We start from the raw sequence: 56190 nt of genomic DNA on the forward strand, positions 1-56190 counted from the left end.
ACCGACCGTGACGGGTCTGCCGCCGCGCGACCCGAATTCGGGCGAACTGCCGAAGCGGCAGCCGGGCACCAACGGTGTACCGCAGCCGAGCATCAGCGGACTCGCCCAGCCGCCCGGCGGTCTGCCGCAGCGCCAGCGCGGCGAGAACGGCCTGCCGCAGCGCGAGAGCGCGTCGGGTGGGCTGCCGCAGCGCGAGCCGAATGCCGGTGGCCTGCCGCCCGTCAGGGGCCGAACGGACTGCCGCAGCGGGAAGGTTGCCCCGCGCGATCCGAATGCGGTGGGCTGCCACAGCGTTCGGCGGCTCCCTCGTCGGGTCTGCCGCAGCGCGAGGCGGCGCCAACGGCCTGCCCCAGCGCGAGCCGAGTTCCGGCTTGCCGCAGCGGGAGCCGGGCGCGGGCGGCCTGCCGCAGCGGGACAGTGCTTCCGGTGGCTTGCCACAGCGCGATCCGAGCGCGGGTGGCCTGCCACAGCGTGCGGCCGGGGCAAGCGGCTTGCCCCAGCGCGAGCCGAGCTCGGGCCTGCCGCAACGTGATCCGAGTGCGGGTGGGCTGCCGCAGCGCGAGAGCGCCGCCGGTGGCCTGCCGCAACGTGAGCCGAGCTCCGGTCTGCCGCAGCGCGATCCCAGCGCAGGTGGTCTGCCGCAGCGTGATTCGAGCTCCAGCGGCCTGCCGCAGCGTGATCCGAGCGGGGACGTTTTGCCGCAACGTGATTCGAATACCGGTGGACTGCCGTCGCGGCACGCGGCGGCGACGAGCCTGCCGCAGCGCGAGACGCCGACCGGACTGCCGCAACGGCAGCCGGGTTCGCAGGTGCCGCCGAATCTGCCCCAGCGCGAGCCGGGCGGGGACGGCCTGCCGCAACGCGAATCCTCGCCCGGCATCGGCCTTTCGCCGCGCAGCCGCGGGGTCGAGGAGCCCGCCGGCGACGCGGACGCGACCGGCGGCGATCCGGGTCGGCACAGCTACCGGGCCAACCCGGGCCGCACGGCGTCGTTCTTCCAGACCAGGCTGCAGCCCGCGGTCGACACCGGCGATTCGGTGATGGGCGGGACACCAATTTTCGCGGAAATGATGTCCGCGTGGCTGTCAGACCCCAATATGGATCGATCCCAAGTGGCCGCTTCCTTCGAATCACCGGGTGATGAAGGGTGGCAGGCGGCCAGGCGGGCGAGCGAGGCACAGGCAGAAACGAAGACGGCGGCCGGGTTGCCGCAACGCAATCCGGGCGGAAGGCTGGTCCCGGGCGCCGTCAACGGTGCGGTGGAACGGGCACCGAGCCGCGATCCAGAAACAATCAGGTCCAGCTTGAGTCGTCACCAGCAAGGCGTCCGGGATGGCCGCGCAATGAGAGCAATGAACCTAACCGGAGATAAAGGAGACCGATGAACCCCGATCTAGGTGGTACGAATCGTCAGCTGGATTGGCTGGTTTCGAACTTCGCCAACGAGGTTCCTGGCGTAGCCCATGCCGTCCTGGTCTCGGCTGACGGCCTACTGATGGCCGCGAGCGCTCAGCTGCCCGTCGACCGCGCCGAGCAGCTCTCGGCCGTCACCGCCGGACTGGCCAGCCTCTCGGTCGGCGTTTCGAACCTGTTCGAGGGCGGCACCGTGTTGCAGTCCGTCGTCGAGATGGAGCACGGCTACCTGCTACTCATGGCAGTCGGCGACGGCTCGTACCTTGCGGTGCTGACCAATACGTCTTGCGATATCGGTCAGGTCGGGTACGAAATGGCGCTGTTGGTCGAGCGTGTGGGCCAGACGGTTCAGGCCACGCCACGCGTCACGATGGGTTCCTGATGGTGGGATGGACATAGAAGATCACCGCGTGGGGAGCGCCGAGCCGAGTCTCGTCCGCCCATACTCGTTGACCGCCGGCCGAACGAGGCCCGCGGTCGAGTTGGCGTTGGAGGCGCTCGTCGCATCGCATCCGGTCGCCCTGGAGCGGCAGTTCGAACTGACCAACATCGAGACGTCAATCGTGGAGTTGTGCAGAGAATCGCCGTCCGTTGCCGAGGTAGCAGCCCGCTTGGGTATCCCCATCGGGGTGGCGCGTGTGCTGGTCGCCGACCTGATCGAGGCCGGGCATGTGCGCGTTTCGGCAACTTTGAAAGACGATTCCAGCGACGATGAACGTCGCGAGCTGATCGAAAGGGTTCTCAGTGGACTCCGGCGTATTTGATTCGACGGCGCAGGTCGACACCCGTACCAGCAAGCCGACGTCGGCGAAGATCGTGGTCGCGGGTGGCTTCGGTGTCGGGAAGACCACGATGGTCGGTGCTGTCTCGGAGATCGTTCCGCTGCGCACCGAGGCATTGGTGACCAATGCCAGTACTGGAATCGACAACCTGACCGGCATTCCGATGAAGTCGACCACCACCGTGGCGATGGACTTCGGCCGGATCAGCCTCGCCGACGATCTGGTGCTGTACCTCTTCGGTACGCCGGGCCAGTACCGATTCTGGTTCATGTGGGACGACCTGATCCGCGGCGCCATCGGCGCCGTGGTGCTGGTCGATACCCGCAGGCTCGAGGACAGCTTCGCGGCCGTCGACTACTTCGAAGCGCGCGGCCTACCTTTCCTGGTGGCGCTCAACGAATTCGACGACGCGCCGCGTTACCCGATCGAGGACATCCGGCAGGCCCTCGCGGTGCCTGCCGATGTGCCGATCCTGTCCATCGACGCCCGGCGGCGCGAGCCGGCCAAGCAGGCCTTGGTCGCGCTCACCGAATACGCCCTGCGCAAGGTGATGCAGGGCTACTGAGCACTCGCGCGGCGTCGCCTCGGCACCGGTGCCGACTGGTTAGTCTCATCCGGTGAGGATTTCGGCGCGCGAGCTGCTCGGACAATTGCTCGACCCCGCCTCGTTCGTCAGCTGGGATCGGCCACCCGTCACGGTGGCCGCCACCCCGCGGTACCGCGAGGACATGCAACAGGCAGCGGTCGCCGCGGGCACCGATGAATCGGTGCTCACCGGCGCGGGCATGTTGCGCGGCCGTCGGGTGGCCGTAATCGCCTGCGAATTCGGTTTTCTCGCCGGTTCGATCGGCGTCGCCGCGGCGGAACGGATCGTCTCCGCCGTCGAGCGCGCTACCGAACTCGGGCTGCCGCTCATCGCCTCACCGACCTCCGGTGGCACCCGCATGCAGGAGGGCACCGTCGCCTTCGTGCAGATGGTGAAGATCGCGGGCGCGGTCGCCGCGCACAAATCGGCGGGCCACCCCTATCTGGTCTATCTGCGTGACCCCACCATGGGTGGCGTCTTCGCCTCGTGGGGTTCGTTGGGGCACATGACTTTTGCCGAGCCCGGCGCGATGATCGGGTTCCTCGGGCCGCGGGTGTATCAGGCCCTGTACGGGCAGCCGTTTCCGGAAGGCGTGCAGACCGCCGAAAACCTCTATCGCCGAGGCGTTATCGACGGGGCGGTGACCGTCACCGTCTTCCGGCGTATCGCGCACCGCGCGCTGAGTGTGTTCAGCGGGGTGGTAGCGCCGGAAAGCGTTGTGGCGAACGTCATCCCGTCACGAACTCGGAGTGACGCGCTGAATTCCGCTGAGGCAGAACGGCAACAAGTCACAGCGCCTGACTCTGTCGCTGGCCCGGCAGCGCCCGGGCAAGGCTCCGGCGCGGGGACCGATCCTGCTGCGGCATCGAGTCCGGTTGGGGCAGCGGCGCTCTCGGCCTGGGAGTCGGTGCTGATCTCGCGCCGCCCGGACCGGCCGGGCATTCGTGATCTGCTGCGGCAGGTGACGCAGCGGGTTCCGTTGAGCGGCACCGGGCAGGGCGAGTCGGACCGGACGGTCGTGCACGCGCTGGCCCGGTTTCGCGGTCAGCCGTGCGTGGTGTTCGGGCACGACCGGACCGGGCAGCTCGGCGAATATGCCATGGGGCCGGCCGCCCTGCGCGAAGCGCGCCGGGCCATGGCGCTTGCCGAAGAGTTGCGGTTGCCGCTCGTGCTGGTCATCGACACGGTCGGCGCCGCGATGTCGAAGGAGGCGGAGGAGCGCGGTTTGGCGCCCGAGATCGCGCGCTGCCTGGCCGATCTCGTGACGTTGGACACACCGACGGTCTCGGTCCTGCTCGGCCAGGGCACCGGCGGCGGCGCGCTCGCGCTGCTCCCGGCCGACCGCGTCCTGGCCGCCACCCACGGGTGGCTGGCCCCGCTGCCGCCCGAGGGCGCCAGCGCCATCGTCTACCGCGATACCGGGCACGCCGCGGAACTCGCTCGCGCCCAACGCATTCGCGCCGCCGACCTGCATGCCGACGGCGTGGTCGACCGCATCGTCCCGGAATTCCCCGACGCCGCCGACGAACCGGTGGACTTCGCCCGCCGCATGGTCGCCGCCATCGCCACCGAACTGGCCCACCTGCGCACCCGCCCACCCGCCGAACTCCGTGCCACCCGCCACCACCGCTACCGCCGCCTCGGCCTCCCGCAGTGAACTCGGGGCGGCCCTAGCTCCGTTTGCTTATCGTGGGGCAACGTCCAGGTAGGGCGGTGCGACATCCATCAGTGTTCGGTGCCGGTGGGTGGATCGAAAACCCGGACACCGCGTCCGACGAAGTCCTTTACGTTCTGCGTCACCAATACGGCATCATGCGACAAGGCGATAGCCGCGATCTGGGCGTCGGTCACCTCACCCGCACTGGGTTTCGGCCGCTTCGCCATCAAATAGGCGTAACAGAACGCCGCGGAGTAGTCGTAGTTGAGGATGCGATCGGCCTGCATGAGCGGCGCGAATACGGCGTCGGAAGCCGCCATCAGCGCGTCGCGTTTGCGTCCTGCCGCCATCGGATAGACGCCCTTGGCCACTTCCATAACGGTAATGGATGTCGTGTAAAAGCCTGGGAGCGTGGCCAGCCACGCCGCGACGACCGGGTTCTTTTCGGGAACCATCGCCGCTGCGATCACATTCGTATCGAGGATCAGCACTACTCCGCCGGATCTTTAGAATCTTCGTGTCGCGCACCGATTTCTGGCACTTCCCCGTCCAGTGCTTCCCGCAGCTGTGCTAGGCGTCCCAGCAGGGCCGCACCCGAGAGTGGGTTGACCACGGGAGCCTGGTTGGTGTCTTCATCGGCGGCGTGGGTGAGAATCGCCCGCACCTCCGCCTCCATGGACCGTCCGTTGCTGCTGGCCCGCTGCTGAATGGCGGCTTTGATCGCTGGGTCCAGATTGCGCACATTGAGATTGTCGTGGTCGACTTACGAACTGTTCTGGCAGCCTTCGCCTTGGCCTTAGGGGTCTTGGGTCGTCGCCATGCACCCAATGATGGCGTGACGCCCTCGATCTGCCCTCAACATTTTCGTCGACACGGTGCCGCGGACCGCGATGCGGTCGTCATCCCTGGGCTCGGATCAGTCGGCGGAGCTCTGTCGCGGGGGTCACTGTTCGCCGCGATGAACCCGCAGGTGGGGCAGCAAACATGGAGACAACACGCCAGGGGGCAGCGTTGACGGCTCGCCGCCGCACTTCTACCGTCGCAGGGTGACCTTCAGAAGCGAGACTTCCGCCGTTCCCTCGATCGTCCTCAACGACGGGAATGTGATTCCGCAGCTCGGCTTCGGCGTCTTTTTGGTGCCTGACGACGAGGTTTCGCAGGCCGTCACCGCCGCGCTCGAGGCCGGCTACCGCAGCATCGACACCGCGGCGGTCTACGGCAACGAAGCGGGCACCGGCCGCGCGATCCGCGAGTTCGGCCTGCCGCGTGACGAGATCTACGTCACGAGCAAGGTGTGGAACGCCGATCAGGGTTTCGACGCCACGCTGCGCGCGTTCGACGCCAGCCTGGAGCGGCTCGGCCTGGAGTACCTCGACCTGTATCTCATCCACTGGCCGGTCCCTGCCGCCGATCGTTACGTGGACACCTTCCGCGCCCTGCAGGCACTGAAGACGCAGGGCCGGGTGCGCTCGATCGGCGTCTCGAATTTCACCCAGGCACACCTGGAGCGACTCATCGCCGAAACCGGTGAGATCCCCGCCGTGAACCAGATCGAATTACATCCCCGGATGGCGCAGCGCGAGCTGCGTGCGTTCCACGCCGCCAACGCCATCGCCACCGAGGCGTGGGGTCCGCTCGGCCAGGGCACCCTGCTCGACGATCAGACCATCGCCTCGATCGCCGGCGCGGTCGGCCGCACGCCGGCCCAGGTGATCATCCGCTGGCATCTGCAGCTCGGCAACATCGTCATCCCGAAGTCGGTCACGCCCGCCCGTATCGCGGAGAACTTCGACGTCTTCAACTTCGAACTGTCTCGCGACCAGGTGGACGCCATCAACGCGCTCAACACCGACAGCCGGGTGGGCGAGAATCCAGACACCTTCGCCGCCGGTCTCGACAGCTGAGCACTGCGCGCACAGTCGATGGGCGGCAACGGGATTCGAGGCCGCGGCCGGCCCGTACCGGAGGTCACCCAGTGCGTGCTCCGATGCGAATCGAACGACTGATCAGTCCGATTCGCGCCCGATGCCCAGGTAGCGAGTGAGTTCGGCGGCGGCGGCGCGTCCGGCACGGTTGGCGCCGATGGTGCTGGCGGACGGGCCGTAGCCGATCAGATGGATGCGCGGGTCCTTCGCGACCTGGGTGGCGAGTCGCCCGGTCATGGTGATGCCGCCGCCGGGACCGCGCAGGCGCAGCGGCGCCAGATGATCCAGGGCGCTGCGGAATCCGGTCGCCCAGAGGATCACCTCCGCTCGCTGGAAGGTCCCGTCGGCCCAGCGCACCCCGTCCGGCTCGATGTGATCGAACATCGGCAGGCGATGCAGCGCACCCCGGGCCTGGGCCGCGCGCAACCGGTCGTCGAGGCGCAGCCCGGTGACCGAGACCACCGAGCCGGGCGGCAGCCCGCGGCGCACCCGGTCCTCCACCTTCGCCACCGCCGCGCGACCGTCCTCGGGGCCGAACGAGTCCTCGCGGAAGATCGGTTCCGTGCGCGTCACCCAGGTGGTCGAGGTGACCTGGGAGATCTCGTCGAGCAACTGCACTGCCGAGATGCCGCCGCCGACCACGACCACGTGCTTGCCCGCGAACTCCGCGGCGGTGCGGTAGTCGTGGGTGTGCAGCTGGCGGCCGGTGAAGGTCTCCGCCCCGCGATAGCGCGGAATGAACGGATGCTCCCAGGTGCCGGTGCCGTTGATCAGTCCGCGCACCCGGATGGTGCCGGCCGTGCCGGTTTCGGCGTTGAGCACCGGCCCGTGCTCGGCGGGGCTGCCGTCCGCCGCGCGGTCGCACACGACAGTTACCGAGACCTGCCGGCGCACACGCAGATCGAAGCGCTTCTCGTAGAGTTCGTAATAGTGCGGCACCGCGGTCGCCGCGGGCGCCGATTCGGAGCCGGGCGGCAACGTCTCGGCGAACGACATGCCCGGGAGGTCATGCACCCGGTTGACGGTGGTCAGGGTCAGCGAGGGCCAGCGGAATTGCCAAGCCCCACCGGGTCCCGGCGCATGGTCGACGATGAGAAAGTCCTGCTCGGGGCGTAGCCCGAGGCGCTGGAGGTGATAACCGGCCGACAGTCCCGCCTGACCAGCGCCGATCACCAGGATGTCGAAGTCTGTCGGCACAGCCGATGATCGTATCGGCTTCAACGAAGTGTGCCGTCCGCTGTGGCAAAGTGAATGTAACCAGACGGATCGCTCAGTTGGGGAGGTCGCATGCTCGGAGTTAGCCGAGACGGTGACGTAGTGACCATCGAACTTCAGCGCGAGGAGCGGCGCAACGCGCTGAACCTCGAACTCATCACGCTGCTGCGCGAAGCCGTCCTCGCCGCCGTCGCCGACGACGCCCGGGTGCTCGTGCTGACCGGGCGCGGTCCCATCTTCAGCGCGGGCGCGGATCTGTCCGGGGTCTACTCGCAGGAGTTCCTCGGCGGCCTGATGGACATGCTGCACACCATCGAGTCGGTGCCGATCCCGGTGATCTCGGCGATCAACGGCGGCGCGCTCGGCGCGGGCGTGCAGCTGGCGCTGGCCTCGGATCTGCGGGTGATCGAGCCGGACGCCTACATCGCGATCCCCGCGGCCAAGCTCGGCATCTCGGTGGACCGCTGGACCATGACGAGGCTGGTCTCGCTGATCGGCGGCGGTCCCGCCCGGACCATCCTGCTCGGCGCGGACTCGGTGACCGCGGCCGACGCCTACACCTTCGGCTTCGCGAACCGGCTCGGCTCGCTCGCCGACGCCCAGTCCTGGGCCAAGCAGATCGCCGCGCTGGCGCCGCTGTCGCTGCGGCACATGAAGCTGGTGCTCAACGACGACGGCACCAGGGCGCCGGACACCGCGCAGCAGCGCGCCGCCCTGGAGGCGGCGTGGAGCAGCGCCGACGCCCAGGAGGGGCGCCTGGCCAGGCAAGAGAAACGTGCCGCGAAATTTGTGGGGCGATGATGAGCATTCGCAGCATTGTCGGTTGGGCGGCCGGGGCGCTCGGTCTCACCTGGGTGGTGCGCGCGGCGTGGGGCATACCCTCTGCGATGGGCGCCTCGATCTCGGCTATCCAGCCGTACGCGACGGGCGCGACCACCTACCGCGACCGCCAGTTCCACAACACCGAGCCGAGTAGTCAGATCGCGGCGGGATCGGCGCCGTCCCTGCTGGTTTCGGCGCTCACCAAGCGCAACGTGGGCCGCCCGACCGGCGTGATCCCGTTGCAGACACCGCAGTTGCCCGCGGCGGCCGCCGAGCTGGCCGTCACCTGGTACGGGCACGCCACCGCGCTGATCGAGGTGGACGGATACCGGGTGCTCACCGATCCGGTGTGGAGCGAACGGGTTTCGCCGTCCGCGCTGGTCGGGCCGACCCGGATGCACCCGGTGCCGACGCAGCTGTCCGCGCTGCCCGCGGTGGACGCGGTGATCATCTCGCACGATCACTACGACCATTTGGACAAGGACACCGTCCGCGAACTCGTACTGCGCCAGACCGCACCGTTCCTGGTGCCGATCGGCATCGGCGCGCATCTGCGGCACTGGGGCGTGCCCGAGCATCGGATCATCGAATTGGATTGGGGCGGTTCGGTTTCGATGTCCGCGCTGGGCCGGGCGCACGCGGACGCGGAGCTGACCATCACCTGCACCGAAGCGCGGCACTTCTCCGGGCGCGGCCTGGTGCGCAACACCACGCTGTGGGCGTCGTGGTCGATCGTCGGCCCGACCCGGCGGGCGTACTTCGGCGGCGACACCGGCTACACCAAGGCGTTCGCCGATGCCGGCGCCGCGCTCGGCCCGTTCGATCTGACGCTGCTGCCGATCGGCGCCTACGACGAACGGTGGCGTGACGTGCACATGAATCCGGAGGAGGCGGTGCGCGCGCACGCCGATCTGTGCGTCGGCAACGCGGGTTACGGCCTGCTGGTGCCGATCCACTGGGCTACCTTCAATCTCGCCTTCCACGGCTGGTCCGAGCCGGTGCGCCGGATGGTCGCCGCGGCGGAGCGGGCCGGCACCACGATCGCCGTTCCGATGCCGGGTCAGCGGGTCGATCCCGATGGGGCGCCCGCACGGGACTCGTGGTGGGAAGATGTGGGGTGAACACTCGTGCTAGTGGGCTACGGAAAGGATCGAACGCTATGAGCTTCGCCGATACTCTGAAGGGCCTGGTCGGCAAGGGCAAGGACGCGGCAGCCAAGAACGCCGACAAGATCAACGATGCGATCGACAAGGGCGGTGACTTCATCGACCAGAAGACGCAGGGCAAGTACTCGGACAAGATCGCGAAGGGCAAGGAGGCCGCCAAGAAGGCGGTCCCGCCGGAACAGCCGGGTGCCCCCGAGCAGCCGGGTCCGCAGGGCTGATGAGCGGCGGGGATCCGGTTTCTGTCGGTCCCCGCCGCTAAAATCGTTGTCATGGCCGCCCGCCGGAATTTCGGGGGTATCGAGGTTGAGCTGAGCAACCTCGACAAAGTGCTGTATCCAGCCACCGGCACCACCAAAGGCGAAGTCATCGCCTACTATTCGGCGATCGCGCCCGCCATGCTGCCGCATATCGCCGGTCGAGCGGTCACCAGGAAGCGCTGGCCCAACGGCGTCGACGAACCCTCCTTCTTCGAGAAGAACCTCCCGTCGCACGCGCCGTCCTGGATCGAGCGACGCACCGTCCGGCACTCCGATCGCACGGTCACCTATCCGCTGATCGAATCCGAGGCCGGGATGGCCTGGCTCGGCCAGCAGGCGGCCCTGGAAGTCCATGTGCCGCAATGGCGTTTCGACGGAGACGAGCGGGGGCCGGCCACCCGGCTGGTGTTCGACCTGGATCCCGGGCCCGGCGCCGGGCTGGCCGAATGCGCGAAGGTCGCGCTTGCGGTGCGCGAGATGGTCGAGGGCATCGGCCTGCGCGCGTTCCCGGTGACCAGCGGCAGCAAGGGAATTCATCTCTATGTCCCGCTGGATCGGGCGGTGCGCGGCAGCGGCGCGTCGACGGTGGCCAAGCAGGTCGCGACCAATCTGGAGAAGCTGCATCCCGATCTGGTGACGGCCACCATGTCGAAATCCGTCCGCGGCGGCAAGGTATTCCTCGACTGGAGCCAGAACAATCCGTCCAAGACCACCATCGCGCCCTATTCGCTGCGCGGGCGCGAGCAGCCGAACGCGGCGGCGCCGCGCAGCTGGCGGGAATTGGAGAGCCGGAAGAAGCTGCGGCACCTGCGTTTCGACGAAGTCCTCGCGCGCTGGCAGTCCGACGGCGATCTGCTCGCCGAGCTGGATCCGGCGCTGCCGCAACGTAATACCGCCTCGGCGGAGTCGGGCCCCGACGCTTTGGCGAAGTACCGGTCGATGCGCGATCCGGCGCGCACGCCCGAACCCGTGCCCGCCGACCGGCCGGTGCCGGGCGAGGACAGCCGCTTCGTCGTGCAGGAACACCATGCCCGCCGGCTGCATTGGGACGTGCGGCTGGAGCGGGGCGGCGTGCTGGTGTGCTGGGCCGTGCCGAAGGGACCGCCCACCTCCTCGAAGCAGAACCGCCTCGCCGTGCACACCGAGGATCACCCGCTGGAGTACCTGGACTTCCACGGCACGATCCCGAAGGGGCAGTACGGCGGCGGCGATATGACGATCTGGGACTCGGGCACCTACGTCACCGAGAAATGGCGGGACGACGAGGTGATCGTCCGATTCCACGGCGAACGTCTCAACGGGCGCTATGCGCTGATCCAGACCAACGGCAACCAGTGGCTGATGCACCTGATGCGGGAGCAGCACGGCGACGCGGCCGAGCCCGAGACCAACGGTGCGGACACGGCCTCGACGGGGCGGATCATCAGGGTGTCCAGCGGTCCGTCGCCGTTCCCGCGGGGACTCGCGCCGATGCTCGCGACCCCCGGCGACGTCGCGGACCTGCACACCGACGAGTGGTGCTTCGAGACGAAGTGGGACGGCTTCCGGCTGATCGCGGAGATCAGCTCCGGCACAATGACTTTGCGGAGCCGCAAAGGCAACGTGGTGACCGCGCGGTACCCGGGGATCGGGCCGCTGGCCGACGAACTGGCCGGGCACGAGGTGGTGCTCGACGGTGAGGCGGTGGTGTTCGACGACCACGGCGTCGCCAATCTCGGCCTGTTGCAGGCGGATGCGGCGCGGGCCGTGTTCGTGGCCTTCGACGTGTTGTACCTGGACGGCACTTCGCTTGTCCGGAAACGGTATTCGGACCGGCGCCGGGTGCTGGAGGCGCTGGCCGGCACCGCGCCGTCACTGCGGGTGCCGCCGCGACTGGACGGCGAGGGCGCGGACGCGGTGCGCTACAGCCAGGACCACGGCATGGAAGGCGTGATCGCCAAACGCCGGGATTCGGTCTATCTGCCCGGTAAGCGCGGGCACTCCTGGGTGAAGCAACGCAACTGGCGAACCCAGGACGTGGTGGTCGGCGGCTGGCGGCGCAGCGAGGCACGCGAGTTCAAGTCGCTGCTCGTCGGCATTCCGTACGAGGGCAGGCTGATCTACGTCGGCCGGGTCGGCACCGGCTTCAACGATGCCGACATGCAGGAGCTGGCGGGGCGGTTGGCGAAGCTGGAACGCAAGACGAATCCGTTCGACAACGACCTGACCGCCGAGGAGCGCAAGGAAGCGGTGTGGGTGACCCCGAAACTGCGCGGCTCGGTGCGGTTCATGAACTGGACCGAGACGGGCCGGTTGTGGCACCCGGCCTGGCTCGGTGCGCAGGACTGACGGTGTGACCGTTTTCGCGCTCGTCGTGCCGTTGCGGTGGGTGTTCGCCTCGGTAGGGTGAGTCCGCGGTTGAACTCAGCGCGAGAACGAGGAGTGCACAGTGGACTTCAAGAACCTGGCGGGCAAGGCGCTCGACCTGGCCCAGCAGAACGCCGACAAGGTGGAGACCGTCATCGAGAAGGCGGGCGATATCGTCGACCAGAAGACCGGCGGCAAGTTCGCGGGCCAGGTGGACTCCGCGCAGGAGGCGGCGAAGAAGGCCCTGCGCAAGGAGGGCTGAAACCGGCTTCGGGGCGTCCAGTTCGTTCCGTTTGATTCGGTGCCGATCCCGTTGAGGTGAAGCATCTTTCGACGGCGGACACGCGCGGCGGCGGCTCTGACCAAGGATGCCCGTTGCCCGGTGCCGCGTCCGGCCAGTACCGTGGACAACCCGGGGCTCGAGTAAATCGGCGCAGGTCACGGCCGGTGCACGGATGCGCCCGGGCGAACTCGGGGAGGCCCTGTGCGCGACCACCATGCTGCCGCCGAGCGCGGCGTGTCCGGCCTATCGCGGCTAGCCGGCCGAATGTGTCGGCCCGGCAACGAATTAGGGGTTTCGGCGAAACATCCGGCGAGTACCGGCCGGGGCGAGCACGGGCAAGGTAGGTTGCCTGCCATGGCGACTCCGAGCGGAATCGGTAGTGGGGCAACGTTCGTCGGCGCGGCAACATCCACCGGGTCCCGGAGATCGGCCCTGCTCAGATTCGGATTATCGGTGGCCGCCGCCGCGCTGCTGACCGCGACGCCGCTCAGCCCCTCAGGGACGGCGCACGCCCAGATTCCGCCCCCGGATGCCGACCCCTTCTACGCGGCGCCCGCCGACCTCGCCGCCTATGCCGAGGGCGCGATCGTGGATTCGCGCCAGATCGCGTTGTTCGGTCTGCCACTACCGGTTTCGACCTGGCAGGTGAAGTACCGCAGCACCGACGCGGGCGGCGCCGCGATCGCGGACGTCGCCACCGTCATGGTGCCGATGCTGCCCTGGTTCGGGCCGGGACCGCGGCCGCTGCTGTCGTATCAGATCGCCGAGGACAGCCTCGGCACCCGGTGTGCGCCGTCCTACGCGTTGCGCGGCGGCGGTGATCTCGGCGGCGCGCAGGCGCTGATCGACACTCCGTTCATGGCCGACGCGCTGCGCCGCGGCTGGGCGGTGGTGACCAGTGATCACGAGGGCCCGCAGGCACGGTTCCTGGACGGGGTCAATGCGGGGCACGGTGTGCTGGACGGAATCCGTGCCGCGCGCGCGTTGCCCGCGGCCGGTCTCGGGCCGCAGACGCCGATCACCGCATGGGGCTATTCGGGTGGGGCGTTCGCGACGCTGTGGGCCGCGCAGATGCAGCCGCAGTACGCGCCGGACATCCGGTTCGCGGGCATCGCCGCGGGTGGCCTGCCCTCGAACTGGCCCGCCATCGCGAAACATGTGGACGGTACCGGCCAGGCGGGCTTGGCCATGCTCATCCTGCTCGCGGCGATCAAGGACCAGCCGAACGCCGGTGTCGCCGAGCTGCTCAACGATCGCGGTCGCGCGATGCTGGCCGCCGACGGGAACGCGTGTGGTCCCGATCTGGTGCTGAAGTACATGGGTGCGCGCGTCGACGATTACGCCGCGGTCCCGGACCTGCTGTCCCACCCCGGTTTTCGGGCCGCCACCGCGGGCCAGGAGCTGGGCGAACCGGCCCCGGCGGTGCCGCTGTACCTGTACCACAGCACCACCGACGACGTGATCCCCCCAGCCGGCTTCACCGATCTGGTGGGCCGCTACTGCGCACAGGGTGCCGACATCACGTATCTGAATTCGCCGCTCCCAGGCCACAATCCCGCCGCCGCGGGCGAAGCGCTCGGCGCGATGGCCTATCTCGCCGACCGGGTGGCCGGTAGCCCCGTGCCGCAGGGTTGCCACCCGCGCTAGCCGGCTGCCGCGCGCCTTTTCGCGTGCCGCGCACGGGCTCGCCGGGCAACGCGCCGCTGCTGGAATGAAAGGTGCGCGTCATCCTGCCACCGCGCTGAAAGCGGCTGCCGCACAAAACGACACGGCGCACACCGGCCGAGCGGGCCGGTGTGCGCCGTGTCGGGTGCGCGTCAGTTCTTGGGGCTACCGTCGTTCATCCACTTGGTGGTGCCCGGCGGGGCAGTGAGGGTGCCGATCAGGTCGATACCCGCGACGATCAGGGTAGGACCACCGGCAACGATGGTGCCGATGATGCCACCGACCGCGGCGCCCGCCAGAACGCTGGCGATCACCGTCGGACCCCCGAGGATGCCGGTCAGGCCGACCAGCGCGCCGATGGCGGTGCCGATGAAACCACCGACCGCGGTCGCGATGCCGAATTGCGAGAGAAATGCATCCTGGGCCCGCTGATTCTCATACGGCGACGCGATTTCCGTCGCGGGCACCGGACGCGCTTTCGCCGCGTCCTTGACCACGGTTAGCTCCAGGGTCCGGCCCGCATCGCTCACCGCGTGCGGTAGCGGGTATTCCAGGCCGTCCTGCCGGAAGGCCAGCGGCATGGTCACGACGGTGTTTCCGGCCTCGTCCTTCACCGCGACCGCATCGCCCGCGACCTCGAACGAGCCGCCGGTGAGCGTGGTGATGATCTTGTCGCCCACCAGGTTCGACGCATAGCCGATGTCGTTGGCCGCCGGGGCGGCCGGCGCTGCGTACGAGGTGCCCGCGCCGACGGCGACCGCCGCGACGAGAGGAATGGCAGCCGCGGTGATCTTGCGGAGAATCATTCGGGTGTTCCCATCTTCATCAGGTTTCAAGCATTGGAGAACGCTGCGCACGCCGAATTTCCTTCCCCCACTGCGGTGCGCAGACACCATGTGATTCAAACAACAGCTACTCCGCAGATAACTGTACCGCCCCGAAGGCGTTCGGCCCCAAAAATAGGGGGTATTCTTCCGGTTTAAAATACGTGGATTATGTTATAGCCGTTGGCTATTCGATTCCGGCTCAGTGCAACACATTGACCGCACGGGCGATGACCAGGGCCGCGAGCACTAGCGAGATCCCCGATTGCGCCATCATCATCGCCTTCGCCCACCGCGTCATCGGCATCACGTCCGTCGGGCTGAAGGCCGTGGCGTTCGTGAAGGACAGATACAGGTAGTCCATGAACTGGGGCTCCCATTCCGGGTCTGCCAGTTCGGGGTTCTGCATCTGGACAAACAAGAAGTCCGGCAACGGTTTTCGAGCGTTTGCCCGGGCACCCGGCCCGCCCCGGTCGAACTCCCAGTAGCCGAGTCCGAACACCACCACATTGGTCAGCCAGATCGCCGCGCCGGAGCCCAGCAACCGGGCCGGGTCGTCGCTGAGCGTCCCATCGATCAATCCCATGACCAGGTGATAGGCCGAATATGCGGTGGCCAGCGCGAGCAGTCCGACCAATATCAGCCCGCCCCACCGCAACCAGTTCTCTTCCCGGTCGCGGCGCAGCGGATCGGCCACCGCCAGCACGACCACGAGCAAACCCTCCAGCGTCGGCAGCAACCATCCAGGCGCCGGCAGAAACCGGTCCGGCAACGCGAGCTGCAACCCGATCATGGCGAGCACGGCCACCGACATCCCGGCCCGGGACTCCCGGGTGGTCCGTCGCTGCCAAGCCGGTATCGCGTCATTGCTCATTCGGGTCAGTATCACCCGTCGGCAGACTGCCTTCCGGGAGGCGAGGCGGGCCCGGCTAGAGCAGCGCGAGACCGAGGGCGAACGCGCCGCCGCACACGGCGAACACGATGGCCAGTGCGATGGCGTCGCGTCGTCCCGGCGAGCTGGGATGGGCGGCGAGCTCGCCGGTGCCGCCGCGCGCGGAGATCGCTTCGCCGAGTTCACCCGCACGGCGGGTGGCGACGGCCATGGCGGCGGTGAGGATATCGATCAGCACGTTCTCGGTGGCCAGATAGAGCGCGCCGTCTTTGGGCCGGAGTTTGCGCGCGGCGCGCAGCACCCGGATCTCGTCCATCAGCAACGGCAGACCACGCAGGGTGAGCGCGACGACCACCGCCCATTCGTCGACGGGCACCCGCAGTTTGCGCAGCGGCGCGCCGAGTTTGGCCAGCGCGGGCGCGATATCGCTCATCGGCGTCGTCCAGGCGACGAGGAAGGACGCGGCCACCATGATCAGGCCGAAGATCGTCACCTGGGCGTAGCGCAGCAGGGCCTGACCGCCGACCGGCAGGTTGACCAGCGCCCCGGCGACGAGCAGCGCCCAGAACCACCAGGGCAGCCGCGGCAGGGTGCCGAGCGGCAGCCGGGCGACCACGCCGATGAAGATCAGGAAGGCGATCAGGATGCCGAGCACCGGCCAGGTCGGCAGGACCATCAGCAGCAGGCTGATCAGGAAGGTCGCGATCATCTTGGTGCCTGCCCAGAGCCGGTGCACCGGGCTCTCCACGGGTACCTGACGAAACAATACGAGGCTCATCCGCACACCCCGGCACGCGTCGTGGCGTAGTCCATCATCGACCTCCGTGCTCGAGGCCCCACGCCGCGTCGCCCGGTCGCGACGCCGGCCCGGCCGGGTGCGGATCAGGGTGGGGCGCGAGGTTTTTCGGTACCGGTGCGACGTCCGTCGCCGATTCGGTGGCGAGCAGGCGCCCGGACCGCAGGTGCACCGTGCGGTCGCACACCGCGGACATGTCCTCGACATCGTGCGAGATGACGATCAGGGTCAAACCCGAATCGCGCAGCCGCGCAAGAAGTTCCACGATATCGGCGCGACCTTCGGGGTCGAGCCCGGCGAGCGGCTCGTCCAGCACCACCACCTGCGGGTGGCTGGCCACGATGGCCGCGAGCACCACCCGCTTGGCCTGGCCGCCGCTGAGCTCCTCGATCGAGCGGGCGGCCAGCGAGCGATCGAGGCCGACGGCGTCCAGCGCCCGCCCGACCGCGCCCGAGCCGGTGGCCCGCCCGCCCCAGTCCGCGATCTCCGCGCCGACCGTCTGCTTCTGCAATTGCAGCCGGGAATGCTGGAAGGCCAGTTCCACCCGGCCGATCTGCTTGGTGATCGACTTGCCGCCGAGTTCGCAACGGCCGGAACTGGGTTCGATCAATCCGGCCATGATCCACGCGAGGGTGGACTTGCCCGACCCGTTGCCGCCGACCACCAGCAGGGCCTCGCCGCGGCGCACGGTGAGGTCGACGGAGTCGAGCGCCGCCGCTTCCCACGGCGTGCCGCGGTTGTAAGTGTGTCGTACGCCGCGTAATTCGAGCAGGGTCTCGCCCATCGGCCGGCGCCGGTCGGCGCGGGCCGGCCGGGGCCAGGCGGGCAGGCTGTCCACCGCGCGCCCGTCCGCGAGATGCACCACCCGGTCGGCCGCGTCGGCGTCGGCCTCGTGGTGGGTCACCAGCACCACGGCCATGCCGTGTCGTTTGGGCAGTGCGGCAAGTAGTTCGACGAGCTCGCGGCGCCCGTCGGGATCGATCATCGAGGTGGCCTCGTCGGCGATGAGCAGCGCGGGTCGGCGGGCCAGTGCCGCGGCGACGGCGAGTCGCTGCTGCTGCCCGCCGGACAACGTCGCCGTCTCCTTCGCGCCCATGCCCGCCAAGCCGACCTCGCCGAGCAGCGCCTCGACGTCGACCTCGGCCGCGAGTTCCGGTGGCAGGCCCCACACCACGTCGTCGGCGACGAGCACGCCGAGGGTCTGGCTTTCCGGTCGCTGCATGACCAGCGCGGTGCCGCCGGGATGCCCGAGGCCCGCCGAGCCCGGCCGCCGCACGGTGCCCGCCGTCGGTGGCAGGCCCGCGAGCAGCCGGGTCAGCGTCGATTTGCCGGAGCCGTTGTGCCCGACCACCGCGACGAACTCGCCGACGTCCACGGTCAGGTCGATATCGCGCAGCGCCGCGCGTTGCGCCTCCGGATAGTGGAATCCGGCGCCCTGCAAGGTCACCGGCAGCGGTCCGATCGGCCGGTCGTCCGGTGGTGCGTCGAGCCGGTCGTGGCCGGGCAGCCAGGCCAGCCGGTCCAGCACCGAGCCGAGCACGAACCAGGAGAACAGCGTCGTGGTCACGATGCCGAGCGCGGCGCCGCCGCCGACCCACAGCCACCACCAGCGCAGCACCGAATCGGTGATATCCGCGGCGGCGCGGCCGAGCGGTTCCAGTTGCGGTTGGCGCGCCGCGAGATCCTGGATGCCGCGCGAGGCGTTGCGGATGTTGTCGAACACCAGGTTGCGCGTCGCGGTGACCAGCTGCAGGAAGCCGACCGAGAACGCGCCCCAGAGCAGCCCGGCCAGCACCGAGAGGCCGAACACGGTCACGAATCCGCCGCCGCGGCGCTTCTGTACGCCGATGATGCCCGCGATCGTCGAGGTGATCAGCAGGCCGATGGTGGCGAGCAGCCCGGTCGCGACGAAGGTGACCAGGGTGGCCGCGATGGCGGCGGTGAGCAGCGCGCGTAACCGGAACCGGTGCGCGATCATCCCCATCGGCACCGCCGCGACCAGGTTCAGCGCGGCGGCCATCGGGATCACCGACCCGACGGTGACCAGCCCGACGGTGGCACCGCCGAGCACCGCGCCGGTGGCCAGCTCGATCGGACGCAACGGCCCGTGTTCGGCCGGTTTGTCAGCTGTCGGCAGTCCACTCACGGCACAAGTCTGCCACCCCGCGCCGACCCGCCTCAGCCTGCGGAGGTGAGGGTGTAGTCCGCCGGGTCGAGCTTGCGGAGGTGACGGCGGTAGCTGGTCTGCGAACCGGGCCAGTTGTTGGTGATCCGGCCGGCGGCGTTGCGATACCAGCTCGAGCAGAAGTTCCACGGGGTCCGCGCCAGCCGCTGCTGGAGCGCGTCGTTGAATCGCTGCTCCTGGTCGGCGCGCACCTCGAGCCGCCGTCCGTCGCCGAGCAACGCGACCGCCTGACGGATATACCGGGCCTGCGATTCGATCATGTAGATGATCGAACCGACCCCGAGGTTGGTGTTCGGGCCGTAGACCAGGAACAGGTTGGGGAACTCCGGCACGGCGATGCCGTAGAAGGCATGCGCCCCCGCGGCCCAGACATCGGACAACTTGCGGCCCGCGCGGCCGTAGATGTCCATGGGCCAGAGGAATTCGGTGCCTTTGAAGCCGGTGCCGTAGATGATCACGTCCGCCGGGTGCACGGTGCCGTCGGCGGTGCGTACGCCCTCGGGCACCACCTCGGTGATGGCGGTGGTCTCCACCTGCACGTTCGGCTGGGTCAGGGCCGGGTAGTAGTCGTTGGAGAACAGTCCGCGTTTACAGCCGATCGGATAGTCCGGGGTGAGCTTGGCCCGCAGCTGCGGATCGGTCACCTGCTTGTGCAGATGCCGTTCGGCGATGCGCGCCACCAGCCGGGCGATGGCCGGGAATTCCACCAGGCCGAGCGAGACGAATTCCGCGATCGCCCACCAGCCGAACCGCTCGACCAGCAACGCGCCGGGCAGGCGGGCGAACAGCCGGTGCTGCACCGGCGAGTAGTCGGTGTCGAACTTCGGGATGACCCAGGCCGGTGTGCGCTGGAACAGCGTCAGTTCGGCCACTCGCGGCTGGATCTCGGGGATGAACTGGATGGCGCTGGCGCCGGTGCCGATACAGGCCACCCGCGTGCCGGTCAGGTCGACCGCGTGGTCCCACTCCGCGGAATGGAACGCCTTGCCCGCAAACGTGTCGAGGCCCGCGATATCCGGCAGGGCAGGCCGGGACAGCTGGCCGACCGCGGGGATCAGCACGTCCGCGGTGTGCGCGGTGCCGTCGGCGGTGTGCACCGTCCAGCGGCCGGTCGCGTCGTCGAACTCGGCATGCGTCACGTCGGCGCCGAACCGGATGCTGTCGAGCACGCCGTTGCGGGCCGCGACACCTCGCAGGTAGTCGTGGATCGCGAGGCGTCCGGAATAGCGCTGCGGCCAGTCCGGCTTCGGCTCGAAGGAGAACGAGTACAGCGGGGACAGCACATCACAGGCGGCGCCGGGATAGGTGTTCTCGCGCCACACGCCGCCCAGGTCGGCGGCCCGCTCCAGAATAGTGATGTCGGGCAAACCGTTGCGGCGCAACTCGATCGCCATCCCGATTCCGCCGAACCCCGCGCCGATGATCACTACCGACGGCTGCCGCCCTGCTGCCATGTGACACTCCTCACGGGATGCAGTTACCTCCACTCTAAGTCCCCACCACCCACCCGATCGACAAATTCGGCCACCCTGTCCAATACTGTGGCGCTGTGGAACGGGTGCAGGATCCGGGGATCCGTGACTGGAACTTTCCGCGCGGGATAGCCAGCGTGGCGCTGATGGTCGCCTACGCGGGGGAGCACGGCGTGCCGACGGGGCGCATGCTCGCCGGGACCGGGCTCACCGAATCGTTGCTGCGCGACCCGGACGCGCAGATCGCCGCGCATGTGGAGCTCGCGGTGATCCGCAATCTGGTGCGCGAACTCGCCGCGCGGCCCGCGGTGGGGGTGGAGGTGGGCCGCCGCTATCGGATCACCACCTTCGGCATCTTCGGCTTCGCGTGCGTCAGCAGCCCGACCCTCGGTGAGGCGATCTCGTTCGCGCTGCGGTACCTCGAATTGAGCTTCACCTTCTGCCTGCCGGTCGCCGAGTGGCGCGAGGGCGAGTTCGTGGCGTGGGTGCACGACGAGCTGATCCCCGCCGACGTGCGCCAGTTCCTGGTGGAGCGCGACGTCACCGCCATGCACCAGGTGATGAGCGATCTGCTCGGCAGGCAGTTGCCCCTGGCCAGGGCCGAATTCCGGTTCCAGGAACCGGCGTATGCGGACCGGATCGAAGAGGTCACGGTGGTGCGCCCGCGTTTCGGGCGGCCGCGCAATCTGTTCGCCATCGACCCGGCGGTACTGGATCAGCCGCTGCCGCAAGCGAACGAGCAGACCTGGGCGATGTGCCTGGCGCAGTGCCGTGATCTGGTGCACCGCAGGCGTGCCCGCACCGGTATCGCCGCCGAGGTGCGCGCGCTGCTCGTGCCCGGCGGGCTGGAGGGCTTCACTGCGCCACCCGGAATCGATTCCGTCGCTCGCGATCTCAATATCAGCACGCGCACCCTGCGTCGTCACCTGGACGCGGCGGGCACCAGCTATCGCGCGCTGCTCGATGAGGTACGTCGCGCGCTGGCCGAGGAAATGCTCACCACCACACCGCTTTCGGTGAGCGATGTGGCGATTCGGCTCGGTTACGCCGAATCGTCCACCTTCATCTACGCGTTCAAACGCTGGACCGGTGCGACCCCGGCCGCGTACCGCAGGGAACGCGCGCTGCGTCGTTGAGCCGGTTCAGGACTCTTCGCCGCGGCCGTCTCTGCTGCCCGCGTAAGCGAATTCACGTACCTTGCCCACGGCCTTGGGTACCAGGTCCACACCGTCCGGGGTGTTGAGCATCGGATCGTAGAAGTCCGTCCGGTGTTCCTGCGGTTCGGCGAGGCGCAGGGTCAGCTCCGCCATGCGTAAGGTTGGTGTGCCCAGGCCGCTCGCCGTCAAGTCGAACGAGAGGGCGTTGTCGCGCAGGTATTCCCGTAGTTCGGCCAGCGAGGCAGTGGTGGGCTGATCGGGGTCGGGTTCGGCGAAGAACCAAGTGGGTGAAGAACTCCCGACCCGGTACGGCATCAGGCTGCCGTACCGCGCGTGCACCCAGCCGCGAGCGGGCGTGATGACGAACCGGCCGAGCGCGCCGCGCCCCGTGGTCGCCAACGCGAAATCCCAGGGCCGGTCGTGACTGTCGAGCACCCGGAAGGCGAAGCCGAGCACGTCGGGCAGCCCGCCCGGCGTGCCGACGCCTTTGGACAGGCGGGCGATGACGGCGCGGTCCCCCTCGCCGAACAGGGTGGTGAATTCGCCTTCCGCACGCAGCCGACCGGACAGCGGCAGGCCGTTCGGATGAAAGACCCTGGCCCGCCGCAACCGGGCTCCGGCGGCGAAGGCGGTACGTACTGCTGACGCGGCAAGATCCGGCATCGGAGTTCCTTCTCTTCGAGGGACACTGCTATCCCTCGACTGCCCGGACCCGCCGCGGCTAAACGGCGTCCGCTCAGCTGGGCGGCACGCCGACCCGGCCGCCCATCGGCACGCTGCGGAAATGGGTTGTCAGCCCGTGCTTTTCGTCGATGATGTGCAGCGCAATCGCCGGGTCCGGCGCGTAGTCCATCACGTGGTCCGGCGGGTCCAGTTCCCACTCGCCGCCGAGCACGGACGCGGTGCTCGGCGCGACGAGCAGCGGGCGGCCCGCGAAGGTCGTCGTGGCCGCGGAATGCGCGTGACCGGTGAGCACGGCGATGATGCGCTCGTCGCCCGCGACCAGCTCGGCGAGCTTCTCCGGCTCCGCCAGGGCGATCTCGTCGACGATCGGGCTGAACAGGTGTGCGGGCGGATGATGCAGGGCGACCAGCACCGGCTTGTCCGCCGGCGCCGCCGCGAGCAGGTCGCGCAGCCAGGCGTAGGTGTCCTCGGTGAGCAGGCCACTCGGTTCACCCGGAATGCTCGAATCCAGCAGGGCGACGGTGAGATCCCCGATCCGATGGGTCTGGTTGATCGGCGCGGTCGACGCGGCGGTGCCGAGCAGGACGCTGCGGAACGTCGCGCGATCGTCGTGGTTGCCCGGGATGGCGTACACCGGAATGTCGACTTCGAAGGCGCGCCTGGCCTGCTCGTACTGTTCGGGTTTGCCGGAATCGGTGACATCGCCGGTCACCAGGATCGCGTCCGGCCGGTGGCGCAGGCCGGTGAGAAAGGCCATCACCCGCTCGACCCGTGCGGCGTTGCGGGCGCCGAGATCGAAATGGGTGTCGCTGACCTGGGCCACCAAGATCATCGGTGTTCGCTTTCTCTGGGGGATCGCTCCGTTGCGTCAGAGTGTGCCCGCCTCCCGTGCGCGACACGGTACAAGGCTAGTTGACCTGCGGCTTAACCGTCGCCATGAGGCTCACCACCAGCGGAAACGTGCGCGGTGGTCTGTGTCGGCGGTCATAGCGGGGTTCAGTTCGGCTCGTCGGTGACCAGGGCCGCCAACCGCTGCAACGAGCGGAGGAAGACCCGGCGGTCGGCCGCGGGCAGCCGGCTCAACCAGTGTTCTTCCTGCTGCTGGATATCGCGCTGGGCGCGGTCGCGCAGCTCGCGTCCGGCGGCGGTGAGCGACACCAGATTCACCCGCCGGTCCGCCGGATCCGGTTCGCGCCGAATGAGTTCGCGCTGCTGCAACTCGTCCAGCACGCCGATGATCCGGGTCTTGTCCGCACCGATCGCCTTGGCCAGCGCGGCCTGCGTGTAGACGGGTTCCCGGCCGAGGCCGAGCAGGACGGCGTACGCCCACATCGACAGCTCATGGCGTTGCAGGACAGGCAGTTCCGCCGCCATCAGCGCGCGGCCGAGCGGCGCGATCATCGCGGCGAGGTCGGGTCGGCGTGCTTCGGACATGGATAGAAAGTACTGCTTGCGAGATAATAAGCTCACGCATACGATATGCACGAGCTTATTAATTGGCACCGTCAGGAGAACCGAGATGTCCATTGATCCGGATACCCGTACGGAATTGCGCACCCTCGACGCGCTGGTGCAGGAGGTCGACCTCGTCGCGTTCGACGCGCAGGCGGTACGAGCCAGTGTCGCCCTGGTCGAGCAGGTGACCGACGCCGATCTCCGGAAGCCGACACCGTGCGCCGATTGGACCTTGCACGGGCTGCTGACGCACATGATCGCCCAGCACCACGGCTTCGCCGCGGCGATGCGCGGTGACAGCGACCCGGCCGGGTGGAAGACCCGCGCGCTCGGTGCCGACCCGGTGGCGAGCTATCAGGCCGCCGCGACGGACGTCCTCGCCGCGTTCGCCGAACCGGACGTGCTGGACCGCAAGATTCTGCTCACCGAATTCAGCGCCGAGTTCCAGTTCTCCGGCGCGCAGGCGGTGAGCTTCCATTTCATCGACTACGTCGTCCATTCCTGGGACGTGGCAAAGACTTTGGGACTGCCCGTGCAGTTCGAGGCGGACCTGCTCGACGCCGCCTACTCCGTCGCCGCGGCCGTCCCAGGCGGTGAGATCCGCTTGGCTCCCGGCGCCGCCTTCGGCCCCGAGGTCGCGTGGTCCACCACGGACCGCCTCGACCGGATCGTCGCCATGCTCGGGCGCTCCCCGCAGTGGCCGCGCGACTGATCCGGGACGCCGGTGGCTAAAGGGCGGCGAGCAGGCGGGCGGCCTCGTCGGGCGTCGCCTCGACCGGGAGCCAGAACCCGGCGTCCGGTGTCGCCTCGAGCGCGAGTTCCGGTGGCGTACGCCAGGATGCGGTCAGGCCGAGCCGCCAGGAATGCAGGTAGGTGCGCTCGTGGGTACCCGATTTGTCGAAGAGCGGATCACCGACGATGGGGTGGCCGATCCAGGCCAGTTGCACCCTGATCTGGTGCCGGCGTCCGGTGATCGGGCGCAGCGCGAGCACCGTGCGCTCGGCCCGCCGCAGCACCGTGGTGAACTGCGTGGTGGACGGGTACGACTTGGTGTCGAGCAGGTCGGCGTCGTCGACGAACCAGCGGTCGCCGACGCGCTGGATGCACTCGCGCGGGGCCGCGATCCGCACCCGGTTCTTGCGTCCGACACTGAGCGGTAGCTCCAGCGTCCCGGACTCGGGCAACCCGGCCGACTCGACGATCGCCAGATACCCCTTTTCTGCGGTCTGCTTGTTGAACTGCCTGGTCAACTGGCCGTGCGCGCCGAGTTCCTTGGCGAACAAAATCAAGCCGGAGGTCACCTTGTCGATCCGGTGCACCGGATAGAGCGTTTCGCCCGCCGCGGCCGCCAGTTCGACGAGATCGGTATCGTGCCGCTCGCCGGTGACCGAGATGCCGGCGGGCTTGTGCAACGCCAGTATCGCGTCGTCCTCCGCGACGAGGCAGCGGGTGCGCAGCTCGGACCAGTCCATTTCCACCGGGATGAGGATACGGACGGCCGGTCGCCGGGCCGTTGCGCGCCCGGTTCAGCTCTTCTTCTCGTTGCGCCGCAGCACATGTGGGCGTAGCCGGTTGAACCCGCGCACCCGCACGCTGCGCAGGTTCTTGACGATGAACTCCGGCTCGCCGTCGAGCGCGTTGGCAGCCTCGTCGTCGATCATCACCGTGCCCGGCCGCGCGACACCGGTGAGCCGGGACGCGATGTTCACGACCGACCCGTACAGGTCGCCGAACCGTTGCAGCACCGGCCCGTACGCCACCGCGACCCGCAGCTCGGGGGTGCCGCCCACCATCATGGTCGACTCCTGGATGGCCAGCGCGATGCGGGCCGCGTCGGCGGCGTTGGTGGCGGCGAACATCACCTCGTCGCCGACGTTCTTCACCACCCAGCCGCCGTTCTCGGTGATCGCGGCGGTGGTGGTGGACTCGAACGACTCCAGCAGCAGCGACAGCTCGTCGGGGTGCAGATGCCTGGTCAGCCGGGTGTACCCGACCATGTCCGCGAAGCCCACGGCCAGATCGCGCACGGTCTCCCCGGCCGAGGTGCCGGGGTCGAGCGAACGCGACAGCGCCGCGGCGAGGTGGCGACGCCACGCGTAGCTGTTGAGCTGCTCGAGCGTGGCGATGGTGCCCTCGGTCGCGACGCGGACGGTTTCGGTGGGGTCCGCGTTCGGATCGGCGGCGGCGATGCGCGCGCCGATCTCCGCGAGCACCAGATCGACCTGCCATTCCGCCAATCGAGCCATGCCCTGGCCGAGCGTGCGCGCGGTCGCCGCCTGCTGCCGTGCGTCGGCGGAGGACAGGACGTCGAGGGTGCGGAAGTTCTCCACCGCCGCGATATCGGCGTCGGTGTAGTCGACGGCGTCGTCGTCCAGCCCGGCCGGGAAGCCGAGCGCGGTCCACAGCCGCTTGGTCAGCGTCGTGGTGCTGTCCGACTGCTCGGCGACCTGGGTGCGGGTGTACTGCCGCGGGCCGTCGAGCAGATACGCCTCGACAACCGCCTGCACCAGCTCGGACTTCTCGGTGGGCACCATGTCCGTACCTTACGACGGGCCCGGCCGCGGCCGGTGTGAACACCGTCGCAATTGGGTGACCTCACAGCGGCCGGGCCGTGGCGTACTAGCGACTCCCGTTATCGCTGGGCCGGGGTGGCCTTGATATGGGCGAGGAAAGTGTCGAGGGCGGACCACATCTGGGGGTTCAGTTGGGTGTGCGTGCCGGTGCCCGTGACCGTGCGGAAGTCGGCTCCGTTGGCGGCGAGCTGAGCGGCGAGCGTCCCGTGTAAGGGGGACGGGACCGTCGTGTCGGTGAGGTTGACCAGCAGCAGGATCGGGGCATCGTAACCGGAGGTCGGCACCGTCAGGTAGGAGTCATAGGCCGCGCGAAGGGTGCTGTCGGACAACGACTTCGAGAGCAGCTGGCCGATGCCCAGGCCGTCCACCCTGGCTTCGATCTCCGGCTTGCACATGGTGCCGATCTCGTCGATCACGGTGCGTCCCAACGGGCTGAGGAACTGATTCACGTCGACATCGGGCCGAGCGGCGCGCAGGCCGGCCAGGATGCTGGCGAAGAAGCCGAGGGTTTCGCTGGTGCCGGGTAGCGTCGGAATGCCCGGCCCCGCAATGGGAAGCACCTTCTCGACATCGGATTCCGGGTCCACCGCGACGGTCCCGCGGAAGTCGAGTTCGGGCACGTAGGTCGATTGCAGGTGGCCGGTGCCGAGGGCGGCCTGCCCGCCCTGCGAGAGGCCGAGTACGGACCAGGTCTCGGACAGTTCCGGCCGGGCGGAGCGGGCGGCGCGCAGCAGGTCGAGGGTGGCGGTGGCCTCGGTGCGCACCTCGAGATACGGGTGCGGACCGGTGTCGAAGAGGCCGAGACCGAGATAGTCGGGCGCGACGACGGCGAAGCCCTGGGCGACGAGATGCTGCATGATCCCGTCTTCTTCGGCGTGCCAGTGCGAGGCGGGCGCGGTGCTTGGATCGGATTCGCCGCCGCACCCCTGCCCGAGTCCGGTGGTGCCGTGGTCGAACGCGACGATCGGCCAGCCGTCTGCGGGTGGGGTGCCGGGCGGGACGAACAGTGCACCGCTGGCCGGCTTCGGGGTGCCGTCGGAGCCGGTCATCCAATAGCTGATCGCGGACCCATCGGCCATCCCGTGCCAGCCGTCAGCTTGCGGTGTCACCTGAATCAGCATCCCCGGAGTTTCCGCGGCCGCGGGAGTGGCTTGCAGGGCGAGTGCGGTGCAGGCCGTCGCTGTGGCGACGGCGACGGAACTTTTCCAACCACGAAAAACGCGCATCGAGAACCCTCTCCACCTTATTGGACGATCGTCCAGTTGAAGATCAGATCAGGCCGGTTGTGTATCTACCACATCGTGGGATGGCGAACTGTAAGCAAACCCACGTTACCCGGGCCGGCGACGGGCGGCCCGGAACGCGCCGGTTCGCGGTAACGCTTCATCGCGGTGGTGACGTGGGATGTCCGGATGACGGTCGGCGCTGGGGTGTACGCCATTGCGGGCCACGATGTGCTTGGTCGACCATGTCCAAGGTGTTCTGCGGCGGGAACGTGCAGGCGCGTCGTTGCCTGCGAGGTCGCGTCAGGTCTGCTGCTGGATGCGCCTGGTCAGCGCTCTGGCTTGCCGCCGATGCTCCGTCGATGGACGGCCGAGTGCGGTCGCGAGGTCCGCGAGGTAATGCGCGACGGGTTCCAGGGCGACCATTCCGCTGCCCGCGCCCGCGAGTTCGGTTGCGGCGGGGAGCAATTGGTCGTAGCACCGGAGCATGATCGCCTCCTCGCCCAGGGCGAGCGCGGCGCGCGCGGTGAGGCAGGTGCGGAGTTCATACAGCAGGTCGTGCGGCGAGTCCGGCGTCGCCAGCAGCGCGACCGCCGCTTCTTCGCGAAGGCCGCTGTCCAACAGGGCTATTGGCCGAATCCACGGTTCGTATGGCCCGTAGTGCTCGGTGGCGGTCGGGTCGGTCGGTAGTCCGTGGCGCAGTCGCAGGCAGCAGAGCGCGAGGGGGAGCAGGCCCTGTTCGACGCCGGGCATGCCGCTACCGCCGAGGCTCTCCGCCGCCGCGCGGTAGGCGGTCTCGGCCTGCGCGGGGCTGCCGGTGAGGGCGGTACGCAGGGCCGCGAACCACTCCGTGAACACGCCGACCATCGGTAGGTCGTATTCGGCCGCCAACCGATCCGCGGCGGCCGCGTGGTCCGCGGCGGCCCGGAGATCAGCTGTGGCACAGCTCGATTGGAGGGCGATGAGATGGCCGAGTACCGCGAAGGAGATCAGCCGGTGTTCGCCGCCGAGCGCGACGAGTTCGTCGCCGATCCGGCCACGTTCCGGGCTGAGGCCGGCGCGCTGGAAGGTGTGCATGAAGCGGCCGTTGCGGGCGAAGGCCAGCAGAGCGGGATCGTGCAGCTCCCGGGCGATCCGTTCCGCTTCCGCGGCGGCGCGTACTCCCCGGTCATCGGTGGTGCCACGGAGCTCCAGCGCCAGCGTGGTGCACAACCGGGCCCGCAGCTCGCGACGCTCGGCAGGCAGTCCGGAGAGCGCGCGCTCGGCGGCCGCGACGATATGCTCGGCCAGTTCGGGATCATCGTTGGTCGTCCACACAGCGGGGATGTCGAACGCGCTCAGGATTTCTGCGGTCAGCGCGGGGTCGCCCCACTCTTCGGCACGGGTGATGGCCACGCGGCGAAACGCCCGTGCCTCATCCAGCGCGCCGGTAACCGCCAGCACGCGCGCGAGTCCCGTCGTCGCGGCGAGTTGGGCGGGCAGATCGGGGGCGGGCGATCGGTCGAAGGCTCCCAGAGCAGCCCGCCACAGGCGTACTGCTTCCGCCAGCGCGAAGCCTTGTTCAGCAGCACGGGCCGCGGCGCTCGCGTACGCGGCGGCGCTCGCGGCGGTCGCCCGGCTCTGTGCCCGGACGAAATGGTGTGCCAGTAGGGAAACGTCTGTGGTGCCGGCCATTTCGAGCAGCGCGCCGATCTCACCGTGCCACCGGGCGCGGCGTGGGCCGCTGATCTCGTGGTAGACGGTGTCGCGGACCAGCTCGTGGGTGAAGCGCAGCGAGCCGTCCGGCAGTTCGGTGAGTAGGCCGACGGTTATGGCCTGGTCCAGCGCGTCGAGCGCGGACTCCGCGTCCCCGAACACCTCGAGGAGGACCTCGCGATCGATGTCCGCGCCGAGCACGGCGGCCTGCTGCACCACGGTCTGCGTGGCCGGCGGCAGTGCGGCCATCCGATGGCGGATGACCGCACGGACACCCGCCGGTACGGTGTCGTACGCGGTGGCTCCTTCGTCGCGCAGCAGTCGCGCCAGTTCACGGACGAAGAACGGATTGCCATTGCTGCGCCGGTGAATTCGGGAGCCGTAGCTGTCCGCGATCTCTGGTCCGGCGATCTCGCGCACCAGCGCGACGGTGTCGGTCTCGGGCAGCCCGCCTAGGTAGATTCGTACGGGCTCAGTGGGGGCCACCTTCCCGAGCAGGGCGGTGAGTTCGGTGCCGATCTCCGTGCTGCGGTAGGTCGCCAGGACGAGTACCGGGCCCGCTGTGCGGTTGGTGGTCAGCGCGGCGAGCAGGTCAAGTGTCTCGGCACCGGCATTGTGCAGGTCGTCGAAGACCAAGAGCACGGGCGCGCCGCGCGCCACGACTGCTAGCTCTGCGACGGCGGCCCGGTGGAACAGGAACCGGGCCTCGGCCGGATCGGCACCCGCGAAGGCCGGGCGCGATCGATCGGTCTCCGATTCCATTGGCGCGGGGTCGGTTTCGTCGGCGCTCGCGGCCAGATCCGGATCGGACCGGCTGTCCGCCAGCGCCGCACGAATCCTCGTCCACGCCCAGCCGGGTGGGACACCCGTGTCCGCCGGGTTCTCGCCGAGCGCGACACGCCAACCGTCCTCGGCAAGCATGGACGAAATCGCTTCGGCAAGAGCGCTTTTACCGGCACCGGCTTCGCCGGAGAGCAGCACGAGGCGGAAGAGTCGCTGGCGTTGCACCGTTTCAGCGGCCTGGCGCAACGCGTCCAGCTCTGTCGCTCGCCCGAGGAAATCGGTTCCGGGCGAGGGGATTCGAACCGATGCCGGAACGGGCCGCAGCTGTGGGGCGTGCGCGAGAATGTCCGCTTCCAGCTGTTGCAGGCCGGGGCTCGGATCCGTACCGAGTTCGGTACGCAGGAGCCGGCGGACGCGGCGCAGCGCGGCCAGCGCATCGCTCTGCCTGCCCGACCGGTACAGCGCGAGGGCGAGCAGCTGCCAGGCGTGTTCCCGCAGCGGATGTGCGGCGAGCAGCGCATGCAGGCCGGGGACCGCCTCGGCAGGGCGAGCGAGGTCGATCAGCGCGGCCGCACGGTGTTCGGCGGCGAGCTGCCGGAGGCCGTCCAAGCGATCGATTTCCGCACGCGCCCAACCCTGTTCGGCGAACTCGGCGTAGGCAGGGCCGCGCCACCGGGCGAGCGCGCCATCCAGGGTCGTCAGCGCGTCGGCGTTGTCGCCTGCTGCCAGCAGTTCGGCGGCTCGGCCGACCGCGGTGCCGAAATCGTCCGCATCCACCGTGTCGGCGCGTAGCGCGTAACCGGGTGCGACGGTGACCAGCACCGTCGCCGGGCTGCGCGGTGCGCGGTCCGGTTCGAGGAGCCGCCGCAGTTCGGCCACGAACGTCTGGAGCGCACCCACCGCGCCTTGCGGCGGGTGCTCCCACAGGTCATCGATCAGCTGATCCGTGGTGACCATACGCCCGTGCGCGACGAGCAACCGGGCGAGCACGGCCCGATGCCGCGGGCCCTTCAGCGGCAAGGGTTCGCCCGCCCGCTCGGCACCGACGGGGCCGAGCACGTGGAAGCTCAGCCGCGCCACGCGACCGGTCCGGCTTGCTCGGCGACGACTGCGCTCAGTCGCTGCTGATTCGGTGCTGAGCGCGGGCGAAAAGACTGTCCGGCGTCACCAGCAACCATCGGAAGGACACCTCATGACATCGGAGATTACCGGATTCGACTACCGCCGCATCGCCGTCGGCGACGGGGTCGAACTCAATGTCGCGGTGGGCGGTGCGGGTCGCCCGATCGTGCTGCTGCACGGTTTCCCGCAGACCCATCTGATGTGGCGGCACGTCGCGGCCGACCTGGCGGCCGATCACACCGTCATCTGCCCTGACCTGCGCGGTTACGGCGACAGCGACAAGCCGGCCGAGACCGGCGGCAGCGTGTACGCGAAGCGCACCATGGCCGCGGACGTCGTCGCCGTGGCCCGGGCACTCGGCCACGAACGCTTCGCGGTGGCGGGGCACGACCGGGGCGCGTTCGTCGCCATCCGGGCCGGTCTGGACCACCCCGCGGCCGTCACCCACCTGGCCTCGTTCGACGTGCTGCCGCTGCTCGACACCTGGGACGTCATGCACGGCGTGACGGCCGCGGTCGGGTTCCACCTCTTTCTGATGGCGCAGCCGCCGGGCTTGCCCGAGGCGATGATCGCCGCCACGACGGATGACTTCTTCGGGTACTTCCTCGATGCGTGGACGCGGGATCCGGCCGCCATCCCGCCGGAGATCCGCGAGGTCTATCTGCGTTCGTGCGCGGCCGCGGTGCCCAGCATCGTCGCCGATTATCGGGCTTCGGCCGGAATCGACCTCGAACACGATCGCGCCGATCGTGCCGCGGGTAACCTGCTCCGCATGCCGGTGGCTGTCCTGCAACAGGATTGGGGGGCCGCACTCGGCTTCGACGCCGAAGCGCTGTGGCGCGCTTGGGCTCCCGACCTACAGCACACCACTGTGAGCTGTGGTCACTTCATGGCCGAAGATTCGCCGGCCACCGTCACCGCGGCCCTGCGCGCGTTGCTGACCCGCTGAGCCTGCGGCGAGGTCCGGGCGCCGGCCGCGGACCTCGCCGGGCCTAGCGGAAATCGAACAGCGGCGGGAAGACCAGCACCACGACCCAAGCCCAGATGAGGTACACCGCAAGGTATCTCGTCTGCCAGCGCTCCAGCCGCGCGAACGTCTGCTTGTGCCGCAGGAACCCGAACAGCAGCCAGGCCGACCAGGCGAGGTTGGTCAGCAGGATGACGTTCTCGCCGAGCGCCGCGATCTTGTTGGGGGTGGAACCGTATTCGGTGATGCGGCCGGTGATGGCGGCGAGCACCAGCACATCGATGATCAAGGCACTGACCACCAACGCCAGTTGCAGCTTGTCGAACAGTCCCGGCGCGACTTCGGGATCCCGGGCCGAGATGGCGTAGAGCAGCAACCCGAGCACGACGACCAACAGCAGGTCGAACAGGATCAGCACATCGCGATCCACGTCGATCCCGGTGCTGCTCAACCCGATTCCGATCAGCAGCGCCAGCAGCGCGACCGTGAACAGCGGCGTGAACACCCTGGTGAGCACCGGTGCCATGTTCTCGACCACGCTCTGCTTCGCCTCCACCAGCCAGGCCGCGACGACGACCGCGGCGACGGCGCCGCACGGCATCAGCCACATCGAGACGAAGTCCTCGGCGTCGACGCCGATGGCGTTGAAGGTGCCGACGGTGAACGCGGTCAGCACGCCGCCGCCCAACGCGATGAGCACGAAGTAGACGAACCATTCGCCGGTGAAACGGATGAAATCCATTCGCCTGCGGTCGGATCGCCAGTCGCCGCCCATATACGCGACACCGGTCACCAGCCACAGCGCCAGCGGCAGGTGAATGGCGGTGAGTACCAACGACTGTGACGAACTGTCCAGCGGGTAGGCGTTCGCGCCGACCGCGCCGATGACGAACACCAGCGCCAGTACCGCGACGAGGCGCGGATCGAGCCGGCGCCGGATCGCGAAATACGCCGCGAGCGGCGCGAGTCCGAACAATGCGATATTCCTGGCGTAGAGTTCCGGGTTCTCGTCGAAACCCGCGCCGAACAGCGACGGCACCTTGATGGCGATCGCGGCGGCCGCCGCGCACCCCACCATGGTGAACAGCGTCGTCCGGTCACCCGTCGTGGTCGGGGAGTCCGAATCAGGCGTCAGCACAAGCTGTTTCCACAATCGCCCCGAGTGCTCGCGGGCGAATTCCCGGGACAGCTCGTCCTGGCTGCCCATCCGTTTCACCGCGACGAGGAAGCCTTCGTCCGGCTTCAGGCCGAGACCGGTCAGCTCGGTGATGGTGCTGCGCAGATGGTCTTCCAGCTCGTCGGTGTCGGTCGTGGCCACCGCCCGCCTGCGCCGCATGTAGCCGCGCCACTGCGCGATCTGTGCTTCGAGTTCGCTGTCTGCACTCATGGTTACGCCTCCGCCGGACGTGCGGTCATCGGTCCCTGGGCCAGCTGCCAGATCCCGTCGAGGGCCTCGACCACCGCGGCCCACTGCCGCCGATGCTGGACCAGTTCCCGGCGTCCCTGCTCGGTGATGCGGTAGTACTTCCGCCGTCGGCCGCCCTCAGGGGTGTCCCAGAACGATTCGATGTGCTCGATCCGTTCCAGCCGGTGCAGCAGCGGGTAGAGCAACCCGTCGCTCCACTCCAGTTCCCCGCCGGACAGCTCGCTGATCTGCTTCAGGATCGCGTACCCGTAGCTCTCCTGCCGCGCCAAGATGCCCAGTACCAGCGGTGTCGCCGAAGCCGCCACCAAATCCTTGGGTATGTGCACGTCACCCACCTCCTAACCCTAGATCTGCTAGGGATAGTAGCTCTAGGTATGAGGCCGCGCCAGGAATTGTCCCGGCGCGGCGTCGAAGGGGGTCAGGAGTGGTAGCGCAGGATGGGTTGGCCGGTGCCGGTGGTGATCAGTTGCGGCAGGCTGGTGGCGATGTAGAAGGCCCAGCCGCGGGAGCAGGACTCGAAGCATTCGGATTCGGCGGTCAGGCCCTCGTGGGTGAAGTTCAGTGTGGTGCCGCCGGGGGTGGGGACGAGGTCGAAGACGACGTGGGTGTCGGTCCACTCGTGCTGGTCGTCGACGAAGGTGAGGCACGAATCCACGACGTGCCAGACCATCCGCCGGCCGGGCACGACCTCGGTGATCCGGAATCGGCTGAAGCGGATGCCCTTCTTCTCCTTGACGGTTTCCCCCGCGTACGCGAAGTCGTCGTTGAAGATGAACTCGTCGTGCAATGCGGCGGTATCGCCGATGATGTTCGCGTTCCACCAGCCGCGCACGTCGGTGATGGCGGCGAAGACCTCGTCCGGGGTCCGGTCGACGGACATGGTGGCGGTCATGTGCTCGGTGTTCGACATTGTCTTACCTCTCTCATCGGGTGGTTTCGTCCCACCGACGAAGGAGGTTGCGCCGGATCGACATCGGCGCGAAAAAAGTTCCGACTATTTTTGCGGCAGCCTCAGAGCGTGCGCAGTCGGTCGGCCAGATAGCGGCGTTCCGCGCTGGTCGGAGCCAGTTTCAGGGCCGCCTCGTAGGCGGTGGCGGCCTCGTCGGCGCGACCGTCCCGGCGCAGCAGATCGGCTCTGGCCGCGGGCAGCAGGTAGTAGCCGTCCAGCCGGCCGGAGGCGTCGATCTCGTCGATGAGGGCGAGCCCGGCCGGGATGCCGTCTGCCATCGCCACCGCCACCGCGCGATTGAGTTCGACCACCGGTGACGGAGCCAGCCGGGCCAGCTCGCCGTAGAGCGCCACGATCTGCGGCCAATCGGTGGCCGCCGCGTCGGGTGCGGTCGCGTGGCAGGCCGCGATCGCGGCCTGCACCTGATATGGCCCCGGTCGCCGCGCGGCCAAGGCTTCGTCCAGTGTTCGCACGCCCTCGGCGATCAGCGCGTGATCCCACCCGGACCGGTCCTGGTGTTCGAGCGTGACCAGCATGCCGTCGTCGGTGCGCTGCGCGCGCCGCGCCTCGAGCAACAGCATCAGGGCGAGCAGGCCGCGCGCCTCCGGTTCGGTGGGCAGCAACCGGACCAGGACCCGGGTGAGATAGATGCCCTCCGCGGTCAGTCCGCGGTGCCCGTCCGCGTCGTCGTAGCCCTCGTTGAAGATCAGATAGAGCACCGCGAGGACGGCGGCGAGCCGCTGCGGGAGCACCTCCGCGGGCGGAACCCGGTACGGGATACCGGCTTCCACGATCTTGCGTTTCGCCCGTACCAGGCGCTGCGCCATCGTGGACTCAGCGGTGAGAAAGGCCTTCGCGATCTCCGCGGTGGTCAGGCCGGTCAGCGTGCGCAGGGTGAGGGCGACCCTGGCCGGAAACGGCAGCGCCGGATGGCAACAGGTGAAGATCAAGCGCAACCGCTCGTCTGGCACCGCTTCCGGATGCGGTTCGAGCGGATCCCTGGCCAGCACCGCGAGCTCGCGCACCTTGGTGGCCGTCGCGGTGTTGCGCCGGAGCCGGTCCGTCGCGCGATTGCGCGCTGTTGTGGTGAGCCACGCCCCCGGGCGGTTCGGGATCCCGTCCCGTGCCCAGGTGGTCAGCGCCGCGGCGAACGCGTCCTGCGCGCAGTCCTCGGCGAGATCCCAGTCCCCGGTCCATCCGATGAGCGTGGCCACCACCTGGCCCCACTCGTCGCGGTACGCCGCGGCGACCGCGGCCCGAACCTCTTGGGGCGCAGTCATTCCCACACGGGGCGGACCTCGATGCAGCCGCGGCTCGCGTACGGGTGCAGCGCCGCGAGTTCGATCGCCTCGTCCAGATCCGCGCATTCGATGATGTCGATGCCGCCGATGAAATCCTTCGTTTCGGCGAACGGGCCGTCGGATACCAGCGTTTCGCCTTCGCGCACCCGCACGGTCGTCGCGGTCGCCACCGGTCGCAGTCGCGCGCCGCCCAGGCTGCGACCGCGCCGCGCGACCTCCGCGGAGAAGGCCTGATGCGCCGGATCCGCCGCGATCTCCGCCATGCTCGGCGCGGAGCTCTCGTCGTCGCAGATCAGCAACACATATTTCATGCCCTCAATATGCCGGACCCGCCGCGGTTCCAGCGCCGGAAGACGCGGATCAGTCCTCGAGGGTGATCGACAGGTGCGGCTTGGCGGTGTCGCCCGGGGCGGCGACCCGATCCCAGACCGCGTCGATCAGCGGGGCCAGCAAGAGCTCGCCGAGCTGGCGCACGAGGATCGCGATCACCTGCGTGGATTCGCGCCGCCGGGTGGAGGCGAGTCCGGCCTCGCGCAGCGAAACCACTTCGGAGCGAACGAGTTCCACCAGCCGCTCCAGGAACTGCGACTGCGCGGGCTCCGGTTCGAGGAGGGCGCGGCGCAGGTAGTTCACCACGGCCGGGTTCTCCCGCAGCATCTCCCGCACCGCCTCGTCGCGCGCGGACGCCACCTCGGCGGGCGTGCCGCTGCCCGGAATCGAATGCACGGCCTGATAGAAGTACTCGCCGACCAGCTGGTCCACCGCGTCGCGCAGCCCCGCCTTGGTCTTGAAATGGTGCTGGACCAAGCCGAGGGTGACGCCGGCCTCGGCAGCGATGGCACGCAGCGAGACCCGGGATTCGCCGTACTGGGCGAACAGATCCATGGCCGCGTTGCGGATGCGCGCCTTGGCGGTCAGGTCATCGTTGGTTGCCCGTGGGTTCAGCATCAGCTCTCGGTTCGTCGATTGTCCGCAGATCTTACGTCGGGTAATGGTCCCGGCCGCCCGCTGCGCCACGCGGCGGTGAGTGTCGTGTGAAGTCGGTCACTGACATAGATATGCGTACAACCGACATGGTTACGATACATGTGTATCGTGCCGGGAAACGGCTGTCGCGATGACGCAACTCCCTCGATCGGAAAGTAGAGAGAACGACGATGTCCGTACTCTTCCCCGACTACCGCCCCACCTGGGAAACCGAGCAGCATCGTGAACTGCGCAAGCACGCGGCCGAGTTCTTCCGCAAAGAGATCGTGCCGAACCGCGAGCGCTGGACCGAGCAGCACATGGTCGACCGCGAGTTCTGGAACCAGGCCGGTGCGGTCGGCCTGCTCGGCCTGGACCTGCCGGAGGAATTCGGCGGCGCGGGCGGCGATTTCGGCTTGCAGGCCGTGGTGCAGGAAGAGTTGGTCTACGCGCACGACAACGGCTTCGGGTTCTCGGTGCACTCGCCGATCGTGTCGCACTACATCTACACCTACGGCAACGAGGAACAGCGCCGGCGGTGGCTGCCCGGCATCATCAGCGGCGAGTTGGTGCTGGCCATCGCCATGACCGAGCCCGGCACCGGATCGGACCTGCAATCGGTGCGCACCACCGCGATTCGCGAGGGCGATCACTACATCGTCAACGGCTCGAAGACCTTCATCTCCAACGGCACCCACTGCGACCTGCTGGTGATCATCGCCAAGACCGATCCGTCGCAGGGGGCGGCCGGAGTCTCGCTCATCGTCGCCGAAACCAAGGACCTGCCCGGCTTCGAACGGGGCCGAGTATTGGCGAAAATGGGCCAGCACGCCCAGGACACGCGCGAGCTGTTCTTCTCCGATATGCGGGTGCCGGTCGCCAATCTCCTTGGCGCGCAAGAGGGCCTGGGCTTCTACCAGCTGATGGAACAGCTTGCCCGGGAGCGGCTGATCATCGCCAGCCTGTGCTCCGCGCTGGCCGAGGCGGCGGTGCTCGAGGCGTTGCGCTACTCGAAGGAGCGCGAGGCGTTCGGGCGGCCCATCGGCAAGTTCCAGCACAACGCGTTCACCCTCGCCGAGTGCAAGACCGAGGCCCTGGCCATCAAAACCCTTGTCGACCATGCGATTCAGCAGTACATCGACGGGAAGAACGATCCGGCCACCGCGTCCATGGCCAAGCTGTTCGCCGCCGAGACCTGCGACAAGGTGGTGGACCGCTGCCTGCAGCTGTTCGGCGGCTACGGCTACATGATGGAGTACCCGATCGCCGCCATGTACACGGGTTCTCGGGTGAACCGCATCTACGGCGGCACCAGCGAAATCATGAAGGAAATCATCTCGCGGTCGCTGTGACGCGCCCCGGCTCCGCATCAGACATCGAAGGGATCTCGGCATGACCACCGAGGCATACGTTTTCGAGGCCATCCGCACCCCGCGCGGCAAGGGTAAGCGCACCGGCTCGCTGCACGAGGTCAGCCGATCCCCCTGGCGGTCGGCCTGATCGAGGAGCTGCGCAGCGGAACCGGCCGCCGCTACGGTGCGCGGTTCAGCGCACCCGAAGGCCAGCGCGCCGAGTAGGGGTCACGCGCGCAGCGCGCTCACCCACGACGGAAGACGGTACTGCGGTGCCACGCAAAATACGGTTCCGAACCGGCTTTGTGTGCACTGCAAGCCAACCCGGTCAGCGCTGCCAGGCGGTCACGAACCGCGGGTGTGGTCGCCGCGTCGCTGATGATCAGTCGACCGCTGTCATCGACAGAGACCCATCCGTCCTCATACAGAGCGTCACAACCAAAGGTGCACGCGAGCATCGCCACATTGGACAGGTCACGGCGTTCGTCGGGCGTGCAATGCCGCCGCTTCTTGATGTGCGCAGCAACCAGCAGCCCTGTCGGGAACTCGTGTCCGCAAAGTGCACAGACACCGATCTCGCCTGAACCGCACAGGATTCGACGCAGTCGTGCCTGCTCGCGCCGTATCTTGACGCGAGCATGGCCGTCGGTCTCGCCCACCGGTTCTTCGGCCACGAGCGCAGCCCCCGACCGGGAGAGGTCGGTCGCGAGTTGCTCGGCGTCGGCCGCAGCGTAATCCGGGACAGTGATGCGCAAGAGCACCCGTTTGCGGTTGTTGCCCTCCTTTTTCGAGGCCGATGTGAGCCCGACCCGCCCTTGCGCCCGGGTGAGTTCGAGCCGCAATCGGGCAATGTCTGAGACGTTCGCCATCACGATCGGACTGCTGATCAGCTGACGTTCGGTAGCTTCAAGTCTGGTCGCGTTCGCCGACACGACTTCCGCCCCCGATATCACTGCTTCCAGCTCACGCAACCGCCCGAGCAACAGTTCGAACAGCGGCACATAGTCGCTGTTGCGCGGTAAGTCGCTACCGACGACCCGGCCACCGGCACTCTCGATGATCAACGAGAACGCATCCCCGTCGGCCACCACAGAGAACTCCGCATTGAGCTGCTTGCCATCAGCTCCCTCGGCACGACGGCGTACCGCCGGATCGATGGCCACGGGGTCTTCGATGACGCTGCTGGAGGCGTCGACTGCTTCCATACTGCGGACTGTAGCTCGGTGCACTGACACTGCTAGGCCTGCCGGCCGATGCAAGTGCCTAGCCACGTCCCGACGGGACATTATCTCCCAATCTTGGGGTCATGGATTCGGTGCCCACCTCTGGCATGGTGGTCGGCATGCGAAATGTATGGAGATCATTTGCAGCCTCTGCCGCGGCGTTGGTTGTGGTCGGGGTGGTGGCGGGCAACGCGAATGCCGAAGGCATGTTCATCGGCGAGTATCAGACTCAAGGGGAGTGCGTGCGCGAGGGGGAGAAGTGGCAAGCGTGGTACGGCAGCTCCGACACTCGACCCGACTGCGTCTACGGTCAGCAGGGCAGCGGCTGGCAACTGTGGATCCGCTCGATCTGACGGGTACGACTCGCCCGCGAATGACCGTATGACCGTTCTGTGCCCTCGGCAGGATTCGAACCTGCGACACCCGCTTTAGGAGAGCGGTGCTCTATCCCCTGAGCTACGAGGGCTGGCCGGGATGGCTCCCGGACGTTCGGGAGTCTACCGGGTGGGGGTGGGAGACGCTGCATCCGCTGGTGAGGGGGAACTGGGGGCGGGGTTGGCCGGGTGGGTGCGCCACCAGTTCCTCCTGATCATGAAGGTTTGACGGCGACGGCGATGATGTAGTCGGTCCAGGGGCCCCAGAGGGTTAGGGCGGGGCGGCTGAAGGCTAGGCGGAGGGCGGGGTTCACGCGGCGCATGTCGGGGTCGCGGAGGCGTTTGGAGAGGTAGTCGGCGAGGGGGGTGTAGACGTGGCGGCGGATGGAGTAGGTGACTACGTCGGTGAAGCCTGCGGCGCGCAAGGCTTGGTGGTAGCGGTGGATGTCGAAGACGTTGCCCAACGGTGGGCGGTTCGGGAAGGCGGTGCGGGGGACGATGTCCGCGGTGACGAGTTTGCCGCCGGGGCGTAGGACGCGGTGGGCTTCGCGGAAGAACTTGGGGTAGGACGGGAAGTGGAAGGCCGATTCCAGGGCGGTCACTTTGGTGCAGGACTCGTCGTCGCGGGGGAGATCGATGGCGGAACCGTATTCGTATCGAATGCGTTGGGCCAGGCCGAGTTCGGCGGCGCGTCTGGTCGCGATCTCGATCTGTTCGACGGCGATGTTCATGCCGATGATCTGTTTCGGCGCGAATTCCTGCGCCCACAGGAAGTCCTGGTCGCCGTAGCCGAAGCCGATATCGAGCTGGATGTCGTCGGGGCCGAGTTCGGCTTCGCGGCCGACCAGGCGCGCCAGGTCGCGGCTCGCCTCGTCGAGGGTGGCCGGATTGTCGCGCCAGTAGCCGAGATTGATGAACAGGGAGTCCTCGCCGAACAGGTTCTGGGGGCCGACCACGTCGTACACCCGGCCCACGCGCTGGCCCGACGGCAGCAGCGGCACCTTCGCCCATTCGTAGCATTCGCGGGCCCAGCGCAACGATCGGGTGCCGAAGTCCTCGACCGGGATATCGGCGGTGGTCAACGTCATGGAACCTCCCGACGTGCGGCCGGGCGGGCGCCGGCCGATCTCGATGTCAACAGTCTGAGACAGTTGTTGCAACGGCGTCAAGAGGGGGCTGTGCGGTTGGAGAAGATCAGCCCAACCAGTGCAGCGCGCGGTCGAAGGCGGAGTCGAGATTCCGCGCGAACTCCTCTTCGGTGAAGACGGGCTCGCTCAGCTCGGGCGGGATGCCCGCCCCGTCGAAGGTCCGCCCGTCCGAGGTCAGGAATTCTTCGTTGGGCAGGCCGAACCACCAGTCCGCGTATTTGGCGCCGGGCAGCTTGCGCTGCATGACATCGGAGAAGACGCCCTGCGTCGGCTCGCCGATTCGCGTTGTGCGCGAGGGGCGTTCCAGCATCGCCTGGGTGAAGGTCTCGCCTGCGCTGATGGTGGAGCCGCCGGTGAGTATGGCGATGGGGCCGGTGAAGGAGGCGCGCGCGGGCTCGACGCGCAGCGGCTGCGGGTCGGTGTTGCGCGTCTTCTTCGCATAGGCGAAATACGGGCGATCGGTGAGGCTGGAGGCCAGTTGCAGGCCCAGGCTGTCTGAGCCGCCGCCGTTGATGCGCAGGTCGAGGACCAGTCCGCGTAGTCGGCTCAATCTTTCCGGTGTGAAGATCGCATCGAGGGCGCGGGCGAGTTCGGCACTGTCGGCGGCGAAGGTGCGTTCGGTCGTGTAGCCGCTGGAGGCGGAAATCCGCAGGTAGCCGTGGTCTTGTCCGGGTATGTCCGCGTAACCGATGCGTCCGTTGGCGTATTCGGTCAGCGGGTGGCCGGCGAGATCGCGCCGCTGGACGAATTCCTTGACCTGCTGGTCGAATGCCGGACCGGGCATCGTCGTGCCGGGCCGGGTCGTACCGAAGAGTCCGAGGTCGCCGGCCGAGACCGCCACGTGTGCATCGTGCAACGGCGCGATCATGTCGCGGAACGCGGTGAACAGCGCGTCGTCGTCGCCCTGTTGTTCGGCGTGCACCGCGCGATCCCGGAACCGATCCCGGACCTGTTGCCAGTCAACACCTTTCGTGGCAAAGAACGGGTAGTTCTCCTGGAAGGTCTGCCAGAGCACGTCGAAGGCGGGCGGCTGCTGCGGGTCGTTGCACAGCGTCGGCAGCACGGGCAGGCGGCGCAGCGTGCGGTCGCCGGGTGAACCGTCGATGTGCAGGGCGGCTCGATCGGGCGAGCCCGCCGCGCGCACAGTGAACATGTCTTTGCCCTCGGTGACGAAGGTCGCGGGATCATCCGTGCGGGTGGCGGTCTCGTCTTTCAGACAGCTGAGCGAGGTCGTCTGAAAGGTCTCGAGCACGTTCTCGTGGATCGAGAGTGCGGTGCCGTAGTCGGCGACCTGCCAGAAACCGGCGGGAAACTCGGCCGCCTCATCCGGCCCGCATGCCGCGCTGATCGCGCCCGTTGCCACCAGTGCGGCCGTGACAACCGCGGTTCGATTGCGCTGCATGATCATTCGACCACCGTCCGGCATCGGGCCGGTCGATCACAACCGTGCAGACAGGCGTCCCCGGGTGTGGTCAGCTCTACCGTGACTCAGAACCCGCCGTCGAACCCGCCCCCGTCGAATCCACCGCCATCGAACCCGCCCCCGTCGAATCCCCCTGTGTCACCACCATATTCGGCCCCGGAGTCATACCCCGCATCTCCGAAGCCGCCCGGATCGGCATCGAGCCCACCGCCCGCCGCCAACCCGTCCTGATACCCGTCTCCGTATCCACTCTCGAACCCCTGTGCGCCATAACCGATCCCGGACATCCCGGAGAACAGCGACGAGAACAGCAGGGCCGACCCGAGGCCCCAGGCTCCGCCGATCAACGCGGGCTTCCACCACGGCTCGGAGTACCAGCCCGCGGGAACAGGCCGACCGGCGACGCGACCGCCGGGGAAGTAGTTGGGCGTGGCCGCGGACGGATTCGGCGAAGCGGCGATCTCCCGGCCTTCGTGCTCGATGACCCGGTTCTCGCTGACCTTGCCCGCTGTGTCCTGTCCGTCGAGGGTGGGGATGGCGGGGCCGGGATCCATGCCCATCGCGCTGCGCGCGGCCTGGGTGTAGTAGAGCCCTTCCAGTGCGGTCTGCTTGGCCAGCCGGGCCTGGGCCGGCGTGCGGGCCTGATCGAGTTGCGACCCGGCGGCGAGGTGTCGCTCGGAGGCGTCGACGAGGGCCTGCTTGGCGGCGTCGTTGGTGCCGCTCAGGTTGTAGATCTGCCCGCCGAGCCGCTCGTTGACCTGGCGGGCGTCGGCCAGCGCATCGGCGAGTTCGGTCGCCGCGCGCTGGGTGCGCTGCCGGGCCTGCACGAGGATGAGCGCGCCCACCGCCACGATCACCACGACGATCAGGAGCCATAACACGGTGCGCACCTCTTCTGTAGCCGGTCGGCGAATACCGTCCAGTTTACTGGGCGCTTGCTGAGACTCAGCTGAAAGCGGTGGCCGCTAGCGCACCGCCGCGGCCTGTGCCTCGTCGTAGTCGGCGGTGTCGAAAGTCCTTGTCTTCCAGCGGTACAGCACGGTGGCGCCGGGCCAGTTGTTGGTGATGCGGCCCGCCGCGTTGCGATACCAGCTGGAGCAGAAATTCCAGGGCGTATCTTTCAGCCGGCGCTGCAACCAGTCGTCCCAGGCCTGTTCGGTGCTCGCGCGGGCCGCGAGATACCGGCCCGGCCGGTCGGTGAGGTACTGCACCACCTGACGGATGTAGCGGGCCTGCGATTCCAGCATGTAGATGATCGAGCCGGAGCCGACATTGGTGTTCGGGCCGTACATCATGAACAGGTTCGGGAAATGCGGCACGGACAGGCCGAGGAAGGCGCGTGCGCCGGCGTCGCCCCAGACGTCGGCCAGCTTGCGGCCGCCTACGCCGTAGATATTCATCGGCGCCAGGAACTCGGTGCCTTTGAAGCCCGTGCCGTAGACGATGACATCGACCTCGTGCTCGACGCCGTCGGCGGTCCGGATGCCGGTCGGCGTGATCGCCTCGATCGCGGTGGTCTCCACCGTGACGTTCGGCTCGGCCAGTGCTGGAAAGTATTCGTTGGAGAACAGGCCGCGCTTGCATCCCGCCGCGTAGTCGGGTGTCAGCTTCGCGCGCAGCTCGGGATCGGGAACCTGCCGCTCCCGATGCCGATCGGCCAGCGCGATCACCGGGGTCTTCATGCCCGGGATGTCGGTCAGGGCGAGGGCGAGCACCTCGAACAGCGACCAGATCGCGAACCGTTCGGCGAGCCGGGTCGGCGGCAGATACTTGAAAACCGCCTTGTGCGTGTCGCTGTACTCGGTGTCGAACTTGGGCAGCACCCACGCCGCGGAACGCTGGAACAGCGTGAGGTGCGCGGCCGTGGGCTGGATGCGCGGAATGTATTGGATCGCACTGGCTCCCGTGCCGATGCAGGCGATCCGCTTGCCGGTCAGCTCGACGCTGTGGTCCCATTCCGCCGAATGGAACGCCGGTCCCGCGAAGGTGTCGATGCCCGGGATGTTCGGCATGGCGGGCCGGGAGAGCTGGCCGACGGCGGGCACGAAGACGTCGGCGGTGAACTCGGCGCCGTCGGCGGTGCTGATCTGCCACTGCCCGGTCGACTCGTCGAATTCGGCATCGGTCACCTCGGTGCCGAACCGGATGAACCGGGTCAGTTCGTGCTTGTCCGCGACCGCGCGCATGTACGCGTGGATATCACGCTGCTCCGAAAAGCGGCGCGGCCAATCCGATTTCGGTGCGAACGACCACGAGTACAGCGGCGACGGCACGTCACACGCGGCGCCCGGATAGGTGTTCTCCCGCCAGACGCCGCCCAGATCCGCGGCCTTCTCCAGGATCGTGAAGCTGTCCACCCCGGCCCGCCGCAGCTCCAAAGCCAGGCCGAGCCCCGCGAACCCGGCCCCGATGATGATGATGGACGGCGTAGTCATACTCCGAGCGTATGACTCGAATGCCCAGTTCCGAAGACATCCGCGGTCAACGAATCGACATTTTCGGCCAGTCGGCCGCGGTTCAGTTGCCCGCGAGTTGGCGGGCGATGACCAGGCGCTGGATCTGGTTGGTGCCTTCGAAGATCTGCATGACCTTGGCTTCGCGCATGTAGCGCTCGACGGGGAAGTCCTGGGTGTAGCCGTAGCCGCCGAAGACCTGGACGGCGTCGGTGGTGACCTTCATGGCGGCATCGGTCGCGACCAGTTTCGCGACGCTGGCTTGCCGGGAGTAGGGCAGTCCGGCGTCGCGGCGACGGGCGGCGTCGAGGTAGGTGGCGCGAGCCGAATCGACGGCCGCGGCCATGTCGGCGAGCACGAAGCCCAGGCCCTGGTGGTCGATGATGTGGCGGCCGAAGGCTTCCCGCTCCTTGGCGTAGGCGACCGCTTCGTCGAGCGCGCGCTGCGCCAAACCCGTTGCGACGGCGGCGATGCCGAGCCGACCCGAATCCAGCGCGCTGAACGCGATCGAAAGTCCTTGTCCCTCTTCGCCGACCAGCCGTTCGGCAGGGAGGAACGCGTCGTCGTAGGCGGCGGTGGTGGTGGGCACGGCGCGCAGGCCCATCTTCTCTTCGGGTTTGCCGAAGCTCAAGCCCTCGGTGTCGCGCGGCACGAGAAAACACGAGATGCCGCGCGAACCCTCGCCGGTCCGCGCGAAAAGTGTGTAGAAATCGGCCTTGCCGCCGTTGGTGATCCAGGCTTTCGCGCCGTTGATCCGGTACCCGCCATCGACTTTCGTGGCCCGGCAGCGCAGCGCCGCCGCGTCGGAGCCCGCGTGCGGCTCGGAAAGGCTGTAGGCGCCGATGGTTTCGCCGGACAGCATGGTCGCCAGCCAGCGCTGCTGCTGTTCCGCGGTGCCGAAGGTGAACAGGGGATGGCAGGACAGGCTGTGCACGCTCACCGCCACCGCGACCGCGGCCCAGCGCGCCGCGAGCTCCTCCAGCACCTGCAGATACACCTCGTAGGGCTGGGCGCCGCCACCGAACTCTTCCGGATACGGCAGACTGAGCAGACCGGCCGCGCCGAGCGCGGGAAAGACGCCGTCCGGAAACGTTCCCGTCTTCTCGCACTCGACCACCCGCGGCTCGAGCACCTTGTCGGCGATATCGCGGGTCAGCTCGAGCAGGTCCCGAGCCTCGGACGTCGGCAGCATTCGATCCACTGGCATGCCCCCTACGCTAACGCCAGATCGGCCGGAAGGAACTCGATGGTGCGCGGTACTCGTCGCGACAGGCTGTCGGTCGTGCTGCTCGTCCTGCTCGCGCTGGGTCTGCCAGTCCTGATCGCCGAGGCGCCCGCCGCGCAGGCCGCGCCGATCGAGCGGACCTTCACCAACGCGGCGGGTACGCGCGATTACTACCTGCATGTGCCGCCGGGCGATACGGTGGGCAAGCCGTTGATGATCTACCTGCACGGCTGTACCGATCCGCAGAGTCAGCTGGCCGACACCGGCTTCTCGCTGACCAGGATGGCGGACGAGTTCGGTTTCGTGCTGGCCTATCCGATCCAGACCGCGGCGGCCAACGAGCGGTACTGCTGGAATTGGTTCGACCCGGCGAATCTGTCACGCGGACAAGGGGAATCGTCGATCATCGCCGACCTCACCAACGCCTTGGTCGCGGAGTTCGGGCTGGATCGCGCACGGGTGTACGTCGGCGGGTATTCTGCGGGCGGCGCGATGTCCACGGTGCTGGCGGCCGGCTATCCGGACCTGTTCGCGGCGATCGCGCCGATGGCGGGCGGCCCTTATGGCATCGACCTGAAGACGTTCGCCGCCGATCTGAGCGGTACCTCGATCGTCGATGCGATGGGCGCGCGAGCCCGCCCGGTCCCGGGCTTCTTCCTCCAGGACTTGGCCGATCAGACCAGCCTGTATCCGATCGGCCGGGCCAACCTGACGCAATGGCTCGGCGCCTATGCGCGAGCGGGTGACGTGACTGTGCCCGCGGTGCCGAGCACGGTCACCGCGTCCGCCGATCCGGTGCCGACCACCATCGAGCGCTACGCCGCGGGCGATTGTCTGCTCGCCGAATTCCGCACGCCGATCGGGCCGGATCACATCGGCGGAGGTTTGCTGATGCAGTCGGCGCGCGGTCTCGACCTGCAACGACAGTTGATGAGTTTCCTGCTGGCACACCGCCTCGGCGGTCCGCGGCAGGCGTGCGGTTGAGCGAAATCGCAGGAAAACGGGCGTAGACGACCGGTCGGCCCGCGATGCACGTGCAGATGAGCGCACATTCCGGGGGTGGGTACTGCCGTGCGCCACAAGCATATTCGTACAGGTCACAGGCTTTATGCGGCGCTGCGAAAGGCGGCGCGCCGACCATGATTGTCTCATTAGGGTGTTGATCGGCCGGTCGCCTGGCGCACAAGCGCCATAGCGACTAGACAGTTATCGGTTCGATAGGGGACGGACCGGCATGTCGGCGGCCACGCAGGGGGTGTCGCCGCCATTCCGGTCCGGTGGGGCCCGGTGATCCCCTGTGGCCCTGCCGCATTCGCTTGGTCTATTATCTGCGTATGAATGCAGATAGCCAGGAACCGCGCCCGCGTCTCGCGGACGATCAGGTGAGCTTGGTTGTCGAGGTCTTCCGGATGCTGGCCGACGCCACCAGAGTTCGCGTGCTGTGGGCCCTCGTCGACCGTGAGCTGTCGGTCAACGACCTGGCCGACTACATCGGCAAGCCCGCACCGTCGGTCTCGCAGCATCTGGCCAAGCTGCGGATGGCGCGCCTGGTCAGCACCCGCCGCGCCGGCACGACCATCTACTACAGCCTGGAGAACGAGCACGTCCGGCAACTGGTGGTGGACGCGGTGCACAACGCCGAGCACGCGGGCCCCGGGATCCCGCCGCATCACCGCGGCGACGTCGTACGTGAGCTGCCGGAGACCGGAACCGAAGCGAAATGAGTTACCGAACAACAGATCTCGGAGCGTGACGCAGTGCATACCGCGAACCGGCACGGCCTCGGTGACGAGCGCCCTCACCATCACCACAGCGAATCGCACACGCACGCCGCCGCTTTCGATCACCGGCACGATCACGGCCCGCATACCCATGAGCACGCGAAGGGGTTTCGCGGCGTGCTGCGTGAGATCTTCGTGCCGCACAGTCACGATCCCGCCGACAGTGTCGACGACGCCCTGACCGCCAGTGCGGTGGGTATCCGCGCGGTAAAGATCAGCCTCGTGGTGCTCGGCGTGACGGCCGTGGCGCAGGTGCTCGTGGTGGCCGTGTCCGGCTCGGTTGCCTTGGCGGCCGACACGATTCACAACTTCTCCGACGCGTTGACCGCGGTCCCGCTCTGGATCGCCTTCGCGCTCGGGCGCCGTGCCGCGACCCGCCGCTACACCTACGGCTTCGGACGGGCCGAGGATCTCGCGGGGTTGTTCGTCGTGGCGATGATCGCCCTGTCCGCGCTGATCGCGGGCTACCAAGCGGTGCGCAGGGTGATCGAGCCGGTGCCGATCGGGCATCTCGGCTGGGTCGCCGCCGCGGGACTGATCGGCTTTCTCGGCAACGAGATCGTCGCGCTGTATCGCATCCGGGTCGGTCGGCGGATCGGCTCCGCCGCGCTGGTCGCCGACGGCTTGCACGCGCGCACCGACGGCTTCACCTCGCTGGCCGTGCTGCTCGGCGCCGGTGGCGTCGCGCTGGGGTTCCCGCTCGCCGACCCGATCATCGGTCTGCTCATCACGGTCGCCATCCTCGCGGTGCTGCGAACCGCAGCCAGGGACGTGCTGCGCCGCCTGATGGACGCGGTCGAGCCGGGACTGGTGACCGACGCCGAGCGGGCGCTCGCCGCCGAACCCGGGGTGCAGGGTGTGCGCAGCCTGCGGATGCGCTGGATCGGCCACCGCCTGCACGCCGACGTCGAATTGGACGTCGCCCCGAGCAGCACCCTCGCCGAGGCGCACCGCGTCGCGCACGAGGCCGAGCACACCCTCACCCACGTCGTGCCCAAGCTCGATACAGCGCTCGTGCACGCCTATCCGGCGCACGCGAGCTGAGCCGTCGGCGGCGCGTCCCAGTTGACCTGCCGAAACTGAGGGCAGGTGCTGTCCGATTGGTCTCCTGAGTACATTCCCGATGAGCGCTGCCCTCGGGTGTTTACCGTTGGGTAGCATTCGCGATGTGATGCGGCTCATGGTCGGAATTCGGTGAACCATGCTGACGCGCGTCCGGAACCTCCCGAAGCTGCCTGACCTGCTCCATCGGAGCCGGATTCCGGACGAGCCGGAGTCGGTCGCCACCATCGGCGCGGAGGCGGATCCGGCCGATCTCGGACTGCCTGCCGATTACGCGGAGCGCATCTGGGGGCGGATGCAGCTGGTCTACCGCAGCGGCGTGCATCCCGCCATTCAGGTCTGTGTGCGCCGGCACGGCGAGGTCGTGTTCGATCGGGCGCTCGGTCACGCGCACGGCAACGGGCCCGAGGACGCACCGGAAGCGCCCAAGGTGCTCGCGACCCCGAGCACCCCGTTCGTCACCTATTCGGCGTCCAAGGGCGTCACCGCGTTCGTCGTGCATCTGCTCGTGGAACGCGGCCTGATCGATCTGCACGCGCCGGTCAGTACCTACATTCCCGAATACGGCTGCCACGGTAAGGAATCCATCACCATCGGGCAGGTGCTCGCGCACCGTTCCGGGGTGGCGAATCTGCCCCGGGAGGCGCTGACGGCCGCGGCGGTCGCGGATCGTGAACTGCTGGTACGGAATTTGTGCGCGGTCCGGCCGTCCGTGCCGCCCGGCCGGTTCCAGTCCTATCACGCGCTGTCGGGCGGTTTCATCCTCGGCGAGGTGGTGCACCGCGTCACCGGCACCGATATCCGCACCGTGCTGGCGACGGAGATCTTGCGCCCGTTGTCCTTCCGTTGGACCAATTACGGTGTGTCAGAAGCGGATTTCCCGCTGCTCGCGAAGAACTATCGAACCGGTTTGACGCCGTTGCCGCCGTTGTCGATGGCGCTGGAGCGGTTGCTGGGCGTGCCCTTCGCCGAGGCGGTCGAGATCGGTAACGACCCCGCCTATCTCGGTATCGTCGCGCCCTCGGCGAATATCGTCAGCACCGCCAACGAGCTCTCGCGCTTCTACGAGATCTTCCGGCGCGGCGGCGAACTCGACGGCGTCCGCGTGCTGCGGCCGGAAACGATTGCGGCGGCACTGGTCCCACAGTCGCGGATCGAACCCGATCTCTCGCTCGGGATGAACTTCGGCTTCGGGTACGGCCCGATGCTCGGCGGCCGGGTGGTGAGCCTGTACGGCCCCGACACCCGGCGCGCCTTCGGGCATCTCGGTTTCACCAACAACGCCGCCTGGGCCGACCCGGAGCGCGCGCTCTCGTGTGCCGTGCTCACCAGCGGCAAACCGATTCTGTACCCGGAGCTGGTGCGCTGGGTCGGGCTGCTCTACGGCATCACATCGGAGACTCCGAAGGTGGCCGCAACAGACTTGGCTTTCTGAGTGGAAGTCACTGAAGAAAAAGGAGTTCCGATGTTGAGCACTATGCAGGACGAGCCTTTGTCGCTGGCGACGTTGCTGCGCTACGCATCGACGTTTGTCGGCGATTCGACCGTGTCCACCTGGACCGGTACGGGCGTGCGCACCATGACCTATCGCGAACTCGGCGCGGAAGCGGCGCGGCTGGCGAACGCCCTGCGTGGGCTGGGCATCGGCATCGGCGATCGAGTCGGCACCTTCATGTGGAACAACAACGAGCACATGGTCGCCTACATCGCGGCGCCCGCGATGGGGGCCGTGCTGCACGCGCTCAACATCCGGTTGTTCCCCGATCAGCTCGTCTTCGTGGCCAATCACGCCGAAGACCAGGTGGTGCTCGTCGACGGCACCCTGGTGCCGATGTTCGCCCAGTATCTGCCGAACCTGAAGACGGTGCGCCACGTCATCGTGGTGAACGGCGACGCGTCGACGCTGGCCGCGCCCGACGGCGTGCAGGTGCACTCCTACACCGAACTCCTTGCCGGACAACCGGATACCTACGACTTCCCGGTGATCGACGAACGCTCCGCCGCCGCGATGTGTTACACCTCGGGCACCACCGGCGACCCGAAGGGCGTGGTCTACTCGCATCGTTCCAACTGGCTGCACGCCATGCAGGTGTGCTCGCCGAGCGGCATGGGCTTCTCCGGCAACGACACGGTGCTGGCCATCGTGCCGCTGTTCCACGCCAACGCCTGGGGCATTCCCTACGCGGCGCTGATGTCGGGCGCGAATGTGCTGATGCCCGACCGTTTCCTGCAACCGGGTCCGCTGCTGGAGATGATGGCCGACCAGCGCCCGACGTTCGCCGCCGCGGTGCCGACCATCTGGGGCGGTGTGCTGGCCGGCCTCGCCGCGCACCCGCAGGACATCACGCACCTGCGCACCGCCGTGGTCGGCGGCTCGGCCGTGCCGCCGTCGATGATGCGCGCGTTCGAGGAGAAGCACGGCGTGAAGATCCTGCACGCCTGGGGCATGACCGAGACCTCACCGCTCGGCAGCGTCGCGCACCCGCCGACCGGCGCGACCGGCGACGAGGCCTGGGAGTACCGCTACACCCAGGGCCGATTCCCGGCCAGCGTGCAGGCCAGGCTGGTCGGCGACGACGGCACGGTGCTGCCCAACGACGGAGTGGCGCTGGGCGAGTTGGAGGTTCGCGGCCCGTGGATCACCGGCTCGTACTACGCACCGGACGGCGCGGTGGTCGACCCGGACAAGTTCGACGACGGCTGGCTGCGCACCGGCGACGTCGGCCGGATCGGCCCGGACGGCTATCTCACATTGGTCGACCGGTCCAAGGACGTGATCAAGTCGGGCGGCGAATGGATTTCGTCGGTCGATCTGGAGAACGCCGTGATGGGTCACCCCGCTGTCGCCGAGGCGGCCGTGATCGGCGTGCCGGACGAGAAGTGGGACGAGCGGCCCTTGGTCGCGATCGTGCTGGCCGAGGGTGCGGCGGTCAAGGCCGACGAACTGCGTGACTTCCTGGCCGGCAAGTTCGCGAAATGGCAACTGCCGGAACGGTGGACGTTCATCGCCGAGGTGCCCAAGACCAGCGTCGGCAAGTTCGACAAGAAGCGCCTGCGCGCACAGTACGCCGACGGCGACCTGACGGTCACCACCCTGTCCTGAACGCCGCAGCAGCCCGGTGCGGCGAAATCGCTTGCCGCGCCGGGCTGTTGTGCGGACGGATCAGCAGTTACGCAGTTCCGGGCTCTGGTTGAGCAGCTGGGCCCTGGTGCCGATGAACGTGCTGTAGGTCTCGCCGCCGACCGCGGCGATCGGGAAAGCCGCCACCCGGTGGCAGTTCTGGAAGGCCAGCTTCACCCCGAAGTGCCGTTCCAGCCCGCCGCGGATCGCGTCGGAGGCCATGGCGCGCAACAGCTGACCGCGGGCCACCTCGTCCGGCGGCGGCACCACGTTGTCGGCGTATTCGGCTGTGCCGGAGTGCAGTTCGCCGGCGACCCGGCTGACGACTTCCCAGGCGTAGGGCAGCGAGTTGCGGACACATTCGACGAAATCGGCGTCGTCGACTTCGCCGCGTTCGGCGCGTTCGAGCAGTGCGGTGGGGACATCGAGGGACATAGCGCTCTCCTGGCGAGGATGGATGGCTGATGCGATGCGTCTCGATTCTAATCGAAAGTCGTTGTCAACAATCCTGGATTCGCCGTGAAAGTGCTGCATTCAGTGCGGTTTTCGTTTCGGCGGCCAGGGCGCGGACCAGTTCGCCGGCCGGTAGCTCGGCGGCCAGGGTGTGGGTCTGCCCCGCCCACAGGTTCACCTTTTCCGGGTTGCCCGCCGACCGCGCCGCCGCGCGCAAAGGCGCCGTGGCGTAATGGATCTCCGGATAGGCCACCGGCGCGGTCGCACTGTGTTCGGCCATGAACTCGTTGCGCAGGCCACGCGCCCGGCGGCCGGTGAAGGCGCGGGTGAGCATGGTCGGCGTCGACGCCGTCAGCGCGGCGCGGTGCACCGGATTGGTGCCCGCCTCCGGACAGCGCAGGAACGCCGTGCCCAGTTGCACGGCGGCCGCGCCCGCGGCGAGTGCTGCGGCGATGCCCGCGCCGGTGCTCAGGCCGCCGGTGGCCACGATCGGGCGGTCGGTCGCGGCGCGCAATAGTTGCAGCAGCGCGATGAGGCCGAGCGGATCGGTGGCGTCGTCGGCGACCCGGTCGACGAAGGTGGCTCGATGCCCGCCCGCCTCCGCGCCCTGCGCGACGAGCACGTCCGCACCGCGGTCGACGGCGATCGCGGCTTCCGCGGGCGAGGTCACGCTCACCCAGACCTCCGAGCCCGCCTCGTGCAACCGGGCGATCTCCGCGGCGGTGGGGCAGCCGAAGGTGCAGGAGACGGCGGCGACCGGGTCGGCGACGAGCAGGTCGAGTTTGGCGTCCCAGTCATCGGTGTCGTACTCGGCGGTGCCGACCTCGTTGTCGCGGGCGAGCTCGGTGAGATAGTCGGCGAACTCGGCGGCGGGGGTCGCGGGGCCGGGCACGAAGAGATTCACGCCGAAGGGGGCGTCGGTGGCGGATCGGGTCGCGGCGATCCGGGCGGCGGTGTCGGCCGCGCTGAGGTAACCGGCGGCCAGGAAGCCGAAGCCGCCGGCCCGGGTGACGGCGGCGGTCAGCTCGGGTGTCGAAGGGCCGCCGGCCATCGGCGCGAGCACGATCGGGATGTTCAAGTCATCGATGATCACGGCTCCAGTGTTGCTTACTGGACGTCCGACCCGTTGTTTACCTGCGTCTTTCGCGCAGAAGGTTGCGGAATGGTCACGCCGGGGTAGAGTTCCCGTCACAACGGATGCCAAACCGTTACATCGCAAGCTTCACCGGATCGTTACCGAACCGGCAGCCCCGCGACCGGCCCGGCTCCGCTGAACCACTGTTCTTCGGACGCAAGGACGCAGCTGTGTCGCACCACCGGGTAGGCCCCAGTTCCATTACCGTCATGAGCCTCATCGGCGATGATATTTCGGGTCGGCCGACGCGGCATCGCGCCGAGTCGACCGCGGCCGATCGAGTGAAGGTCGCCGCCGGTGTCGCGGTCGCCGCGGGCGCCCTGATCGGCACCGTGAGCCAGGTCGCCCCCGCGGTCGCCAGCCCGCTGCTCCCGGGCGCGCACGACGGCGACGAGGCAGACGCCCCCATCGTGGTGAAGGGCACCGGCATCCTGCCGGTCGCGCAGGTCAAGGCCGCCGCTCCGGCGCCGGAAGCGCCCGCTCCTGAGGCGCCCGTCGCCAGTCAGGTCGCCGCACCCATAGCCGCCGCTCCGTTCGGCCTGCAGAACCTGCCGCCGGAGGTCGCCGGTCCGCTGGCCCAGGCCGAGCAGATCCTCAAGGGCGTGCAGCAGCAGGTCGCGCCCGCCCCGCAGACCGCGGTCCGTCCGGTCGCCGGCGCGATCAGCTCCGGATTCGGTAGCCGCTGGGGTGAATTCCACTACGGTCTCGACTTCGCCGACAATCTCGGCGCGCCGATCCACTCGGTCAGCAACGGCACCGTGATCGAGGCGGGCCCCGCGTCCGGTTTCGGTCTGTGGGTGCGCGTGCTGCAGGACGACGGCACCACCGCGGTGTACGGCCACGTGAACGAGATGCTCGTGCACGAGGGCCAGCGGGTCAACGCCGGCGACGTGATCGCCACCGTCGGCAACCGGGGCCAGTCCACCGGACCGCATCTGCACCTGGAGATCTGGGACCGGGGCGGCAGCAAGATCGACCCGATGCCGTATCTCGCGGCCAAGGGCGTGCCGCTGCAGTGGGGACCTTCGGCCCACTGATTCCGCTGTCCGGCTTGATATTCCAGCGCTCCCGCCGGCCATTGCCGGGCAGGGTTCCCCACGAGACCCAATCGGTCATTAGGCTCGATTCGTGAGCGAGGGAGCGTGGAGTGCAGCACGTCCGGTCACGGCGGCGCCGAGTGTGCGCGAGGTGCGGCCGTGAGTGACTTGGGCGATATCTTCGAGCCGGGATCGCCGCACGGCCGCACCTACGCCGTGCTGGTGCATCATCCGCGGTCGAACCTTGCCGATATCGCGCAGTATCTAGGCGTTTCGGAGGACTCCGCCGCGGCCTCGCTGGACGTGCTGTGCGAGCTGCGCGCGGCCGTGCGGGTGCCCGCGGCCGACGGCGAGCCGGTGGTCTGGGACGCCCACGCCCCGGAATCGTTGTCGGAGGCCGAAGCTCGGCGCCGGCAGCAGCAGATCAACCAGATGCACACGGCCGCAGCGCGGCTCAGCGAGACGTTCCGCTCGGTGCGCCGCTCGCCGCGCAGCAACGGCGCGGTGGTGCCGGTGTTCGAACGGCTGGAAATGCTGGCCGATTTCGAGGAGATGCAGACCAGCGCGCGCACCTGCGTCAAGGTCGTCGAGCGTGGGCCCTATCTCAGCGATCTCGATCGTGAGCGACAGTTGTTCCAGCTCAAGCGCAGTCGGCTCGGCGAAGGCATCCGCTACCAAACGCTCTACCAGGACACCATCTATCAGGACCCGGAGCGGCTGCGGCACGCGCTGTCCACCAATGCCAGTGGGGCACAGGCGCGGACGTTGCCCGAGCCGCCGTTCAAACTCATCATCAGCGACGACGAACGCGCTAGCCTGGTGCTGCATGTCGACGAACGTCGCCCGGACCCCATGGGCTTGCGGATCACCGGCTCACCCGCGCTGGACCTGCTGATCAAAACGTTCGACGTGCTGTGGTCCCTGGCCGCCCCGATTTCGGTGAACCCGACGGCGGAGGCCCTCGACGAACGCGACCGCGCGATCCTGACCCTGATGGGTCTCGGTGCGACCGACGACACCATCGCCCGCAGGCTCGGCATGTCGCGGCGTACTGTGGTCCGCCGGACCGCGCGACTGCTGGAGCGGCTCGGCGCGAGTACCCGATTCCAGGCCGGGGTGCAGGCGACCCGGCGGGGTTGGCTGTGAACTAGTTCACCGATCCGGGTACTCCTGCAACAAGACCGGTCGGATACCGATATAACTCCTGGCATCTGGCAAGACAGCGCTTCCAGGGGCGCGCGGACCGCTGCCGGGCGGGCCGTATCAATCCAAGACAGCACGCGTGGACACCGATCAGTCCCTTATATGATTGCTCGGAACCGCGCTGGCCCCGGACGATACGCCCTTGTTATGGGCAGGGCCGGGTCCTAGCTCGACGCGAGAGGTGAATGCACTCGAATGGAAACTGCCCGTCGTTCCGCTCGTGGTAGCCGTCGCCGCAGGTCGGGCAGCCCGCTGTTCGGGCAGTTGCTGACCGCCGCCGTCGAATCCGCGGCCACCGAGGTCGCCATCCGGTTCAATCCGTCGGGCCTGCCCGACGACGACCGTCAGCTCACCTACGGCCAGCTCGACGCCCAGTCGTCGCGATTGGCCAGGGAACTGATCGAGCGCGGCGTCGGACCGGGCGATGTGGTCGCCATCGGCATCGCCCGCAGCCTGCAATCGGTCGTCGCCGTGTGGGCGATCGCGAAAACGGGCGCGGCGTTCGTCCCGGTGGATCCTGCCTACCCGACCGACCGGATCAACCACATCCTGTCCGACTCCGGGGCCAAGGTGGGGCTCACCACCTCGGCGCATCGCCCGGTGCTCGGCACCG

The 56190-nt window shown here is 68.4% G+C and carries 55 protein-coding genes, 1 tRNA gene and 1 pseudogene (1 of these 57 only partly in view); 26 read left to right on the forward strand and 31 right to left on the reverse strand.

The window, feature by feature from the left end; translation table 11 throughout:
- Nucleotides 1-221 precede the first annotated feature (221 nt).
- On the reverse strand, nt 222-704 hold the full coding sequence (locus TY25_RS43660) for a hypothetical protein (protein WP_201773676.1): 483 nt from the start codon (nt 702-704) through the stop codon (nt 222-224).
- Between TY25_RS43660 and TY25_RS43665 the strand changes: the two genes are divergently transcribed.
- From TY25_RS43665 to TY25_RS16955, 5 genes are read left to right on the forward strand one after another with little or no spacing between them, the layout of a single operon-like run.
- Nucleotides 696-1385, forward strand: coding sequence for a hypothetical protein (locus TY25_RS43665; protein ID WP_201773677.1), 690 nt, complete (start codon nt 696-698; stop codon nt 1383-1385). The two genes, TY25_RS43660 and TY25_RS43665, sit on opposite strands and share 9 nt — an antisense overlap.
- Complete coding sequence (locus tag TY25_RS16940) at nt 1382-1795, forward strand: roadblock/LC7 domain-containing protein (protein ID WP_011207200.1); 414 nt, start codon at nt 1382-1384, stop codon at nt 1793-1795. Before TY25_RS43665 ends, TY25_RS16940 begins: the two co-directional genes overlap by 4 nt.
- A 7-nt stretch (nt 1796-1802) precedes the next feature.
- On the forward strand, nt 1803-2177 hold the full coding sequence (locus TY25_RS16945) for a DUF742 domain-containing protein (protein ID WP_014981573.1): 375 nt from the start codon (nt 1803-1805) through the stop codon (nt 2175-2177).
- Nucleotides 2158-2760 carry a GTP-binding protein gene (locus TY25_RS16950; RefSeq protein ID WP_014981574.1) on the forward strand — a complete coding sequence of 201 codons (603 nt, stop codon included), beginning with the start codon at nt 2158-2160 and terminating at the stop codon, nt 2758-2760. Before TY25_RS16945 ends, TY25_RS16950 begins: the two co-directional genes overlap by 20 nt.
- Before the next feature lie 52 nt (nt 2761-2812).
- Nucleotides 2813-4438, forward strand: a complete 1626-nt coding sequence (locus TY25_RS16955; RefSeq protein WP_042257356.1) for an acetyl-coenzyme A carboxylase carboxyl transferase subunits beta/alpha — start codon at nt 2813-2815, stop codon at nt 4436-4438.
- Between the two features lie 68 nt (nt 4439-4506).
- On the opposite strand, the gene TY25_RS16960 is transcribed toward TY25_RS16955, so the two are convergent.
- Both TY25_RS16960 and TY25_RS16965 read right to left on the reverse strand, forming a co-directional pair.
- Complete coding sequence (locus tag TY25_RS16960) at nt 4507-4929, reverse strand: type II toxin-antitoxin system VapC family toxin (protein ID WP_042257358.1); 423 nt, start codon at nt 4927-4929, stop codon at nt 4507-4509.
- The gene (locus TY25_RS16965) at nt 4929-5180 is read right to left on the reverse strand and encodes a FitA-like ribbon-helix-helix domain-containing protein (RefSeq protein ID WP_042257360.1); all 252 of its coding nucleotides are present in this window, start codon (nt 5178-5180) and stop codon (nt 4929-4931) included. The genes TY25_RS16960 and TY25_RS16965 overlap by 1 nt, the downstream gene beginning before the upstream one ends.
- 304 nt (nt 5181-5484) lie before the next feature.
- On the opposite strand from TY25_RS16965, the gene TY25_RS16970 reads away from it, so the two are divergent.
- Nucleotides 5485-6342, forward strand: a complete 858-nt coding sequence (locus TY25_RS16970) for an aldo/keto reductase (protein WP_042257363.1) — start codon at nt 5485-5487, stop codon at nt 6340-6342.
- A 102-nt stretch (nt 6343-6444) separates the two neighbouring features.
- Here TY25_RS16970 and TY25_RS16975 read toward each other — a convergent pair whose 3' ends face one another.
- Nucleotides 6445-7560, reverse strand: coding sequence for an NAD(P)-binding domain-containing protein (locus TY25_RS16975; RefSeq protein ID WP_042257367.1), 1116 nt, complete (start codon nt 7558-7560; stop codon nt 6445-6447).
- 90 nt (nt 7561-7650) lie between these two features.
- On the opposite strand from TY25_RS16975, the gene TY25_RS16980 reads away from it, so the two are divergent.
- The 6 genes from TY25_RS16980 (at nt 7651) to TY25_RS17005 (ending at nt 14099) form a co-directional block, all read left to right on the forward strand.
- Nucleotides 7651-8379 carry an enoyl-CoA hydratase gene (locus TY25_RS16980; protein WP_042257370.1) on the forward strand — a complete coding sequence of 243 codons (729 nt, stop codon included), beginning with the start codon at nt 7651-7653 and terminating at the stop codon, nt 8377-8379.
- Nucleotides 8379-9521: an MBL fold metallo-hydrolase gene (locus TY25_RS16985; RefSeq protein ID WP_042257373.1), complete on the forward strand. Its 1143-nt coding sequence runs from the start codon at nt 8379-8381 to the stop codon at nt 9519-9521. The genes TY25_RS16980 and TY25_RS16985 overlap by 1 nt, the downstream gene beginning before the upstream one ends.
- 38 nt (nt 9522-9559) lie before the next feature.
- Nucleotides 9560-9784 carry an antitoxin gene (locus TY25_RS16990; RefSeq protein WP_029893490.1) on the forward strand — a complete coding sequence of 75 codons (225 nt, stop codon included), beginning with the start codon at nt 9560-9562 and terminating at the stop codon, nt 9782-9784.
- Between the two features lie 51 nt (nt 9785-9835).
- Nucleotides 9836-12151 carry an ATP-dependent DNA ligase gene (locus TY25_RS16995; RefSeq protein WP_042257375.1) on the forward strand — a complete coding sequence of 772 codons (2316 nt, stop codon included), beginning with the start codon at nt 9836-9838 and terminating at the stop codon, nt 12149-12151.
- Between the two features lie 100 nt (nt 12152-12251).
- Nucleotides 12252-12431 carry an antitoxin gene (locus TY25_RS17000; protein WP_014981584.1) on the forward strand — a complete coding sequence of 60 codons (180 nt, stop codon included), beginning with the start codon at nt 12252-12254 and terminating at the stop codon, nt 12429-12431.
- 474 nt (nt 12432-12905) lie between these two features.
- On the forward strand, nt 12906-14099 hold the full coding sequence (locus tag TY25_RS17005; protein ID WP_042257378.1) for a lipase family protein: 1194 nt from the start codon (nt 12906-12908) through the stop codon (nt 14097-14099).
- Between the two features lie 170 nt (nt 14100-14269).
- On the opposite strand, the gene TY25_RS17010 is transcribed toward TY25_RS17005, so the two are convergent.
- From TY25_RS17010 to TY25_RS17030, 5 genes are all read right to left on the reverse strand, one after another.
- Nucleotides 14270-14923: a DUF8020 domain-containing protein gene (locus tag TY25_RS17010; protein ID WP_042257381.1), complete on the reverse strand. Its 654-nt coding sequence runs from the start codon at nt 14921-14923 to the stop codon at nt 14270-14272.
- A 220-nt stretch (nt 14924-15143) separates the two neighbouring features.
- A complete protein-coding gene (locus TY25_RS17015; RefSeq protein ID WP_052383021.1) occupies nt 15144-15815 on the reverse strand; it encodes a DUF1345 domain-containing protein in 672 nt (223 codons plus the stop codon).
- Between the two features lie 55 nt (nt 15816-15870).
- Nucleotides 15871-16611 carry an energy-coupling factor transporter transmembrane component T family protein gene (locus TY25_RS17020; protein ID WP_042257457.1) on the reverse strand — a complete coding sequence of 247 codons (741 nt, stop codon included), beginning with the start codon at nt 16609-16611 and terminating at the stop codon, nt 15871-15873.
- A 34-nt stretch (nt 16612-16645) separates the two neighbouring features.
- A complete protein-coding gene (locus tag TY25_RS17025; protein WP_042257386.1) occupies nt 16646-18775 on the reverse strand; it encodes an ABC transporter ATP-binding protein in 2130 nt (709 codons plus the stop codon).
- A gap of 32 nt (nt 18776-18807) precedes the next feature.
- Complete coding sequence (locus TY25_RS17030; protein WP_042257389.1) at nt 18808-20268, reverse strand: flavin-containing monooxygenase; 1461 nt, start codon at nt 20266-20268, stop codon at nt 18808-18810.
- 95 nt (nt 20269-20363) lie between these two features.
- On the opposite strand from TY25_RS17030, the gene TY25_RS17035 reads away from it, so the two are divergent.
- Nucleotides 20364-21422 carry an AraC family transcriptional regulator gene (locus TY25_RS17035; RefSeq protein ID WP_042257393.1) on the forward strand — a complete coding sequence of 353 codons (1059 nt, stop codon included), beginning with the start codon at nt 20364-20366 and terminating at the stop codon, nt 21420-21422.
- A 6-nt stretch (nt 21423-21428) separates the two neighbouring features.
- Here TY25_RS17035 and TY25_RS17040 read toward each other — a convergent pair whose 3' ends face one another.
- The 3 genes from TY25_RS17040 to TY25_RS17050 all read right to left on the reverse strand — a co-directional run bounded on the left by TY25_RS17040 (nt 21429) and on the right by TY25_RS17050 (nt 23561).
- Nucleotides 21429-22106 (reverse strand): hypothetical protein, encoded by a 678-nt coding sequence (locus TY25_RS17040; protein ID WP_042257396.1) that lies wholly within the window; start codon nt 22104-22106, stop codon nt 21429-21431.
- A 73-nt stretch (nt 22107-22179) separates the two neighbouring features.
- A complete protein-coding gene (locus TY25_RS17045; RefSeq protein ID WP_052383022.1) occupies nt 22180-22959 on the reverse strand; it encodes a metallophosphoesterase in 780 nt (259 codons plus the stop codon).
- A 164-nt stretch (nt 22960-23123) separates the two neighbouring features.
- On the reverse strand, nt 23124-23561 hold the full coding sequence (locus TY25_RS17050) for a MarR family winged helix-turn-helix transcriptional regulator (protein ID WP_042257399.1): 438 nt from the start codon (nt 23559-23561) through the stop codon (nt 23124-23126).
- An 85-nt stretch (nt 23562-23646) separates the two neighbouring features.
- On the opposite strand from TY25_RS17050, the gene TY25_RS17055 reads away from it, so the two are divergent.
- Nucleotides 23647-24294, forward strand: a complete 648-nt coding sequence (locus tag TY25_RS17055) for a TIGR03086 family metal-binding protein (protein ID WP_042257402.1) — start codon at nt 23647-23649, stop codon at nt 24292-24294.
- A gap of 16 nt (nt 24295-24310) precedes the next feature.
- On the opposite strand, the gene TY25_RS17060 is transcribed toward TY25_RS17055, so the two are convergent.
- The 4 genes from TY25_RS17060 to TY25_RS17075 form a co-directional block, all read right to left on the reverse strand.
- A complete protein-coding gene (locus tag TY25_RS17060; protein WP_042257405.1) occupies nt 24311-25054 on the reverse strand; it encodes an RluA family pseudouridine synthase in 744 nt (247 codons plus the stop codon).
- Nucleotides 25055-25108: 54 nt separating this feature from the next.
- Nucleotides 25109-26116 carry an adenylate/guanylate cyclase domain-containing protein gene (locus tag TY25_RS17065; protein ID WP_042257408.1) on the reverse strand — a complete coding sequence of 336 codons (1008 nt, stop codon included), beginning with the start codon at nt 26114-26116 and terminating at the stop codon, nt 25109-25111.
- A gap of 98 nt (nt 26117-26214) precedes the next feature.
- Nucleotides 26215-27381 carry an alpha/beta fold hydrolase gene (locus TY25_RS17070; protein WP_042257410.1) on the reverse strand — a complete coding sequence of 389 codons (1167 nt, stop codon included), beginning with the start codon at nt 27379-27381 and terminating at the stop codon, nt 26215-26217.
- A 300-nt stretch (nt 27382-27681) separates the two neighbouring features.
- Nucleotides 27682-30936, reverse strand: coding sequence for an ATP-binding protein (locus tag TY25_RS17075; protein ID WP_201773678.1), 3255 nt, complete (start codon nt 30934-30936; stop codon nt 27682-27684).
- A gap of 112 nt (nt 30937-31048) precedes the next feature.
- Here TY25_RS17075 and TY25_RS17080 point away from each other — a divergent pair, with 112 nt between their 5' ends.
- Complete coding sequence (locus TY25_RS17080) at nt 31049-31927, forward strand: alpha/beta fold hydrolase (RefSeq protein ID WP_042257413.1); 879 nt, start codon at nt 31049-31051, stop codon at nt 31925-31927.
- 43 nt (nt 31928-31970) lie between these two features.
- On the opposite strand, the gene TY25_RS17085 is transcribed toward TY25_RS17080, so the two are convergent.
- From TY25_RS17085 to TY25_RS17110, 6 genes are all read right to left on the reverse strand, one after another.
- A complete protein-coding gene (locus tag TY25_RS17085) occupies nt 31971-33332 on the reverse strand; it encodes a permease prefix domain 1-containing protein (RefSeq protein ID WP_042257416.1) in 1362 nt (453 codons plus the stop codon).
- Between the two features lie 2 nt (nt 33333-33334).
- Nucleotides 33335-33697 (reverse strand): PadR family transcriptional regulator, encoded by a 363-nt coding sequence (locus TY25_RS17090; protein WP_014981603.1) that lies wholly within the window; start codon nt 33695-33697, stop codon nt 33335-33337.
- A gap of 92 nt (nt 33698-33789) precedes the next feature.
- Entirely contained in the window at nt 33790-34281 is a 492-nt protein-coding gene (locus tag TY25_RS17095; protein WP_042257419.1) for an SRPBCC family protein, read from the reverse strand.
- 101 nt (nt 34282-34382) lie between these two features.
- Nucleotides 34383-35600 carry an RNA polymerase sigma factor gene (locus tag TY25_RS17100; protein WP_042257423.1) on the reverse strand — a complete coding sequence of 406 codons (1218 nt, stop codon included), beginning with the start codon at nt 35598-35600 and terminating at the stop codon, nt 34383-34385.
- Nucleotides 35597-35932 carry a YciI family protein gene (locus tag TY25_RS17105; protein WP_014981606.1) on the reverse strand — a complete coding sequence of 112 codons (336 nt, stop codon included), beginning with the start codon at nt 35930-35932 and terminating at the stop codon, nt 35597-35599. Before TY25_RS17105 ends, TY25_RS17100 begins: the two co-directional genes overlap by 4 nt.
- A gap of 49 nt (nt 35933-35981) precedes the next feature.
- Nucleotides 35982-36569 (reverse strand): TetR/AcrR family transcriptional regulator, encoded by a 588-nt coding sequence (locus tag TY25_RS17110; RefSeq protein WP_042257425.1) that lies wholly within the window; start codon nt 36567-36569, stop codon nt 35982-35984.
- 209 nt (nt 36570-36778) lie between these two features.
- On the opposite strand from TY25_RS17110, the gene TY25_RS17115 reads away from it, so the two are divergent.
- Entirely contained in the window at nt 36779-37939 is a 1161-nt protein-coding gene (locus TY25_RS17115; protein WP_042257428.1) for an acyl-CoA dehydrogenase family protein, read from the forward strand.
- 40 nt (nt 37940-37979) lie between these two features.
- Nucleotides 37980-38101: pseudogene (locus TY25_RS42720) on the forward strand (acetyl-CoA C-acyltransferase); the annotation flags it as partial.
- Nucleotides 38102-38184: 83 nt separating this feature from the next.
- Here TY25_RS42720 and TY25_RS40610 read toward each other — a convergent pair.
- A complete protein-coding gene (locus tag TY25_RS40610) occupies nt 38185-39144 on the reverse strand; it encodes an HNH endonuclease (RefSeq protein WP_052383023.1) in 960 nt (319 codons plus the stop codon).
- Nucleotides 39145-39245: 101 nt separating this feature from the next.
- Between TY25_RS40610 and TY25_RS17125 the strand changes: the two genes are divergently transcribed.
- Nucleotides 39246-39515 carry a hypothetical protein gene (locus TY25_RS17125; RefSeq protein ID WP_146154094.1) on the forward strand — a complete coding sequence of 90 codons (270 nt, stop codon included), beginning with the start codon at nt 39246-39248 and terminating at the stop codon, nt 39513-39515.
- 40 nt (nt 39516-39555) lie between these two features.
- Here TY25_RS17125 and TY25_RS17130 read toward each other — a convergent pair.
- The 6 genes from TY25_RS17130 to TY25_RS17155 all read right to left on the reverse strand — a co-directional run bounded on the left by TY25_RS17130 (nt 39556) and on the right by TY25_RS17155 (nt 45767).
- A tRNA-Arg gene (locus tag TY25_RS17130) sits at nt 39556-39628 on the reverse strand.
- 123 nt (nt 39629-39751) lie between these two features.
- A complete protein-coding gene (locus tag TY25_RS17135) occupies nt 39752-40624 on the reverse strand; it encodes an SAM-dependent methyltransferase (RefSeq protein WP_052383024.1) in 873 nt (290 codons plus the stop codon).
- Nucleotides 40625-40730: 106 nt separating this feature from the next.
- A complete protein-coding gene (locus TY25_RS17140) occupies nt 40731-42086 on the reverse strand; it encodes a S41 family peptidase (RefSeq protein ID WP_226887071.1) in 1356 nt (451 codons plus the stop codon).
- A gap of 86 nt (nt 42087-42172) precedes the next feature.
- Nucleotides 42173-42997: a hypothetical protein gene (locus tag TY25_RS17145; RefSeq protein WP_042257437.1), complete on the reverse strand. Its 825-nt coding sequence runs from the start codon at nt 42995-42997 to the stop codon at nt 42173-42175.
- A 75-nt stretch (nt 42998-43072) separates the two neighbouring features.
- Nucleotides 43073-44542, reverse strand: coding sequence for a flavin-containing monooxygenase (locus TY25_RS17150; RefSeq protein WP_042257439.1), 1470 nt, complete (start codon nt 44540-44542; stop codon nt 43073-43075).
- Nucleotides 44543-44624: 82 nt separating this feature from the next.
- Entirely contained in the window at nt 44625-45767 is a 1143-nt protein-coding gene (locus tag TY25_RS17155; RefSeq protein WP_042257442.1) for an acyl-CoA dehydrogenase family protein, read from the reverse strand.
- 39 nt (nt 45768-45806) lie between these two features.
- Between TY25_RS17155 and TY25_RS40615 the strand changes: the two genes are divergently transcribed.
- The 5 genes from TY25_RS40615 (at nt 45807) to TY25_RS17180 (ending at nt 51731) form a co-directional block, all read left to right on the forward strand.
- The gene (locus TY25_RS40615; RefSeq protein ID WP_052383025.1) at nt 45807-46769 is read left to right on the forward strand and encodes an extracellular catalytic domain type 1 short-chain-length polyhydroxyalkanoate depolymerase; all 963 of its coding nucleotides are present in this window, start codon (nt 45807-45809) and stop codon (nt 46767-46769) included.
- A gap of 350 nt (nt 46770-47119) precedes the next feature.
- A complete protein-coding gene (locus TY25_RS17165; RefSeq protein WP_042257446.1) occupies nt 47120-47509 on the forward strand; it encodes an ArsR/SmtB family transcription factor in 390 nt (129 codons plus the stop codon).
- A 174-nt stretch (nt 47510-47683) separates the two neighbouring features.
- Nucleotides 47684-48610, forward strand: coding sequence for a cation diffusion facilitator family transporter (locus TY25_RS17170; RefSeq protein ID WP_042257476.1), 927 nt, complete (start codon nt 47684-47686; stop codon nt 48608-48610).
- Nucleotides 48611-48767: 157 nt separating this feature from the next.
- Nucleotides 48768-50063, forward strand: a complete 1296-nt coding sequence (locus TY25_RS17175; protein ID WP_042257448.1) for a serine hydrolase domain-containing protein — start codon at nt 48768-48770, stop codon at nt 50061-50063.
- Nucleotides 50064-50093: 30 nt separating this feature from the next.
- Nucleotides 50094-51731, forward strand: coding sequence for a long-chain fatty acid--CoA ligase (locus TY25_RS17180; RefSeq protein ID WP_042257450.1), 1638 nt, complete (start codon nt 50094-50096; stop codon nt 51729-51731).
- A 60-nt stretch (nt 51732-51791) separates the two neighbouring features.
- Here TY25_RS17180 and TY25_RS17185 read toward each other — a convergent pair whose 3' ends face one another.
- Nucleotides 51792-52184 (reverse strand): SCO5389 family protein, encoded by a 393-nt coding sequence (locus tag TY25_RS17185; protein ID WP_014981634.1) that lies wholly within the window; start codon nt 52182-52184, stop codon nt 51792-51794.
- A 64-nt stretch (nt 52185-52248) separates the two neighbouring features.
- Nucleotides 52249-53295 carry a nitronate monooxygenase gene (locus TY25_RS17190; RefSeq protein WP_172595738.1) on the reverse strand — a complete coding sequence of 349 codons (1047 nt, stop codon included), beginning with the start codon at nt 53293-53295 and terminating at the stop codon, nt 52249-52251.
- 251 nt (nt 53296-53546) lie between these two features.
- Between TY25_RS17190 and TY25_RS17195 the strand changes: the two genes are divergently transcribed.
- From TY25_RS17195 to TY25_RS17205, 3 genes are all read left to right on the forward strand, one after another.
- Nucleotides 53547-54374, forward strand: coding sequence for a M23 family metallopeptidase (locus tag TY25_RS17195; RefSeq protein WP_042257454.1), 828 nt, complete (start codon nt 53547-53549; stop codon nt 54372-54374).
- 159 nt (nt 54375-54533) lie between these two features.
- On the forward strand, nt 54534-55520 hold the full coding sequence (locus TY25_RS17200) for a helix-turn-helix domain-containing protein (protein ID WP_014981637.1): 987 nt from the start codon (nt 54534-54536) through the stop codon (nt 55518-55520).
- A 252-nt stretch (nt 55521-55772) separates the two neighbouring features.
- Nucleotides 55773-56190 carry part of the coding region annotated (locus tag TY25_RS17205) for a non-ribosomal peptide synthetase (protein WP_042257482.1) on the forward strand (this coding region is incomplete at its 3' end). The annotated region continues 4497 nt past the right edge of the window, so 418 of the 4915 annotated nt are shown.

The sequence above is a fragment of the Nocardia brasiliensis NBRC 14402 genome, assembly GCF_000308475.2.
GTDB classification, from domain to species: Bacteria; Actinomycetota; Actinomycetes; order Mycobacteriales; family Mycobacteriaceae; genus Nocardia; species Nocardia brasiliensis.

What these genes read in the sequence shown, in the direction of transcription:
- TY25_RS17155 (WP_042257442.1), bottom strand. Translation starts at nt 45,767, where the DNA reads ATGCCAGTGGATCGAATGCTGCCGACGTCCGAGGCTCGGGACCTGCTC.
- TY25_RS17125 (WP_146154094.1), top strand. Translation starts at nt 39,246, where the DNA reads ATGGATTCGGTGCCCACCTCTGGCATGGTGGTCGGCATGCGAAATGTA.
- TY25_RS16980 (WP_042257370.1), top strand. Translation starts at nt 7,651, where the DNA reads ATGCTCGGAGTTAGCCGAGACGGTGACGTAGTGACCATCGAACTTCAG.
- TY25_RS17110 (WP_042257425.1), bottom strand. Translation starts at nt 36,569, where the DNA reads ATGCTGAACCCACGGGCAACCAACGATGACCTGACCGCCAAGGCGCGC.
- TY25_RS17150 (WP_042257439.1), bottom strand. Translation starts at nt 44,542, where the DNA reads ATGACTACGCCGTCCATCATCATCATCGGGGCCGGGTTCGCGGGGCTC.
- TY25_RS17060 (WP_042257405.1), bottom strand. Translation starts at nt 25,054, where the DNA reads ATGGACTGGTCCGAGCTGCGCACCCGCTGCCTCGTCGCGGAGGACGAC.
- TY25_RS40615 (WP_052383025.1), top strand. Translation starts at nt 45,807, where the DNA reads ATGGTGCGCGGTACTCGTCGCGACAGGCTGTCGGTCGTGCTGCTCGTC.
- TY25_RS17040 (WP_042257396.1), bottom strand. Translation starts at nt 22,106, where the DNA reads ATGCCGGATCTTGCCGCGTCAGCAGTACGTACCGCCTTCGCCGCCGGA.
- TY25_RS40610 (WP_052383023.1), bottom strand. Translation starts at nt 39,144, where the DNA reads ATGGAAGCAGTCGACGCCTCCAGCAGCGTCATCGAAGACCCCGTGGCC.
- TY25_RS17050 (WP_042257399.1), bottom strand. Translation starts at nt 23,561, where the DNA reads ATGTCCGAAGCACGCCGACCCGACCTCGCCGCGATGATCGCGCCGCTC.
- TY25_RS17045 (WP_052383022.1), bottom strand. Translation starts at nt 22,959, where the DNA reads ATGATCTTGGTGGCCCAGGTCAGCGACACCCATTTCGATCTCGGCGCC.
- TY25_RS17165 (WP_042257446.1), top strand. Translation starts at nt 47,120, where the DNA reads ATGAATGCAGATAGCCAGGAACCGCGCCCGCGTCTCGCGGACGATCAG.
- TY25_RS17085 (WP_042257416.1), bottom strand. Translation starts at nt 33,332, where the DNA reads ATGAGTGCAGACAGCGAACTCGAAGCACAGATCGCGCAGTGGCGCGGC.
- TY25_RS16945 (WP_014981573.1), top strand. Translation starts at nt 1,803, where the DNA reads ATGGACATAGAAGATCACCGCGTGGGGAGCGCCGAGCCGAGTCTCGTC.
- TY25_RS17180 (WP_042257450.1), top strand. Translation starts at nt 50,094, where the DNA reads ATGTTGAGCACTATGCAGGACGAGCCTTTGTCGCTGGCGACGTTGCTG.
- TY25_RS17015 (WP_052383021.1), bottom strand. Translation starts at nt 15,815, where the DNA reads ATGAGCAATGACGCGATACCGGCTTGGCAGCGACGGACCACCCGGGAG.
- TY25_RS17080 (WP_042257413.1), top strand. Translation starts at nt 31,049, where the DNA reads ATGACATCGGAGATTACCGGATTCGACTACCGCCGCATCGCCGTCGGC.
- TY25_RS17135 (WP_052383024.1), bottom strand. Translation starts at nt 40,624, where the DNA reads ATGACGTTGACCACCGCCGATATCCCGGTCGAGGACTTCGGCACCCGA.
- TY25_RS17065 (WP_042257408.1), bottom strand. Translation starts at nt 26,116, where the DNA reads ATGGTGCCCACCGAGAAGTCCGAGCTGGTGCAGGCGGTTGTCGAGGCG.
- TY25_RS17020 (WP_042257457.1), bottom strand. Translation starts at nt 16,611, where the DNA reads ATGAGCCTCGTATTGTTTCGTCAGGTACCCGTGGAGAGCCCGGTGCAC.
- TY25_RS16990 (WP_029893490.1), top strand. Translation starts at nt 9,560, where the DNA reads ATGAGCTTCGCCGATACTCTGAAGGGCCTGGTCGGCAAGGGCAAGGAC.
- TY25_RS17055 (WP_042257402.1), top strand. Translation starts at nt 23,647, where the DNA reads ATGTCCATTGATCCGGATACCCGTACGGAATTGCGCACCCTCGACGCG.
- TY25_RS17030 (WP_042257389.1), bottom strand. Translation starts at nt 20,268, where the DNA reads ATGGCAGCAGGGCGGCAGCCGTCGGTAGTGATCATCGGCGCGGGGTTC.
- TY25_RS17095 (WP_042257419.1), bottom strand. Translation starts at nt 34,281, where the DNA reads ATGTCGAACACCGAGCACATGACCGCCACCATGTCCGTCGACCGGACC.
- TY25_RS17140 (WP_226887071.1), bottom strand. Translation starts at nt 42,086, where the DNA reads ATGCAGCGCAATCGAACCGCGGTTGTCACGGCCGCACTGGTGGCAACG.
- TY25_RS17100 (WP_042257423.1), bottom strand. Translation starts at nt 35,600, where the DNA reads ATGACTGCGCCCCAAGAGGTTCGGGCCGCGGTCGCCGCGGCGTACCGC.
- TY25_RS17010 (WP_042257381.1), bottom strand. Translation starts at nt 14,923, where the DNA reads ATGATTCTCCGCAAGATCACCGCGGCTGCCATTCCTCTCGTCGCGGCG.
- TY25_RS16940 (WP_011207200.1), top strand. Translation starts at nt 1,382, where the DNA reads ATGAACCCCGATCTAGGTGGTACGAATCGTCAGCTGGATTGGCTGGTT.
- TY25_RS17175 (WP_042257448.1), top strand. Translation starts at nt 48,768, where the DNA reads ATGCTGACGCGCGTCCGGAACCTCCCGAAGCTGCCTGACCTGCTCCAT.
- TY25_RS17105 (WP_014981606.1), bottom strand. Translation starts at nt 35,932, where the DNA reads ATGAAATATGTGTTGCTGATCTGCGACGACGAGAGCTCCGCGCCGAGC.
- TY25_RS17185 (WP_014981634.1), bottom strand. Translation starts at nt 52,184, where the DNA reads ATGTCCCTCGATGTCCCCACCGCACTGCTCGAACGCGCCGAACGCGGC.
- TY25_RS17115 (WP_042257428.1), top strand. Translation starts at nt 36,779, where the DNA reads ATGTCCGTACTCTTCCCCGACTACCGCCCCACCTGGGAAACCGAGCAG.
- TY25_RS17070 (WP_042257410.1), bottom strand. Translation starts at nt 27,381, where the DNA reads ATGCGCGTTTTTCGTGGTTGGAAAAGTTCCGTCGCCGTCGCCACAGCG.
- TY25_RS16985 (WP_042257373.1), top strand. Translation starts at nt 8,379, where the DNA reads ATGAGCATTCGCAGCATTGTCGGTTGGGCGGCCGGGGCGCTCGGTCTC.
- TY25_RS17195 (WP_042257454.1), top strand. Translation starts at nt 53,547, where the DNA reads ATGAGCCTCATCGGCGATGATATTTCGGGTCGGCCGACGCGGCATCGC.
- TY25_RS16995 (WP_042257375.1), top strand. Translation starts at nt 9,836, where the DNA reads ATGGCCGCCCGCCGGAATTTCGGGGGTATCGAGGTTGAGCTGAGCAAC.